Genomic DNA, 55,329 nt, shown 5'->3' with positions numbered 1-55,329 from the left:
GCTGTGGCTCGGCACCAAGGACGGGCTGTCCACCGTTCCGAAGCCCCTGAACTCTTCCGCCGGCACGGCCGTCGCCGACTTCGACCACGACGGCTACGCCGACCTCGCCACCCGGATCTTCCCGAACGGCGACACGGAGGGCACCGAGGAGGACCCCGGCACCGTCAAGATCTACTACGGTTCGCCGTCCGGCCCCAGCCAGACCCGCACCCAGACGATCACGCAGAACACCGCGGGCGTCCCCGGGGCGAGCGAGAAGGGCGACCAGTTCGGCGGACGGCTGGCCACCGGCGACGTGAACGGAGACGGCTACCCCGACCTGGCCGTCGGGGTGCCCGGCGAGGCGATCGTCTCGAAGGCCAAGGCGGGCGCTGTCGTGCTGCTCAAGGGCGGCAAGAACGGGCTGACCGGCACGGGAGCGCAGGCGTTCCACCAGGACACGGAGGGTGTGCCCGGAGTCGCGGAGTCCGGCGACGTGTTCGGCGGGTCGCTGCGCGTGCTGGACATGACGGGCGAGGGCAAGGCGGACCTGGTCACCGGGGCCCCGGGCGAGAACCTGGGCAGCGTCGTGAACGGCGGCGCGGTGTGGTTGCTGCGCGGTGCCGCCTCGGGAGCGACGGCCTCGCAGTCGGTCGCGTACAACCCGGTGGACATCGGTGCACCGGCGGCGCGGGCGCTGTTCGGCGCGAACCTGAGCAACGACAACGGCTCGGGAACGGTGATCCCCTAGGGCCGCGCCGGTGGTGGGGCCGTCGGGCCGGTGGCTTCCGTGTCACTCGTTGTCACTCATTGAGGTGCAGTACGGCCGCGTCACGCGGGTCTTTGGGCAGCCGTTTGTTTCTGTTCATCCTGTTATGGGATGAACGGAAGGTGCCCTGGTGAGGAGCACGTCGGTGCTGGAACACCTGTGGGCCCAGAAGACCAGTTGCCGGTCGGCAGCTGGTCGCTCTGACGTCCCGCCGCGCTCACGCCTCAGGAGTCCTTCCGTGTCTGCTCCCCGCTCTCCGCAGGTCCGCCTCCCTCTGGTCGCTGTCCTGGCCGCTGCCTGCACGGCGGGCCTGGTGCAGGCACCGGCCCACGCCGCGGATGGCCCCGCCCACGACGAGCGCGCGCTGCAACGGCAGTTGCGGGAGCTGACCGCCGCGCCCGGCGGGCCGCCCGGAGCGATCGCCGTCCTCAAGCGCGGCGCCCGCACCGAGGTCTACCGGGCCGGGGTCGCCAAGACCGGCACCGACCGTCCGATCAGGGCCACCGACCACATGCGTATCGCCAGTACGGCCAAGGCGTACAGCGGCGCCGTCGCCCTCCACCTCGTCGACTGCGGAAAGCTGCGCCTGAACGACACCATCGGCAAGGTGCTTCCCCGGCTGCCGCGCGCATGGCACCGGGTCACGCTGCGCCAGCTCCTGAACCACACCAGCGGGCTCCCGGACTTCAGCGCGAACCCCGAGTTCTTGGAGCTGGTGACCGAGAACCCGCGCCGTCACTTCGACTCCCGCCGCCTGCTGGACTTCGTGGCCCACGAGCCGTTGGTGTTCCGCCCCGGGGCCCGGTACACCTACTCCAACTCCGACAACGTCGCCGTGGCGCTGATGGCGGAGGCGGTGACGGACCGCCCCTACGAGGAGCTGCTCGCCGAGTTCGTGTACCGCCCGCTGGGCCTGCGCAGCACCAGCCTGCCGCAGGGCTACCGGATGCCGAGGCCGTACATGCACGGCTACGACGTCACCCCGCCGAACCCGCCCGAGGACCTCAGCGAGGTACTGAGTGCGTCGGGTGTGTGGGCATCGGGCGGGATCATCTCCACGCCGAAGGACATGACGGCGTTCATCCGCGGCTACGCGGGCGGAAAGCTCATCTCCGACCGGACACGCCGACAGCAGCTGAAGTGGGTGAACGGCGCCTCCGAACCCGCGGGCCCCGGCAAGAACAAGGCCGGCCTTGCCATCTTCCGCTACACCACCCGGTGCGGCGTGGTGTACGGCCACACGGGCAACTTCCCCGGCTACACGCAACTGATCGCGGCCTCCCCGAACGGCAAGCGGTCGCTGACCATCTCCCTGACCACCCAGATCAACAAGACGAACAAGCCGGAACTCCTGAAGCGGCTGCGGACGGTGGAGGAGAACTTCGTCTGCGCGCTGTTGCGCAACCGGTAGGCGGGAGACGGTCAGTTTGACGGCGTGACCCGCACATGGAGGCGCGCGGCGGCGCGACGGCCGGTTCAGGGGGCCTGTACGTCGCCGTGTGCCGAGGAGGCGACCGTGTCCCGGTGGGCGAAGTCGCCGGGCGGGATGCCGGGGTGGTGGCTGGGTGTCTGTTCCGGCGCGGTCGTGGCCGGGCCGAGGGTGAGCCGGGAGACGATGCGGTAGCGGTCGCCTCGGTAGAGCGAGTGGACGTACTCGACGGGGCAGCCGGAGTGGTCCGAGGTGAGGCGCTCGACCAGCAGGGCGGGGGAGAGCTCGGGCACTTCGAGCACCTCGGCCTCGGCCCGGGTCACCACTGTCGGCTCGATGGTCTGGGTCGCTTCGCGGACGTGAACGTCGTGGTGTTCGCTCAGATGCTCGTACAGATCGCCGCTCTCCAGTTCCTGCGCGGACAGGCCGGGCACCAGATCGGCGCGGATGTGCAGGTGCTCGATGGCCATCGGGGCGCCGTCGACGAGCCGCAGCCGTGCCACGTACACGATCCGGGCGGCGGGGGAGAGGCGCAGCTTGCGGCCGACGCGGGCGCCGGCCTGGATGGTGGTGAACTCCAGGAGACGGCTGGACCAGGCGCCCCCCGCGCGCGGAACCTTCAGCCCGTGCGCGGGCGAGATCAGTTCCTGGGTGATCTTCTCCGGCGCGACGAACATGCCGCGGCCGTGTTCGCGGACCAGAACGCCCGCCGCGACCAGTTCATCGACGGCCGCGCGCAAGGTGGGACGCGAGACACCCAGGTCCGCGCAGAGCGTGCGTTCGGAGGGGATGGGATCGCCGGGGTGCTGTGACTCGACGAGTTGCAGCAGGTGGTCACGGACCCGCTCCCGCTTGAGCACGGCTCCTGAGGAGCGCCGTCCGACCCCCGCCTTCGCCGTCCCGTCCGCCTCGTTCGCGTCGGTGGTCACCGTCCGCCCCCTCTTGCCGTACGACCAGCTGCCTGACCAGTTGACCACGAAAGCGCGGAGATCGACAACCAAATCCTTAACTCCCGTGCGTGCGAAGGGGGTTGACGCGGTCATTGGTCTATGCCAGCTTTCTCCCTCACCAGAGGTCACCTGACCAGTTAGATGCTGGTTAGGTCCGGCACCCCAGAGGTGAACCGTGAAGTTCCGTTTGCTTGCCGGTGTGTCCGCGCTCGTCGCGGTCGCCGGGCTCAGCGCCTGTTCGTCCGGCTCCGGTGACGGGGATTCTGCCGGCGGCGGGAAGACAGCGATCGATGTGTGGCTGATGCGCGACAGTGTCTCGGCCGCCTTCCAGAAGGACTTCGAGAAGAGCTTCGAAGCCGCGCACCCCGACATCGACATACGCATCCAGATCCAGGAGTGGGACGGCATCGGCGAGAAGGTCACCGCCGCGCTGGCCAGCAACGACGCCCCCGACGTCATCGAGACGGGCAACACCCAGGTCGCACAGTTCGCACAGAGCGGCGGCCTGAAGGATTTGAGCGACAAGGTCGACGACCTCGGCGGCGACGCCTGGCTCAAGGGGCTCGCCGAGCCGGGGGCCTTTGAGGGCAAGCAGTACGGCATCCCGTACTACGCGGCGAACCGCGTCGTCATCTACCGCAAGGACCTCTTCGAAAAGGCGGGCATCGACGCCGCCGCCATCAAGACCCGTGACCAGTGGGTGGCCGCGACGAAGAAGCTCAACAAGGGCTCCCAGCAGGGCATCTATCTGCCCGGGCAGAACTGGTACACCTATGCCGGCTTCGTCTGGGACGAGGGCGGCGACCTCGCCACCGAGTCGGGCGGCACATGGAAGGGCACCCTGGACAGCCCCGAGGCGCTGCGCGCGATGGCCTTCTACGAGAAGCTGCAGGCCCTCGGCAAGGGGCCCAAGGACTCCGACGAGGCGCAGCCGCCGCAGGCCGAGGTGATGGCCAAGGGCCAGGTCGCGCAGGTCATCAGCACGCCGGGCGGAGCCAACGTCGTCGCCCAGAACAACCCCGAACTCAAGGACAAGCTGGGCTTCTTCCCGATCCCGGGCAAGACGGCCGACACCCCGGGCGCGGTCTTCACGGGCGGCTCCGACCTGGTGATCCCGACGGTGTCGCAGCATCATGACGCCGCATACACCTTCGTCAAGGAGTTGACCGGCGACAAGTGGCAGAAGAAGCTCGCCGTCGCCATGAGCTACGTCCCCAACAAGACCACGCTGGCCGGCGCGGTCGCCGACGATCCGGGCGCCTCCGCCATGGCGGTCGGTGCGGCCGTCGGCCACGCGACGCCCAACACGCCCGGCTGGGCCGCCGTCGAGGCCAAGAACCCCATCAAGGACTACTTGACCGCCGTCCTCACCGGAGGCGATCCGAAGAGGAAGGCCGCCGAGGCGTCCGACGCCATCACCAACGCCATGAAGTCCGGCTCCTGACCCGCCCCTTGACCACCCCGCGTCGAGAACCCACTCCGAGAACCCACCCCGAGAGGAGTGCGCCGTGACGATCGTCCGCGACCCGGTGGTGTCCCGACCGCCCCGGCGTACGCCCACCACCACCCGCCGCTCCACGATGTCCGGCAGCTGGCCGTACCTGCTCGTGGCACCCACGGTCCTCGGGATGCTGTACCTGCTCGTCTACCCGCTGGCGCGGGCCGTCCTGATCTCCTTCCAGGACTTCGGCCTGCGTCAACTCATCCTGGGTGAAGCGCACTTCACCGGCCTCGACAACTACACCGAACTGCTCTCCGACCCGCGGTTCTGGGCCGTGGTGCGCCGCACCTTCCTCTTCATGGCCGTCAACGTCGCACTGATCATGGTCCTGTCGACGCTCGTGGCACTGATGGTGGAGCGGCTCGGGCGCTTCGGCCGCACGGCCGTGCTCAGCGCACTCGTCCTCACCTGGGCGATGCCCGTGGTCGCGGCGACCACCGTGTTCCAGTGGCTCTTCCACTCCGAGTTCGGGATCGTCAACCACGCCCTCACCGGTCTCGGCTTCAGCTCCTTCGACGGATACCCCTGGCTGGCACACGGACCGGCGGCGTTCGCCATCCTCGTCACCCTGGTCGTGTGGCAGTCGGTGCCGTTCGCCGCGATCACCCTGTACTCGGCGCTGACCACCGTGCCCGCCGAGCTCTACGAGGCCGCGCGCATCGACGGCGCATCCGGATTCCGGATCTTCCACTCCGTCACTCTGCCGATCGTACGGCCGATCTTCATGCTCGTGCTCTCCCTCGAAGTCATCTGGACGTTCAAGGCGTTCGTGCAGATCTGGGTGATGACCCGCGGCGGCCCCGGCGACGCCACGACGATCCTGCCGGTCTACGCCGTGCAGACCGCACTGGCCCAGCAGCGCTACGACCTCGGATCGGCCGCGTCGATGCTGACCGTGCTGCTCATGTCCGGCGTCCTTGTCGCCTACTTCCGCCAGATGTTCCGACAGGAGAACGAGCTGTGACGACCACGCGCGCACTGCGCCGCCTGCCGCTCAACATCGCCGCCACCGTGACGGTCGTCGTCTGCCTCTTCCCCGTCTACTGGATGGTCACCACCGCCTTCAAACCGTCCCGCGACATCCAGTCCGACAGCCCTCAACTGCTCCCGCAGAGCTGGACGTTCGACCACTTCCGGCGGGCCGTCGACGCGGACGGCTTCGCCCTGTTCTGGCGCAACAGCGTGCTCGTCACCCTGGCCGCCGTCGCCCTGGCCCTCGTCGTCGCGCTCGGTGCCTCGTTCGCGGTGGCCCGGATGCGCTGGCGCGGGCGCCGTCAGTTCATGCTCATGGTGTTCATCGCGCAGATGGCGCCGTGGGAATCCCTGATCATCCCCGTCTACATCATCTCCCGGGACACCGGGATGCTCGACCGGCTGCCGACCTTGACCCTCATCTACTTCATGATGACGCTGCCCTTCACCGTCGTGGTGCTGCGCGGCTTCATCGCCACGATCCCCGCGGAGCTCGAGGAGTCGGCCCAGGTCGACGGCTGCACGCGATTCGGCGCGTTCCGGCATGTAGCCTTCCCGCTGCTCGCGCCGGGACTGATGGCGACGTCGCTGTTCGGCTACATCACGGCGTGGAACGAGTTCGCCTACGCCAACTTCCTCATCATCAAACAGCAGGACCACCGGACGCTGCCGGTGTGGCTGTCCTCGTTCCACAACACCTTCGGCACCGACTGGGGCGCCACCATGGCCGCCTCGACCCTGTTCGCGCTGCCCGCGCTGGCGATCTTCCTGCTGTTGCAGCGACACGTGACATCCGGGTTCGCCTCCGGCGCCGTCAAGGGCTGACCCGCACCGCGCCTGTCCCGCAATCCCCACGCCCGCACCGGAGGTGCCGGCATCCCCACGCCCGCACCGGAGGTCCGTCGTGCCCGCGTCCCGCCCCACGCTCGTGCCCGCACCCACCCAACTGACTCTCCGACCAGGCCACTTCACGCTCGACGCGGCGACCACGCTCCGTGTCACCTCGGGCGCCGAACCCGCCGCAGCCCTGCTGCGCACCCTCATCGCCCCCGCCACCGGGCTGCCTCTACCCGCCGCCCCCGACGGGCCCTTCGTCCTCGCACACGACCCAGGACTGAGCGGACTCGGCACCGAAGGCTACGGCCTGACGGTCTCACCCGACGCCGTGCTGCTGCGAGCCGCCCACCCCACCGGCCTGCTGCGTGGCATCCAGACGATCCGGCAACTGCTCCCCGTCGAGGCCCTGTCCGGCCGCGCCCGCCCGGGCGTGCCCTGGCGACTTCCCTGCGTCGAGATCACCGACGTACCGCGGCGTGCCTGGCGCGGCTTCATGCTCGACGTGGCACGCCACTTCCAGCCCGTGTCGTTCCTGCGCCGCTACGTCGACCTGCTGGCCCTGCACAAACTGAACGTGCTGCACCTGCACCTCACCGACGACCAGGGCTGGCGCATGCCCGTCGCCGACTACCCGCTGCTGACCGAAGTGGGCGCACGGCGCGCACAGTCCATGGTGGGCCCCGACGGTTCCGACATCTTCGACGGAACCCCGCACGCAGGGGCCTACACCGAAAGGGAACTGCGCGACCTGGTCACCTACGCCGCCGACCGCGGCGTCACCCTCGTACCCGAAGTGGAGATGCCCGGCCACACCCGCGCGGCCCTGGCCGCCTACCCCGAACTCGGCAACGTCCCGGGCCGCCGGCTCGATGTGTGGACCCGCTGGGGTGTGTGCGACACGGTCCTGGGTGTCCACGAGCCCGTCCTCGACTTCTGCCGCACCGTCCTCGACACCGCCATGGACATCTTCCCCTCCCCGCACGTACACGTCGGCGGCGACGAATGCCCCACGACCGAATGGGCCACAAGCCCCGCCGCACGGGCCCGCATCCAGGCCGAAGGCCTCTCGGGGCCAGGCGAGTTGCGCGGCTGGTTCCTCGGCAGGATCGGCGCCCACCTGCTGGAGCGCGGCCGGATCCCGACCGCGTGGGCCGAGACGGGGGAGGGGCTGCCGCCCGAGTTCGCCGTCATGACCTGGCGCGATCCCGAGCACACCCGCGTCGCCCTCAAACGCGGACACACCGTGGTCAGCAGCCACTACAGCGCCACCTACCTCGACTACGCCCAGTCCGCATCCCCGGATGAACCGCCCGCCCAGCCCGGAGCCGTGGTCGATCTCCGCACTGTCCACGACCACGACCCACCCGACGACCGCACCGCGGGCGGCGAACTGATCGGCGTACAGGCCCAGTTGTGGACCGAACTCACCCCCACCGCCGGTCACGTCGACTACCTGGTCTTCCCCCGGCTGGCCGCGCTCGCCGACCGCGCCTGGCACGGCGCCTCGCCCTGGCCCCTCGCACGCGCCCGCCTGATCGCACACGGCGCCAGGCTCACCGCACTCGGCGTGCGGCACGGACCGTTCGACCCGTACGTCCCCGTCCCCCACCGTTTCGGAGAGGAATCGAGATGAGTCCCGTACGAAAGCCCTCCCGCACCGCACTCACGAGATCGGCGCGCTACGCCCTCGTCGCCCTGATGGGCTGCACCACTCTCGCCGCGCTGCCCGCCACCGAGGCAGGCGCCGCCGCGGGCGCCGTATCGGTGCAGTACCACACCGGCTCCACCGGCAGTGACCAGGCCGAACCCTGGCTGAAGGTGAAGAACACCGGCTCCTCCCCGGTGGCACTCAGCGGCGTGAAACTGCGCTACTACTTCAAGGCCGACTCCGCGAGCGCCACCTACCGCTTCGCCTGCTCGTGGGCCGTGAAGGGCTGCGCCAACATCACCGGCACCTTCGGCACGCTCGCTCACCCGACCGCCACCGCCGACCGCTATCTGGAGATCGGCTTCACCTCGGGCGCCGGTTCCCTCGCCGCCGGAGCCGACAGCGGCGACCTCCAGCTCCGTTTCCACCGCTCCGACTGGCAGTCGCTCAACCAGCGCGACGACTACTCATTCGGCGCCGCGCAGAGCTCCTACGCGAACTGGACCAAGGTCACCGCACAATTGGACGGCGCGACGGTGTGGGGCACCGCCCCCGAGGGCAACGACCCCACCGATCCGACGGACCCCACCGACCCCACCGACCCGCCCGGCTCCGGAGCGAGCCTCTTCGACGACTTCAACTACACGAAGTACGACGACCCGGCCATCTCGGCCCACGGCTGGAACGTGCGCTCCAACTCGGGCGGCCCCGGCGTGCCGGGTGCGACCTGGGCGCCGCAGAACGTCACGTTCTCCGCCTCCGGCGGCAACTCGGTGATGAACCTGGAGACGTCGACGGCCGGCACGGGCGAAAGCACCAAACACACCGAAGTGCTCACCAAGGCAACGAAGTTCAAGAACGGGACGTACGCCGCGCGCGTGAAGTTCAGCGACGCGCCCAAGAGCGGACCGGACGGGGACCACCTGGTGCAGACGTTCTTCACCATCAACGACCTCAAGGCGCCGATGGCCGACGACTACGCCGAGTACGACTTCGAGTACCTGCCCAACGGCGGCTGGGGCGAGCCGTCGAACATCCTCTACACGACGTCCTGGGAGACCTACAACCCGGACCCCTGGCAGGCCGTCAACCAGCACACCGAGAGCCGGCAGAGCTACGCGGGCTGGCACGACCTCGTCGTCACCATCGACAACAACTCCATCAAGTACTACGTCGACGGGCAGCCGTTCGGCACGCACGACGCCGCGTATCTGCCGGAGCGCCCCATGTCGATCAACTTCAACCAGTGGCTGATCGACCTCGCCGGACAGACCAGCACCACCCCGCGCGCGTACGACCAGCAGGTCGACTACGTGCTGCACGTCAAGGACCAGGTCCTGAGCCCCGCACAAGTGGCCGCCAAGGTGGCCGCCTACCGCAGCGCGGGCACCGCCTTCGAGGACACGGTGCCCTCCACGTGAGCTGAGAGAGGACCACATACCGCTACAGACAGGCGTCGGGGTGGAGAGAGCTCGGCTCTCTCCACCCCGACGCCTGAAGTGATTGGTTTTATGAGGCAGAAATCAGATACGGCCATGCGTCAGTCGCGTCAGCGGTCCGCCCTGGATCTTCGCTGTCTTGCGCCCGGCGGTGAAGGAAAGGCCGACCACACTGACCAGGCCCGCGGCAGCGCCCGCGGCTATGGCCTTGCGGTTCTTCACCAGCGTCCAGCCGGCGACCGCCGTCGAAGTGACCTTGCCGGTGGCCGCTGCCACCGTCTTGCCGCCGCTCTCAAGCCCCGCGGCTGCCGCCTGCTTCGCCCGCTGAGTCGCCAGACCGAACGACTGCGCACCCGAACCGGCGGCGTCGGCCGCCTCCCCGGCGGAACCCTTCGCCTTCTCGGCGGCCTCAGCCGATTCCTGCTTGGCCTTCTGTGCAGTGCTGTTCACCTTGCGCGCCCCTGTACTCGCGGTGGACCGCCCCTTGGCGGCTGCTGTCTTCGTGTTCTGCCGGGCGTTACCGGCGTTGTCATCAGAGTTTCTTCTCTCTTCAGCCATGCGCTCCGTGTTGCCACTCAACGGCTCATGAAACTTCCGTCGTCCGTCAGGGTACGAACGGGCAAGGGAGGCAAGGGATCAGATGCTGATCGTGGGGCTGTAATAGGTGTCGGCAGTGATCTGCCATCCGAAGGCGCTGTCACGAAACCCGGAGGGGCAGGTGATCGTCCCGGAAAGGTACCCACCGCGCGCCGAGAGGTTCGTCTTCAGATCGTAGACACGCTGCCCCGACGAACCCGCACACGTCAGGCCGAACCGTCCTTTGACGGCCGTGTACGTCTTGTTGGTGAAGTTCACCCGCACCTTATTCGCGGCGACCTTCTCGATGCACCGCGAGATCTTTGCGCCTGAGCAGTGCCACCCGCCGGCGGCCGCGGCACGGGGCGCCTGCGCTTCGGCGACGGTGACGCACGTCCCCATCAGCGTCAGCGCGGCGACACCCGTGGCCATCATTCGAGCTGCAGTCTTCACGTTTCCCCGAGCTTTCTCTGTGTGCGCAAGAGTGCTCCGACGGCGGCGTGCGTGCCGGAGCTTGTACCAACATCATCGAGCAACTGCCGAGTTAATCACGGGCGTTGGCTCGATACCCGCGACGGGGGAGTCGAAGAACTCAGCGTTCGCGCGGCGAACGTCCGCCCCCGGTGGCTCGTCGATGGGCTGCGACGCGTTCGCGGGTCGCGCATCGGCGGGAGCAGTAGCGGCGTTCCGGGCCGCTGCCCTGGGTGATGAAGACGTTCCGGCAGCTGGGGGAGGCGCAGATCCCGCCGGGCGGGCGTTGGCGGTCCCAGATCAGGACGGCCAGGGCCATGCAGGAGGAGGCGAGGAGCCACTGGTCCCAGGGTGCGTCGTCATCGCGATCGAGGTGCGGGTGCCAGGGGGTGCTGCCGCCGTGCGAGGTCAGGCGAGGTGATCCGGTGTGGTCCCGCAGGAGAGCGTTGAGGGTGGCTGCGGCGTCGTCGACGTGCTCGGCGGCGAAGACTTGCCGCAGTAGGGCGGCGGCTGCCTGCATCCCCGCGACCTCGCGCGGAGTGAGGTCGATGAGATCGGTCTCCCCGTACGCGCGGAGTACAGCGGCGACCTCGTCCGGGTCAGGGTGGTCATCGGCAAGGGCGTTGAGCAGAACGGCGGTTCGCCGAGCCGTGGTCAGCACCGAGTGCCGGGTGGACCAGTCGTCGCTAGGTGAGGGCACTGGTGGAATGTAACGCATCTTGCCGAGTCTTGAGTTACCTCCGTAACGTCTCGCCGATGGAAAAGCGTTACTCACTCCGCCTCTATCTCGCCGGCGCAGTGGTGGCTCGTGCGGGGGACGAGATGTCGGGACCGGCGCTGATGCTGACGGGATACGCCATGGCCGGGTCGACCATCGAGGCGTCCTCGCTGCTCGCAGGCATCACGCTCTCCGCAGCGGTGGGCGGGCCGGTGCTCGGGGCCCTCCTGGACAGAGCGGAACGGCCGGGACGCCTGTTGGGCGGGGCCCTGCTCATGTACGCGGTGGGGCTGACGGTGATCCTTGCGGGGCTCGGCCGGATACCGTTCGCCGTCACCATCCTGATCGCCTTGGTGACAGGGCTGCTGGGTCCGGCACTGTCGGGGGGATGGACGGCCCAACTGCCGCGTGTGGTGCGCGGCAACTGCCTGCCCCGGGCGAACGCGCTCGATGCCATGACCTTCAGCGCCGCGAGTCTGGTCGGTCCGGCTCTCGCCGGCGGTGTCGCGGAAGTGTGGGGAGCTCCGTCGGCCATGGTGGTCTCCGTGGCACTCATCGGCCTGGCGCTGCCCGCTGCATGGCTGCTGCCCGCACGTCCCATTGGAGCGTACGGCGATCAGGCGACCACTTTGGCGCGGAGCAGGCAGGCGACCTCGGTGCTCACCGACCTCGCCGCCGGACTGCGCACCGACCTCGCCGCCGGACTGCGGACCATCATCAGCAGGCCGGCCTTGGCCCGAGCGACCCTCAGCTCCGCCATCTCCTGTGTCGCCACGGGGATGTTGACGGCGTGCATGCCGCTCCTGGGTGAGCGCGTCCTGGGCGAGGCGGGCCGCGGTGCGATGCTGCTCTCCTGCGCGGCTGTCTCCGCCTTGGTGGCCAACGCGGCACTCGTACGGTTTCCGCGTTTGCTCGCCCCCGACACGATCATCTGGGCGGGCGCCGTTCTCCAGGCTGTCGCGCTGGCCCTGGCGACCACGGGGTCACCCGTGGTGCTCATCGCCGCCGTACTCATCGCGGGGGCAGGTGAAGGCCCGCAACTGACCGCCTTGTTCACCATCCGGCACCGGGAATCCCCAGGACACCTGCGAGGCCAGATCTTCACCACCGGCGCCAGCTTGAAGATCACCGGATTCGCGCTGGGCGCGGCGACTGCCGGCCCCCTGGTGACCTGGTCCCTACCGGGCACCCTGACCATCGCAGCGAGCGCGGCCGCCCTCGCGGCGCTGGTCGGCGGGGTCGGTCGGGGCGGTTGAGCTGCTGCCGGTGGTGGGCCGCCCAGTCGTCGGGTGGGTAGGTCGCTTGGAAGCGGCGGTGAGAGCCTTGTCCGTCCCTGTTTGCCTCGTCCAGGTCCCTCTGGAGGAGATCCGTTGGCGAGCGCTGCGCACACGGCCGCACCGGTGGGTGTGACCAACGGTCCAGAGTGTGCAGGTGCCTGACGGAGTGGCCACCCGTACGCGAAACTGATCTCGCCCGCGGCACTCCATCCGCGAGCAGGACGGGGCAGCGATGTTCCGAAGCGGGGGAGGCGTAGCCGTGCAGGACCAGCTACTGGCGGGCCGTTACCGGTTGGTGCGGCAGCTCGCCGAGGGCGGAATGGGCGAGGTGTGGGAGGCGCAGGACGAGACGCTGGGGCGCTCTGTCGCCGTCAAGCTGATCTACCGGCTCGCCGGCGGCGGAAGGCGCGGCAATCAGGAACGCGCGAGGTTCCTGCGTGAGGCGCGCATCACTGCCCAGTTGCAACATCCCAACATCGTGACCGTCCACGATCTCGGCGAGACCGGCTCGGGGAATGACCAGGTCCCGTTCCTGGTGATGGAGATGGTCCGTGGCGAGGGTCTGGACGCAGTGTTGTGCAGAGGCCCTGTCGCCCTGCCGGACGTGGCCCGGTGGGGCGCGCAGATCTGCGAGGCGCTCGATGATGCGCACAAAGCCGGGATCATGCACCGGGACATCAAGCCGTCCAACATATTCGTCACACCGTCCAGCGTCGTGAAGGTCCTCGATTTCGGCATCGCCAAGGCAGCGGATCCCATCGCGACCCGAGTCACCAGGACGGGCTTCATCGTGGGCACTCCCACCTATATGTCACCCGAACAGGCGCGCGGCTACCCGGAACCCAGCAGTGACCTCTACGCTCTGGGCTGCCTTCTCTTCGAGCTGCTTACTGGGCGGCCGCCGTTTCAGGCCCCCGATGCCATCGGCTACCTCACCGCGCACTCCACCGAGCAGCCGCCCGCGCCCAGTTCGGTGTCCGAGGGCGTCCCGCCCGCCTGGGATGATCTTGTGCTGACCTTGCTCGACAAGGACCCGGCGCAGCGGTACCCAGATGCCGCCGCCCTCGCACAGGCGCTGCGGAAACTCGCCAGTGACCCGTTGGGCCCATTCCATATCTGGACCTTCGCCAACAGGTGCTTGGACGTCTGGGGCATCAGCACCGAGGACCATGCGCGGATCGTCCAGCACAGTTGCCACGGTGGGCCGAACCAGCAATTCACCTTCCACCCGGTCGGTGACGGGCTGTACGAGATCAGGACGTTCGCCGACAAGTGTCTGGACGTCTGGGGGGCCAGCACCGACGACTTCACACAGATCGTCCAGTACAGCCGCCACGGTGGGCCGAACCAGCGGTTCACTCTTCACCCGATCGGCCAGGGCTTGTTCGAGATCGGCACCTTCGCAGGCAAGCGGTTGGACGTCCTTGAGGCCCGCACCGACGACCATGCGCCGATCGTCCAGTACGCCGGTCACGGCGGGCCGAACCAGCTCTTCCGCCTTGTGTTGGTTGGCTCGGAGAATCTGCCTGGATAGCAAGGCCCCCGCACGCCGCACGCCGCACGCCGCACGCCGGTGAGTTGATGGGTTGGTGAGTTGGTACTGGGGCCTTGCCAACTGATCGTTTCAGGTGTTGGTGGGTTGCTGTTGTTGCTGTCGCCAATGCCTTCGGTTGGCGATCAGGAGGCAGGCGAACGCCACGCAGATGAGGGCGGTGGTGGTGATTTTTCCCGCTGTGTCGCCGTCCACGACTCGCCACACCAGGACGGCGGTGCTCAGGCAGAGCATCGGCCAGTAGAACCAGGGCACCCAGCGCGCGCCCGGCCGTGCCCAGGCCGGCGGTTCGGAGTGTCTCGTCACCATGCACCTCCTGCCGACTCGTATGCCCGGGGGACCTCGCCACAACCGCCCTCGGCAGCCTCCCGTACCCGGTGACACCCGCTGGGGGACCGTACCCGAGTCCCCGGGGGAGCCCATCTGCCCGCTTTGTCGTGACCAGCTGGGCGGTCCCGGCGTTGGCAGCGGAGAACCGTTTCTATCGCCGCCCCACCCTTCACGGGGGCGGCCCCGAACAGATCAGGACAGCTTGTGAACGCGCAGATCATCTACCTTGCCGACGACATCGAGAGCGAAAGCGGCGGCGTGATGGCCCTCGACCAGAAGACCGGGGCCGTCGCCTGGGGGCCGACCCGTGCCGAAGCAGAGACCCGGGTCCGTGAGAGCCAGCACGCGGAGCACCCCGGCAGCTGAGGGCGGCGCCTGCCCGACCTGGCGAGCCTTCCTCCCCGAGGGCCTTTCGTCGGCTCTCTGCCGGGTGCGGCCTGACGCGATGTCAGTGCGGCGCGCCACACTGGTCACTCGTCGATCAGTAAGGGGGCCGGTGTGGCGTTCAGGGCGGTGCACGCGGAGTGGGGGACTGTGTTCGCTCATCTGCCCGATCTCGGATGCGGGCAGAGCTGGGAGGCAGTGTGGAAGGTCCGGCCGCCCGCACCGATCACCTGCGACGAGTGCCGTCACCCGATGTACGCCAAGACCTCCCGCAGCGGCCTGCGCTTCTTTGCGCATGCTCCGGGCGCCCCCGCCTGCGCGCTCGGCTTGGAGTCCGTCGCCCATCACTTGCTCAAGCTCGAACTTGCCACGGCTGCGCGCGAGGCGGGTGCGCATGCTGAGCTCGAGTTCCCCGGCCCCGGAGGTGCTTGGCGGGCCGATGTGTTGGCCAGTGATCCCTCAGGTGGCTGGAGAATCGCGCTCGAAGCCCAGCTGTCCCCCATCACCGGCGCCGAAATAGTCACCCGCACCGAGCGCATGGGTGCCGACGGTGTCTCCTCGATCTGGTTCAGCGACCGGCGTCGGCCTCCTTGGCTGGGCACCGTGCCGTCGATACGCCTGGAAGGGAAGGACGGCAGCAGTGGCCTGACGGTCGCTGAGGGGCTGGCGAAATTCTCCGATGGAGGATGGTCGGCGGTCGAAGCCGCTCTGCCCGACTTTCTCGACTGGGCGTTCACGCGTCGCATCGTTGCGCACGCCCCGCGCATTCCACTGCGGCCCCCGCAGCGTGCCCTCGCCACGGTGTGGACAGCGCCGCGGTATGTCGGAGCTGAGCACGCCCAACTCCCGCCTGCTTTTCACGTCCACGTCTGCACCTGCACTGCCCCGGAACTCGTCGCGAGGTTTCAAAACGCCCTGTACGCCGCGCGACCGAGCGATCAGATGGGCCCGGGAGCCGCACATCTCCGGGCGCACTGCCGGGCATGCGACGGGAGGTATGAGAAACCATGGCGCCGCACCGGCAGCGAACCCATCCCCATGGTGTAGCGGTGGAATAGCGAGTGCTGGGTCGCCAATGCAAGGGGGGCGCCCGAACGGGCCGAGCTGGTCGAACAAGCCGCGTCACAGCAAGACCCCGCGGCTGCAGTCCAAACCTGAACGGCCGTGGACCCACCGGAAAGGACCTCATGTCAGCCGTTGTCGTTGTCGGTGCGGGAATCGTCGGCTCCTCGGTTGCCTATCACCTTGCGCGCAGCGGCGTCCCGGTGACGCTGCTCGAACAAGGGCCCGCACCGGCCGCCGGGGTCACCGGAGACTCCTTCGCCTGGATCAGAGGCGCAGGGGGCCATTGGCCCGGTGGTGCTCAAGACCTCCGTGAGTACGTCCTGGCGGACTACCGGCGCCTGGAGAAGGAACTGCCCCAGGTCGAGGTTCGCCGGACCGGCTCGCTGTCCTGGGCCGGCACACCGGATGAGGGCTCGCTGCTGGGGCCGGGCCAGTTCCGCATAGGGCGGAGCGACATCGCGGTGCTGGAGCCCAACCTCCGGCGCCCACCCGACCAGGCCATCCACACTCCGAGCGATGCGGGCGTCGACCCGGCGGCGCTGGCCCGTGCTCTCGTAGCAGCCGCCGAGGCCCACGGAGCAACTGTGCACCACGACACCGCCGTTACCTCCCTGCAGGCGATCAACGGACGCGTCGAGGGAGTGCTCACGTCGGCGGGGCTCCACGCCGCCGCAACGGTCGTTCTCACAGCCGGGATCAATGTCCCCGAGCTGTGCGAGCCCCTCTCTGCCGGCCTGGCCATCGAGGCCTCGCCGGCCACCCTCGCGCGGGTCACCGCCCCGCCTGGCATGGTCAAGGCCATCGTGGCCAGACCTGACTTCGAGGTCCGAGAGGTACGGGATGGCGAGCTCGTGATGGTCGTGCCGCACGATGAAGGCACAGCTGCGGTGTCGGGGCAGGCTGCGCAGCACACGCTCCGGCGCCTCAAGGCAACCTTTCGGGGGAGTGACCGGTGCCGCCTGCTGGGCTACCGCACCGGCATGCGCCCCATGCCTGCGCAGGGGCCTGTCATCGGATACGCGACGAGCGATCGATCCGTGTACGTCGCTGTCATGCATTCCGCCATCAGCCTGGCGCCCACTGCCGGTCGGCTCATCGCAGACGAACTCGTGACCGGCAATCCGCCCTCTGAGCTTCGGAACTGTCGCCCGTCGGCCGGTACCACCCCGTAGGGACGTGCTCAGCATCTTTGCGCTGGTTCACCTCGCCACTGCGTCGTCCAGCTGACTCTGTTCTGCTTCGCTCAGTTTGAGCTCGGCCGCCTTGGCGGAGTCCTGGATCGATGCCGGGCGGCTGGCGCCCGGCACGGGGATCATCGCCGGGGAACGCCCCAACAGCCAGGCCAGGGTGACCTGTTGTGGGCTGACGCCGCGCTCGTCCGCGATGCGGTGGAAGGCTGTGCCGCCCCCGGTCGCCCCGGAGGGGCCGTCCAAGGAGCTACGGGAGATGCCGCCCAGGGGGCTCCAGGGCAGGAAGGCCAGCCCCAGCTCCGCGCTCAGTTGCAGCTCGGGCTCGCTGTCGCGGACGGCGGGTGAGTACTGGTTCTGTACGGAGACCAGGCCCTCTCCTACGATGGCGTACGCCTCGCGGATCTGACCGGTGGTGACGTTGGAGATCCCGGCGGATCGGATGGTGCCGGCGTCGAGCAGTTCGCGCAGCGCGCCCACGGATTCAGCCCAGGGCACAGCCGGGTCCGGCTTGTGCAACTGGTAAAGGCCGATGGCTTCCACACCCAAGCGCCGGAGGGAGTTTTTGGCGGCGCGCTTGAGGTGGGAGGGGGCGGCGTTGATGGTCCAGCTGCCGTCGCCGGGGCGGCCCCGGCCGCCCTTGGTGGCGATGAGCAGGTGGGAGGTGTCGCCGCCGTAGCGGGTCAGGGCGCGGGCGATGAGGAGTTCGTTGTGGCCGGCTTCGTCGGCGTGCCAGTGGTAGCTGTCGGCGGTGTCGATGAGCGTGATTCCGGCGTCCAGGGCCGCGTGGATGGTGGCGATTGCCCGCTGCTCGTCCGGGCGGTGCTCGATGGACAGTGGCATGGCGCCCAGGCCGACGGCGCTCACGGAGAAGTCCCCGATGGTGCGATAGCGCATAGCTGTCTGCTCCTCAGGCGGCGGTGGTAGGGGCAGTGATGGTGGTGGCGGACCGTGGGTCGAGGGTTTCGGCGCCGGCTTCGGCCACGGCTTCGGGGAGCCAATGTGCGGTGTGGGAGAAGGGAAAGCCCAGTTCCTTCGCGCGGGCGTTGCTCATGGCGTAGTGGCGGTCGAAGGAGAACGGCGAGGCCGGCTCGCCCACCGCGACGCTGCGGTACGTGGCTTCCGCGCCGGTCTGTGCGGCGATCACGGCAGCCAGGGCGCGGACGTCGAGTTGGCCGTCGGAGCATGCGTTGAGCGGGCCCGTGAAGTCGGAAGCCGTGGCTGCCCACAGCAGCAGGTCGGCCAGCTCCCGGTAATGGATGAAGACCGTGGGCAGCGCCTGGGCGTGCACGGTGATCTGCGTGCCCTGGGTGATGTGCTCGACGTAGTGGGCCAGCCGGCCGGTGAACTCCTGAGGGCCGCCGCCCAGCACGTGGGCGCTGCGCACGGCGGCGAAGTCGAACCCGCCATGCTGCGCGAAGACGGCCTCTGCCTCACGCTTCCCCTCGGCGTAGTGAGCTTCCAGGTACGCCGTGTCGTGCCAGGGCAGGTCCATCTGCACCCGCCACGTGGCCGGATCCACCGACTGTTCGGGGATCGGAGTTCCGGCCGGGATGTCGGGCAGTGCGGCGGTGGCCGGATCGTAGACCTCGATCGTGGAGGTCATGACGTAGCGCCGGGTGCGGCCGCTGAAGGCACGGGCGGCGATGGCGGCCTGTACGGGTGTGTAGCAGACCTGGTCCACGACCACGTCGAAGCTGCGGTCGCCAAGGGCGGCGGTCAGGGCAGCCTCGTCATCGCGGTCGGCGACGAGGTGCTCGACCCCTGTCGGCGGCGGAGTGGAGCCGCGGTTGATGACAGTGACCTGGTGGCCTGCCGCCTGCAGGAGCTGCACCAGGAGCTTGCCGAAGTAACGGCTTCCGCCGATAACGCAGATTCTTTGCATGCCCCTCATCCTGAACACCTAAGGTCATCAGCAGAAGTACCTGCTTACTGGATACGTAGTAAGGAATACTGTTGATCGATGTGCAGCGGCTCCGAGTCCTGCGGACGGTGGCCGAACACGGCAGCTTCAATCAGGCGGCGGCAGCCCTCCACCTCACCCCCTCCGCCGTCTCCCAGCACATCGCCGCACTCGAACGCAGCCTCGGCGCCCAGGTTGTCGCGCGCAGCACCCGTGGAGTCACCCTCACCCCGGCCGGGCGGATCATGGTGGGGGCGGCCGAGTCGGTCGCCGCGGAACTCGTTCACGCCAAGCAGCAGGTCGACCAACTCGGCGGCGGCCGCTCCCAGATCACCATCGCCACCTTCACCAGCGGAGGCAGGCACCTGCTGCCCGGCGCGCTCGCCCGCCTGGCCACCGCACACCCCGACACCGTGGTCCACGTCAGGGAAGCCGAGCCCGAAGACAGCTTGCCGCTGGTCCGCCAAGGCGCCGTGGACGTCGCCCTCGCCTACCACTTCGACGGCCCGCTGCCCGGCCGGCTCGGCCCAAGCAACAGCCTGGCATGGACGGCACTCATCGAGGATCCGCTGCACGTCGTCCTGCCCGACGGCCACCGGCTGGCCAACCGCACCTCGCTCGACATCGCTGAACTGGCGGCCGAACCGTGGGTACTTGGCTGCCTCAAGACCGAGGCGTACCTGCGCCGCTACGCCGAACGCGCCGGCTTCGACCCGGAGGTGCGCAGCACGACGACCGACTACTTCTTCGCCCGCTCGCTGGTCGCCGCGGGCGTGGGAATCTCACTGATCCCTTCCATAGCCCTGACCCCGCGGATACAAGGAGTACGCACCATCCCCATCGCAGCGCCGACTCCGACCCGACACATCGGCGTTGCCACGATCCTCCGTCGCCACCATCCCCAGGTCGTGACACTGATCCAGGCACTTCAGGAACAAGCAGAAGCGCTGGAGGCGATCTGACCTGCAGAGGGTTGTGGCTGGGTCTCGTGCGGCCCGGCGGTGTTCCGGGGTACTGACGGCGGCATCCGTACGGTGGGCTAAGCTGCGCGGCGATGACTACCGGGACGGCATTGCGCCACACACAGACTGGTTACCCGGTGCTCTCCTGAGCGCCGAACGGGCCGGAACGGGCCCGTTGTTCTGCCGAGGGTCTCGCGCCACCGCGCGGGCTCCGCCTCCGTCGTGTTGATCTCAGATTCTGCACATCAACCACGACAGGAGAAGTCATGTCCACCAAGACGTTGCAGATTCCCACCGCGGACGGTCAGGCCGACGCTTTCGCCGCTTTCCCCGACGACGGCGAGCGGCACCCGGGGGTGCTGCTGTACGCGGACGCCTTCGGGATGCGGCCCGTACTGGCGGAGATGGCCCGCGAACTGGCCGGGCACGGGTACTACGTGCTCGTGCCCAACTACTTCTACCGCCATGGCCCGGCACCGCTCGTCGACCTTCCCGAACACATCGGAGAAGAGGCCCGGCCTGCGATCCTCGCCCAGCTGATGCCCTTGATCGAGGAGCACATCGCCGACGACCGTGTCGCGAGTGACGCAGAGAGCTACCTCAGGTTCCTGAGCGCGCAGCCCGAGGTCTCCGCGGGACCGGTTGCCGTGACCGGATACTGCATCGGCGGTCTCCTCGCGATACGCACCGCCTCGGCCCATCCCGGCCAGGTGGCGGCCGTCGCCGGATTCCACTGCCCCGTGGTCGCGGACGGGCCCGACGGCCTGCACGGCCTTCTCTCAAGGATCACCGCCAAGGTGCACCTCGGCCACGCCGCATCAGACCTGACGCCCGAGGCCCTCGGCGAGCTCAACCAGGCTTTGGACGCCGCAGGTGTCGACCACACCTCCGAGATCTACCCCGGCACCGTCCACGGCTTCACCATGGCCGACACCGACGCTTTCGACGCCGCCGGGCTGAAGCGCCATTGGGAGCGCCTGCTCGACCTGCTGGAAGGCACCCTGGCCGACAGCTGAGCTTGCAGCACCCCCGCGCGCCGTCGCCTGGACGCCTATTTGCGGGTCTTCACGTGAGCCGAAGGGGCGGCATCCCTCCTGTGGCCCGTCGGGTCATGTGTGGCCCGTCGGGTCATGGGAGGGACCGGGGGTGTTCACGTGATCGTCTGGCCGGCACCCGGCCACATGTCTCGCGGGCCGGACTGCGCCCGGTTGCGCGGTGCGCGGTTCTACTGCCCCTCGGGCCTGGGCAGGACCGCCAGTGCGGTGTCCGCGACCTTCCGCAGCGTCTCCGGATCCAGGCCCGCCTTGCCGACCGCCTCGATACCGCGGACCACCGTCAGCAGCAGTGCCGCCAACTGCTGGGGATCCGCAGCGCCGTCGATGTCGCCGTGGCGCTGGGCGGCGCTGATCTCCGTCCGCAGCAGGGTCAGCAGCGCCGTCATGGTCTCGCCCGACCGGCCGGCGACCGTCGCGTCGTGCTGGGCCAGTTCCGCCACCCCCTTGGCCATCAGGCACCCGCGGCGCTCGGTGTCGGAAGCGGTGTTCTCCGCCATGAGGTGCACGTACTCCGCCAGCCGGGCCATGGCCTCGGCGTCCGGGCCCCCTGTCAGCCGCCCTTCGGCCACCTCGACGACCGCGGTGCACCAGTCACCGAACACCCGGTGGAACAGCTTGCCCTTGTCGCCGAATGCGCCGTACAGGCTGCCCTTGCCCAGGCCGGTCGCCCGGGCGATGTCGTCCATCCGGGTCCCTGCGTAGCCAGTCGCCCAGAACTGTTCCCGGGCCCGCTCCAGGACTTGGCGTTCGTCGAATGCGCGTGGTCTCGGCATGTCATCAGACTAGCCATTCTTGACTCGATCGTCCATTACTGCTTACGTTGTGGACGATCCATTCCATAACTGAAGGGGTTCGACATGCCAGGCGTGTTGCAGGAGAAGGTGGCCGTGATCACCGGCGGAACCAGCGGGATCGGGCTGGCCATCGCCCACCGCTTCGTCCGGGAAGGCGCACGGGTCTTCGTGACCGGCCGGGACTCCGACCGCCTTGAGGCGGCAGTCAAGGAGTTGGGCCCAGCGGTCACCGGCGTACGATCCGACGTCTCGGTCCTGTCCGACCTGGACGCGCTCTACGCGCGAGTCCGCGAGGAGGCCGGACGCATCGACGTGCTGGTGGCCAACGCGGGAATCGTCGCGGACGCCGCGCTCGGCGCTCACACCGAGGCGAACGTCGACCTGACGCTCGCAGTCAACGTCAAGGGCCCACTGTTCACCGTTCAGAAGGCGCTCCCGCTGCTGGCGGAGAACGCCTCCATCCTGGTCGTCGGCTCGAGCAACAGCGTGCGGCCCAGTGAGCAACTCGAGGTCTACAGCGCCTCGAAGGCGGCAGTGAGCAACCTCGTGCACAACTGGTCCCGGCAGTCACGGGAGCGCCGATTCCGGGTCAACGTGCTCAGCCCGGGGCCCACGCGGACCCCGGGCCTGCTGGGCGCCGCGGGGCCCGGCGTCGACCAGTTCGCCGAGGCCGTCGTGCCACTGGGGCGACTGGCCGACCCCGAGGAGATCGCCGAGGCAGCCCTCTTCCTGGCCTCGGACGCGTCGTCGTTCGTCACCGGCGCCGAACTCTTCGCGGACGGCGGCTACACCCGGGCCTGAACGCGGCTTGCCCGTGAGCATGCCGACGAAGAAAGGCTGGGGCAGCCACAGGCGACGCACGGGACACTGGAGCCGGTGGCTGTGGCCATGGTCGGAGTAGCCATGGTCGAGATGGCCTCGGTGCCTGCGTGATGACGGCGGCTCCGTCGCGCGGGGGAGGCGTTCGGCCTCAAGAGGTGATTCCCGCCGGCGCCTTCTCCCTCAGGGTGGGGCCATGCCACTGAAGATCTTGCACATGCCGCCGCCTCACAGCGACACCGAACGGCCGGTTCCCCGCTGGGTGACGCGCCTTGCCTACTCTCTCCCCCTGCTTCTCCTGCCGTCGTGCCTGTGGCGGCTGCCCTTCGCCTTCCACTTCGAGATGGGGCAGATCCAGGAGCACGGCATGCCGCCGTACTGGGCGAGCATCCCTTACGTGCTCGCGCTGAGCGTGTTCACAGAAGTGACCGCGGTCCTGAGCATCGGGCTGGTGCGGCGGTGGGGAGAGGTGGCTCCCGCCTGGCTGCCGGTCATCGGCGGCAAAGTCATCCGGCCGATGGCGGCCGTCGTACCCGCGATCCTGGGCGGCCTGATCCTCACCCTGCTGTTCACCGACATCCCGATCGGTGGCGGCCGGAGACTTGGCCTGTACGGAATCATCGACACCGTCGACTACACCAACGGCGCCTGGCAGACACTCGCGACGGTCTGCGTCGCCCCAACCGCCCTGTGGGGCCCCATCATCATCACCCTTGCGGTTGCCTACTGCCGCCGCAGGACGAAGCCGGCTGAGGTTCCAACGGTGCATTTCGCCGAGCATTCACGCAACTGAAAGTCCGAGCTTCGAAGTTCGTGGCTGGGGAAGGCGTCTGCGCCGCGGCCCGGAGTGACCCTTTGCAATTGAGCCATGTGCAGGCACTGATTCGGCCCCAATGCATCCATCTGAGCAATCCGCTTCCCGGCAACACCCGCCACTCCTATGGTGGTAGGTACACGAAAGCGTGCCTGGGGGGTGAGACCGATGGCTTTGACCGAGATCGCCGTAGCTGTGATCACGACGGGACCTGCCTACATCGCGGTCTGGCTGACCGTACGCAAGGCCCCTGCCCAGCCGACGCAGCCGCAGACGTGCGCGCAGGCTGCCCTCTGTCAGCAGCAGTGCGAGGGTCGAACCCCGCCGGACAGCATGCAGGGCATTCGTAAGGTCTGGGCTCTCGCGGTCTGACCTGACCCGTCGCCGCATTCCCCCCGAATAAGCACACCTGGGCGGGCGAGCGTGGCCGCTGAGTGGGCCGATCACGTCCGTTCGGGCTGCGTGGGGTGGCTCCAATGGGGTGCCCAGACACCGTTGTCGGAACGGCCGGGATACGCGGCGGTGAGATGACGGCGCAGGACAGCCAGGGAGGGATGCGGATTCCGAGTGCGCCAGATCAGCGAGTGGGGATAGACCGGGATCGGGTCTTTGAGGGGAATGCGGCGCAGGGTGTGGCCGACGGGCCACACCAGGGGGGTCTGTTCGCTGACGAAGGTGGCCAGTGTCGTGGAGCCGGCGATGGTGTCGAGCAGGGCCTCGATGCCGAAGTCCGGCCCCACTGAGTCAATGACGATGCCGAAGGCCGCGGCGAGTTCGGCGTAGTAGGCCTCCCACTCGGTGCCGGGCAAATTGCCGGGCATCCAGATGTGCCGCCCGGCGAGTTGGCCGGGCGTGAGCGCGGGGGCGTTCGCGAACTCATGCCCTGATCCGGTGAACAGGTGCAGTGGTTCGTCGAGGACGGGCGTGGCCTCCACGCCGTGGGGCAGTTGCCGGCCCGGCATGCTCACGGCACGGAACGTCGCGTCGATCGTCCCGTCCCGCACCGCGGTGATGGCCGCGTCGGAGTCGAAAAGCGTCACGACGTCCAACTCGACCTCCGGGTGGGCGCGATGGAAGCCGCGCAACAACCCCGCCAGGGAGAGCTGGCGGCCGATCACGTCGACGCGCAGGGCCCGATGGTCCGGCCGCACGGACGCGACAGCGCGCTCCGCTGAGTCGAGGAAGGAGCGGGCGTGCGGCAAGAACGCCTGCCCGTCGATGGTGAGCCGCGCCCCGCGGGCGTCACGGGTGAAGAGCTGGACACCGAGCTCCTTCTCCAGTGCGGCAACGCGCTTGGACACGGCTTGCGGCGTGATCCGCAGATCGGCGGCAGCTTCCTGGAATTGTCCCGCGTCCGCTACGGCGACGAAGGTGCGCACGGCCATGACGTCCATGCGCCGCAGTCTAGTCAGACAACCACAGGTTGTTCGTGTCCGTAATGATCGTTGTTTGATTCCCAGCCTCTCCGGCCGCTTTGATGATTCAGGTCAACCTCCGGTCAACGTCTGGTTGTGCAGTCGCCGTGACCGACAGGTGTCACCCAACGGCTACGCGCCCTCGGGCGCCCCTTCGTGAGGACCTTTCATGCCTGATCTGAACCGTCTCTACGTCCGTACTCCCGAGTTCGCGCGGGTGGCTGAGCGGATCGAGCACGTGACCACGCTCACCTCCCGGCTCAACGTCCTGCCCTTCGACGACAAAGTCACCCGCGCGGCCCTGCTGTCCGAGATCATCGGCAAACCGATCCCCGACTCCGTCACCATCTATCCGCCCTTCTACACCGATCACGGGCTCGGCATCGAGTTCGGGGAGCGCGTCTTCGTCAACCAGAGCTGTACCTTCCTCGACCAAGGCGGCATCTTCCTGGGCGATGGCGTCCTGATCGGCCCGAAGACCAACCTCATCTCCTCCGACCATCCCCTGACGATGCCGGAGCGAAGCGACTTCATCACGCGTGCACCCATCACCATCGGAGCCGACGCATGGCTCGGCGCGGACGTCACAGTCCTCCCCGGCGTGACGATCGGACACGGTGCCGTGGTCGGCGCCGGATCAGTGGTCACCCAGGATGTTCCCCCGAACACCTTGGTGACCGGCCCGGCCGCGTGTGCGCGCAAACATTGGAACGACTGAGGGCTGAGGGTGCGGGAACGAAGGAGCAGGGCGGGAGGCGTCCGGTACGAGTGGCTCCACGCGTCCCTTGTTGGCGACGGCGGACGGTCACAGTCCTGACGGATGACCGGAAAGCCAGTCGGCGTGCCGATCACGCATTTCGTCCCGCTCCTCGGATGTAGGGAGGAAGACGTCGGCGCCACCGTCGTAGGGGTGATGAATGCGCCGCATTTGAGTGTCGGTGATGAGGACGCCCCCCACCTCTTCGTCGGCGACGTTTCGCAGCAACTCGTCGATGCAGCCATGGCGCCAGGGGCGGCGGGTGCTGAACAGGTGGCAGTACTTGCGGAACTCAGGGTCAGGATCGTCCATCACCAGCAGACTCTGCCAGTAGCCCGCGCCCGGATGGCCTGGCGGTACTTCGGCTTCGGTCGTCCAGAGGGGAAAGATCACATATACGTCCCCACCGGCGAACAACTCATCGAGGACGGTGTTGTAACGCTCCAGGACAACGGCGTACTCGCTCGCGTCCTCCGCGTACCGCTTCGACTCGGGCAAGCTGTGAAAACGAACCCAGACGTCCCGATACGGGTCACGGAGCTTGTACCCAACTGGAGGGCAACTGGGCCATCGTTGCTGCCACAGCTCCGTCAGCGCTTCCTGTCCACCTTCAGCCACGGGCTCAGGCTCCCTTCTGGGCGGAGAATCGGCCGGGTCACTTCGTGTGGTCCTCGGCGACGGCGATGTCACCGAAGGATGCGGCGAGCGCTTGCGTGATCAGATCGGGTAGTTTCGCCCGGCCGTTGTCCTGCGCCCAACGGGTGAGTGCCGTGTGCATCGCGGCCAGGCAGGCGCTGGTGGCCGCGTGGGCGCTGAACGCGGCGTCGGGGTCGGTCGCGTCGTACCCGAGGGCGTCGACGATGGCCTGTTGCAGCGCGTACTGGCTGTCCAGGTGCCGGGCCCGCAGTGCGGGCGTCGAGATCATGAGGCGCAGGCAGTCCAGCAGGAACCGCTCGTTCGTCGCCGGTTGGTCGCCGTTGTCGGAGGTCAACGCCGCGGCGGCGTCGATGAGGGCGCCGCCGACGCGGCGCACCAGTGGGTGCGTTGCCTGTGACGCGGCGACCCGCTCGGCGATGAGCCGGGCCGGCTGCTCGACGAGGACGAGGTCTTCCTTCGTGGGGAAGTGCCGGTAGACGGTCATGGCCGAGACGCCGGCGGCTGCGGCGACGTCGGCCACTGTCACCGTGTCGTAGCCGCGGTCGGTGAACAGCCGTACCGCGTGCGTCTGGATCACGCGCCGCGTTTCGGATCGCTGTCGCTCCCGTAGGGTCGGTTCTCGCTCGCTCATGTGATAGACACTACCGCAATGTTAGTGACTAACATATAGATGGGGTGGGTGGCATGAGTGGTCCTGCCGGCAGGACGGCATTGGTGACGGGTGCGTCGCGTGGCATCGGGCAGGCGATCGCGGCACGGCTGGCAGCTGAGGGAGCCATGGTCATCGTGCACTTCGGCACGGACGAGAGCGGGGCGGCGGCGACGGTCGATGAGATAGAACGCGCCGGCGGGAGTGCCCTCGCCGTCCGGGCCGAACTGGGTGTGGACGGCGACGTCGAGACGCTTTTCGCCGGTGTGGAGGCTGCATTGGCGGGGCGGCCGCTCGACATTCTCGTCAACAATGCCGCGGCCGCGCCGGCCGGTCCGCTCGGCGTGACGACCCGGGCGCAGTTCGACCACCTGTTCGCGGTGAACGTGCGAGCCCCGTACTTCATCATCGAGCGTGCGCTGCCCCTGCTGCGTGATGGCGGTCGCATCCTCACCATCTCGTCGGTGGCGACCCGCATGGCCAACCCCACGCAGACCTCCTTCGCGATGACGAAGGGCGCGGTCGAGACCATGAGCAAGACCCTGGCCACCCAGCTTGGGACCCGGGGGATCACGGTGAACGCGGTCGCCCCGGGAGCGACCAAGACGCCGACCAACGGAGCCGCCTTCGACCTGCCGGGCCTCACCGAACAGATCACGGCCATGACAGCACTCGACCGGCTGGGCGGGCCCGGCGACGTCGCCGACGCGGTCGCCTTCCTCGCCTCCGACGCAGCCCGCTGGATCACCGGCCAGGTCATCGACACAAGCGGCGGCCTGTTCCTGGGGCCACGCGTCTGAACGGCGAGCGGTGGGGAATGACGCGCCGATGTGAGCCTGTCAGCGATCTGTACGGGGTGCCGAGCCGCCCTCGTGTCTGGCGACGCGACCACTCGCTACGTCCGCATGCGCAGGGCCAGTTGGGTGCGTGATGTCAGGGAGAGCTTGCGGTAGATGCGGCTCAGGTGGGACTCGACCGTCTTGACGGAGATGAACAGCGAGTTGGCCACCTCCCGGTTGGACGCGCCGGAGGCGACCTGCCGGGCTATGTCCGCCTCGACCTGCGTCAGCTCCGGCCCAGGGCCGGTCGTAGCGGTGCGGTCGTGTCGGTGGAGGAGGTGGTGGGTGCACTCGGCGCGGTAGGTCGCCTGGGCTTGCGTGTAGAGGTCGTGGGCGTGTTCGCGGTGGCGGCGTGCGGCCGCGGCCCGGCGCCGCTTCTGCTCTGCCTGCCCCAGCAGAACCAGAGTGTGTGCGTACTCGAGGGGCAGCTGGGACTCGTCGAAGGCGAGGCACGCTTCGGTCAGACGGTCGGCGGCCTGGTCGGTCCGGTGGTGGTGCAGGTCGATCCGCGCCCGGCTGCGCAGCAGAGCAGCGGCGACGGACGGGACCGGTGGCGGGTGCTCCTCGGCCAGCCGGGTGAGGAAGTGCTCGGCCTGGTCCGGCCGACCGGCGAGGGTGAGTGCGTCGGCGTACAGATGGTGCCACTTGAAGGCTGCGAGATCGGCCGTGAGGTGCTGCTGTTCGAGGCGGGCCACCTCACCCAACGCGGCGGCTGCCGCGTCGAATTGGTGGAGGCAGAGAAGCGCTTGGGCCAGGGCGTGCAGGTTGCGCGCCGTGAAGATGCTGTCCTCCTCTTCCTTGGACTGCTGCAGACCCCATCGGGCGGTGGTGGCGGCGTATCCCGGACCTTCCCTCTCGACCTGTACGAGGGCATGCGTGGAGCAGGCGGGCCCGGGGGAGAGGCGCAGCGTACGGGCGAGATGCAGGGCGCGCCGGCTCCAGCCTTCGGCGGTGGCGACATGGCCCCGGCGCAGGTCGCTCTCGGCGAGGCTGCGCCAGATCTCCTGGAGGTCCTCGGTGCTGCCTGTGGCCTCGGCGTGCCCGAGCAGATGGTGCAGGCCGCTCTGCGCGGTCGAATGGTCGTCGTCGTAGAGTGCGTGACGCAGTTTCAAGTAGTGCGGGCTGTAACGGAGTTGCCCGGAAGGCAGGCCGGGGCTGACGGCGAGAGCCCGGGCGAGGGTGGCCTTGGCGTCACCGCGGTGGAGGAGGCGTTCGATGCGGGCCTGCATGGTCAGGGCGGCCGCCTCGATGTCCGGCCGTGCGGAGGACCGGGCGTCCAGCGCCGCTTGCTCGGCCGCGGCCAGGGACTCCTGGGGGCGGCCCGCGATGTTGTGCCGTATCGCCGTGCAGAGCCCGAGCCGGGCGCGCAGCGAGGGGTGGGAACGGGTCAGGGCCGCCAGACGGGCCAGGGTCGCGCTCTGGTTCTCGAGCCCTTGGCCGTGCGCGTCGAGGAGCGCCAGCAGTGCTTCCGCCTCGGCGTCGGGGGAGCGCAGGAGAGTCAGCGCGGCGACGGCACGTGTGGCCAGGTCGGAGTCTCCGGCGTCCGCCGCGTCCCGGCAGGCCTGGAGCCAGCGTTCCAGGAGGAGGGGCCGGTTGTCGGTGGCGGTGCGGCACGCCGCCAGCTGCATGAGTTCGGCGGCCAGACCCGGCTCGGCGCAGGCCCGGGCCGTGCGGGCCGCGGCCACACCGTCCTGGGCGGCTTGTTCGTCGGGTCCGGCCGTGGCCAGCAGTCGATGCCGGGCTGCGGCGAGTGGGTCCGGGGTGGCGGCGGCCAGAGCGTGATGGAGGGTCGTGCGCTCGGTGGGGCCGATCGCGTACTCGGCCTGCGTTCGCAGCAGTTCCGAGGCGAAGGAGACCGTTCCTGCCGGGCCGCGGGAGAGGAGCCCGGCTCTGCCTGCCCGATCCACGTCGCGTTCGGCGTCGGTGTGTCCGCAGGCACACAGCAGCGCGGCATCGGCCGACCGGGCCAGTGCCAGCGCGGTGAGGGTGCCCCGCCAAGAGGAGGGGACCGACTGCCACCATGCCTGCGCCAGGCGAGACGGCTGGGTGGTGGGCCCGCGGTCCGCGCTCAGTGAGCTCGCAGCGGCACGGGCGAGCAGTGGATGGCCGCCGCTGTCGCGGTGTACGGAGGCGGCACGCACAGCGGAGATGCCCTGAGCCACCAGAGCCGCGGCGACCTCGGCCTCGGTCAGCATCCGGAGCTCGACCCAGGGGATGTGGCCCCCGCCGAGCACCGCACTCTGCTCCGTGGCACAGCGGGTGGACGGAAGAGAGGCAGCTACTCGCAGGCGGGAGGGGGGAAGCGTGCGGCAGCAGAAGTCCAGTACCTCCAGGCTCAGTTGGTCGGCCAGGTGTACGTCGTCGATCAGAACCGTCCAGCCACCCGCGCCGTCGTCGAGGCACAACTGACGTACAGCCCTGGCCGTGGCGGCGACGGTCGGTGGGTTCGCCTCGCAGAGCTCCGGGCGCAGGCCAGTGGGCGGCGCCGCGGCCTCCAATGATGGTGGCAACATCCCGGCCAGCTGCGCGAGCAGTCCGTACGGTTCGCACGCCAGCTGCCTGCTCCCCGCCAGCGGCAGACACCGGGTGTCCGCCGCTGCGCCGGCGCGCCGGGCCAACTCCCGCAGCACGTAAGTCTTTCCCGTGCCCCAGGGCCCACTGACGACGACGCGGCCCAGCGCACGCAGGTCAGCCTCCGCTTCCCGCACCACCCGGTCCCGCTCAGGCCACCACACGTCGTTCGGGTCGCATGCCTCCCGCACCTCGGTCACGTCCGTGAGCCTAGGTTCTGGGGGTGCGGCCCAGCCAGTACGGATCTCGTGTGCAAGGGAAAACCCTCAGGCCCTTGGCGGAGTCGGCACCCCGGCCACGGAGTCGGAGCCCCCGCGCATCCCAAGGTCACCGTACGCACGGACCCGCCACATGGCAGGCGAGGCCCGCCCGGGGCCGGCTGTTCCGTGTCGGCGTACCCGATCGGTTGGCTGCCCTGGCCGAGGGCGGGATGCCAGGGACTTCTCTGATGGTCGGTGACGGTCGGAGCCACGAGGCTGCACGGCTATCGGTCCACGTCGCGTCGCGGCAGTCACCTCGCCGTCGCGTCGCGGCAGTCACCTCGGCGTCGCGTCGCGGCAGTCGCAGCAGCGTCGTGTCGCTGCAGACACAACAGAAAGGCCCCCACCGTGCCCATCACCCCCCGCAGTATCACGCTACGTGCCGCCCTCGCCGGCGCCGTCGCGTGCCTCACCCTCGCCGCACTTCCCCAACTCGCCGCCGCACAGGGCGCTTCCGCCCCCGAGCCTCCGGCTCCCGGCCTCCTGTCCGCCCTGCAGCGCGACCTGGACCTGACGCCGGAGCAGGCCCGTACCCGCCTCGCCGACGAGAGAGCGGCCAGGGAGGTGGCCACCCGACTCGGCTCCACCATCGGTGACCGGGTCGTGGGCCTGTGGTTCGACGGAGCGTCGGGACAGTTGCACGCCAACCTCAACGGCTCCGCCGACGCGGCCACCGCCGAGCGGCTCGGAGCCATCGCCCACCGCACCGCCTACACGCCGCGCCAGTTGACCGAGGCCCTGGCCGTGGTCCGCGGCCAGGTCCGCGACGTCCCCGGGGTCGTCTCCTGGGGCGTCGACCAGCGCGCCGGCCGGATCGGTGTCGTCACCGCCGCCGACCGGCACACCAAGGAAACCGGGCGTCTCATCGAGCGGCTGCACAGCCTGGGAGGCATCGTCAGCCACTCCACCGTCGCCGACGCACCGCGTCAGCAGCAGGGCAGCGTCGTCGGCGGCGAGAAGTGGATACCCGGCAGCGAGAGCCCCTGCTCCGTGGGCTTCTCGGTGACCGCCTCCGGCGGCACGAAGGGCTTTCTCACCGCCGGACACTGCACCAACGACGCCAACCAGCCGGCCTACGGCAAGGACGGCACCCGCCTGGGCACCTCCAACCAGGGCGGAAGCCACAGCATCAACGCACGCGAAGGCGACTTCGGACTCGTGGCCGTCGACCAGGCCGGATGGGACCTGTCACCGAAGGTCTCCGGCCACGGGCAGGGTGATGTCACGGTCACCGGCTCCGCCGAGGGCGTCGTCGGGCAGAGCGTCTGCCGATCCGGCCAGACCAGCGGCTGGCGCTGCGGAGAGATCACCAAGGTCAACCAGAGCGTCGACTACGGCAATGTCGTCATCGACGGCCTCTCCTGGACCGACGCCTGCTCCTCCGGCGGCGACTCCGGGGGTTCCTACGTCACCGCCGCCGGTGGTAAGGCCGTAGGGCTGCACTCGGGTGGCGGCAGCGCCACCTGCGGGAGCTCCGGCGCGACCAACACCATCTTCCAGCCGGTCAACGAAGCCCTGCAGAAGTGGAACCTGACCCTCGCCACCAGCAACCCTCAGCCGGGCGAGGTCACCGTCGGTGCCGTGAGCGACCAGAGCGGCACCGTGGGCCAGAGCGCCACGCTGAACAACACCGCTCAGGGCGGCACGGCCCCCTACAAGTGGAGCGCCTCGGGCCTGCCCTCGGGCCTGCGGATCGACGCGGGCACCGGAACCGTCACCGGGACACCCACCACGGCAGGCACCAGCACAGTGACCCTCACGGCCACCGACGCCGCCGGAAAGACCGGCAGCACCACGTTCGCCTGGACCATCAGCGCGCCCGGCGGCGGCACTCTCGCCCTGACGCATCCCGGTAACCAGACCGTCTACACCGGGCGCCCCTACTCCCTGCCCCTGACCGCCAGCGGCGGCACCGGAGCCCGCACCTTCACCGCCACCGGCCTGCCCGCGGGCCTGGCCATCAACTCCGCCACGGGAACGATCTCGGGGACCCCCACGGCCTGGGGCATTCACACCAGCCGGATCACCGTCAAGGACGGTGCGGGGAAGACCGCGGCCATCACTCTCAGCTGGTACGTCTTCAACTAGGAACGCAGGCTCGCGTCCACCGGCAGGCTGGTGGCCCCCCACGTGGGAGTGCCACCAGCCTGTGCACGCGGTGCCCTGCGATGCAGTGGCATGGTCCTCGCCTTACCTCAGCGCGCGGCGCCTGTCCGCGCGGCGTCGGCCAGAGCCCGACCGTACGCGCGAGAGCCGGCGGCGGTGGGGTGCAGCGGAAAGGCGTCGCGGAGGGAGAGGGCGCCCGCGATGTAGCGGTCGGCCGGGGTGGCGCAGGAGTCGTGGCCGGTGCCCAGGGCTTTGGTGTCGACGAAGGTGGCACCGTGCTGTTCGGCCGCGGTGCGCAGTGTCGAGCCGAGCTGGTCGATCTTCGCCTGGATGTAGTCGGCGTCCTGGCCCCAGTAGGGCTGGAGGGGAAAGCAGCCCCCGGCGCGGAAGTACATGCCGTAGCCGACGACGAACACCCTTGCGTTGGGGGCACGTTGTCGGATGGTGTCAAGAACCACGTCGAACGTGGGCGCCCATGCGTCGATGGCCGCGCCGTACCGGTCGGTGCCGCCCTCGGTGTTGGCCTGCGCGCAGCTCTTGCCGAGCGGCTTCGGCAGCAGGTTGAGACAGTCGACGGGGAGTTCGGACAGAGCGTTGTCGTTGGCACCGATGGTGATGCTGACGAGGTCGGTTTCGGTGGAGAGCGCGTCGTACTGGGGCGCGGTGCCGGGGTGTTGCGCATGGGTGAAGTCGTCGGCGGTGGCGCCGGAGCAGCTGACGTCGGTCAGGTCGGCACCGAGTATTCCGGCGGCGAGGTGCGGGTAGTCGGCGAGCGAGCGTACGCACTTCGGGTCGGAGGGGTCGGCGGGGCGGACCAGCGGGGCGGCGGCGTAGGAATCGCCCAGTGCCACGTACTGCAGTCGATCCGCCTGCGCCGCAGTGGCGGGCGGCGCCGCGAGGGCGGTTCCACAGATCAAGGTGGTGGCCAGCAGCGTGCCCAGAGGCGTTCTCATGGGGCGTCCTTTCCGTGGCTCAGCGGTTGGCGGGCAGTGCGGGTGACGGGCATGGCAGGTGTGCGGACACCGCGAGGCGTCGGTGTGTCGAGCGGTGACAGCGGCAGTGGTGATGCGTGCGGCGTCCGCGCCCCTACGACCACAGGCCGCGTTCCCGCTCCCGGGGTGCGAGCACGATGTGGGCGCCGTCGGCCCCGTAGGTCATGACGGGCCGCTCGGGGCTCCATCGCGGCCAGCCCGGGTCGCCGCCGCAGGCGAAGCTGACCCAGGCGCGGTGCATCAGGTCGGCCAGGTGGCGTGGTGCCGTCCGGCCCGCGAGGAGCAGGCTGTCCGGTGTGTCGAGGGTGTCGAAGACGAAGCCGATCTCCAGGGCGTGGCAGGCGCCCAGGTCGTGGCGCGGGGACGGCCAGGCGAACTCGTAGAAGTAGGTCCGGCCGGGGCGGGGCGCGCGGGCGTCGGCGAGACGGTTGAGGGGGACCCGCAGCATCTTGTCGGTGACCATGGTGCCCAGGATCTCGCCGGGTGACGCGCCGGGCCTTGCGGCGCGATAGACGCCCGGGGCCCGCAAGGGCGCACGGTTTTTGAGGACGGCGGCCCACAGCGTGGTGTTGCCGATGCGGTCGACGAGTCCGCCGGGGACGAACCAGAGCCGGTACTCGTCGGTGTTCGCGCCCATCAGGACGTCGATGCCGTCGGAGGCGCCCCGCGCGAGCGCGGTGGCCGGGTCCTCGGGGATGACGTCGCCGTCGACGACGAGGTGGAAGCCGCGCCCGCCGGTCAGCGGGGTGCCGCCCTCGGTGGCGGCCCGCTGGGCGGCGAGCAGTCGGGCGCGGTCGATGCGGGCGAAGTCCCGTGCGGTGGGCGGGACGTCGAGGTGCTTGGCGATGGCGGTGGTGGTGCGTGCGGCCGTGGCCGGGTCGACGGCCGTGGGGGCTCCGCTCTGTAGCACCGCCCGCCGGAGAAGGCCCTTGGCGTGCGGAGCGGCGAGCAGGGCCGCGATGCTGATGGCGCCCGCGGACTCGCCGAAGACGGTGACATTGTCGGGGTCGCCGCCGAAGGCGTGGATGTTGTCGCGCACCCAGCCGAGCGCGGCGATCTGGTCGCGCAGGCCCAGGTTGGCGGGAGCGTCGGGAAAGAGACCGAACCTTTCGATGCCGAGGCGGTAGTTGACGGACACCAGGACGATGCCGTCGCGGGCGAAGGCCCGGCCGTCGTACGTGGACACGGCGGACGAGCCGTTGCGCAGGGCTCCGCCGTGGATCCACACCATCACCGGGCGGGCGCTGTCGCAGGGCGCGGCCGTCCAGATGTTGAGGTTGAGGCACGCGTCGCCGGGCACGTCCGGATCGGGCAGGAGTGCGTCCAAGGGGGGCGCGTAGGGGTTCTTGGGGCAGGTGGGCCCAAAGGCGGTGGTATCGAGGACGCCGTCCCAGGGCGGTACGGGCGCCGGGGGCGCGAACCGCAGTGGGCCGACGGGCGCCGCGGCGTAGGGGATGCCCCGGAAGACGGCGATGCCGTTCTCCACGGTGCCGCGCACCGGGCCGCACGCGGTGTCGACGACGCTCATGCGCACGCTTCCTTCAGCTCCCGCTTGAGGACTTTGCCGCTCGGTCCCAGCGGCAGCTCGCTCAACAGCCGTACGACGCGCGGGTACTTGTGCTTGCCGAGGCGCTCGCGCGCCCACGCGACGATGTCCGCGGGTGTGTCGAGGGCGCCGGGCCGCAGGACGACTGCTGCGCAGATCTCCTCGCCCCTGGCCTCGTCGGGCAGGCCAAGGACGCTGACCTGGGCGACGGCGGGGTGGCGGGCCAGGGTCTCCTCGACCTCGCGCGGATAGACGTTGAACCCGCCGCGGATGATGAGGTCCTTCTTGCGGTCCACGATGCTCAGATATCCGTCGGCGTCGTGCGTGCCGAGATCGCCGGTGCGGAACCAGCCGTCGACGACGGCAGCCGTGGTCGCCGCGGCGTCGTCGAGGTACCCGGCGAAGATGTTGTGGCCGCGCAGCACGACCTCGCCCACCTCCCCGGGCGCGAGGAACACGATCCGCCCCTCGGTGTCCGCGTCGGCGATGGCCGCCTCGACACCCCAGATGGGGTGCCCCACCGTTCCGGGGCGGCGGCCGGTGGCGAGTTGGTTGAACAGGGCGGCAGGTGAGGTCTCGGTGAGCCCGTAGCCCTCCAGGACGATGGTGTCGAAGGCCGCCTCAAAGCGTTCGAGCAGTGCGGTGGGCAGGGCCGCGCCGCCGGAGACGGCCATGCGTAGCCCGCCGGGACGGCTGCCGCCGGGCTCCATCGTCTCGGTCAGGGCGTGGTACATGGTGGGCACGCCCATGAAGACGCTCACGCCTTCGGAGGCCATCAGGTCGAGGACGGCGGGCCCGGTGAACCGTGCGCACAGGACGAGTGCGGCGCCGGCCCGCAGGGCGGCGTTCATGGCGCAGGACTGGCCGAAGCTGTGGAAGAGCGGCAGGCAGCCGAGGACCACGTCGTCGGGGGTGAGGGCGAACAGGTCCTGGGCGCAGACGGTGGCGTTCATGACCAGGTTGGCATGGGTGAGCAGGGCGCCCTTGGGCCTGCCGGTGGTGCCGCTGGTGTAGAGGATCACGGCGGTGTCCTCCGCGTCGCGCGGCTCGGCGCGCTCCAGGGGCTCGCCGTCGGTGGCCACGTGCAGCACGTCGACACCGACCTCGGCCGCCGCCTCTTTCGCGACGGCTTCGAGGGCGCCTGCGGTGACGATCGCGCGGCAGCCGCTGTGCCGCAGCACATAGGCCACCTCGTCGGCCACGAGAAGTGCGTGGACCGGGACGACCGTGCCGCCGGCCGCGAGGATCGCGTAGTAGGCGCGCGGAAAGTCGGCGGTGTTGGGCAGCAGCAGGGCGACCCGGCTCCCCGGCCCGATGCCGCGGGAGCGCAGCCGTGCAGCGAAGCGCAGGACGTCGAGCCACAGCGTGCGGTAGGAGACGCGTACGTCGCCATCGACGACCGCGGTGCGGTCGGGATAACGGGCGGCGGATTCCCTGAGGATGGTGGCGACGCTCAACTGCACGGTTGCTCCCTTGCGCGTACGAACGGTGGTGCCGACGGCCTCAGCTTCCGGCACCCCGCCGTCGCGGGGCCATGTGCAAGGGCCCAGTCTCGGCGTGCGTACGGTGGGCAGCGGCACCGCGCGGCCCCTGGTGTCAGCGTTCGAGCTCCAGGGCCCGCAGGGCGAGCGCCCAGCCGAGCCGGGCCTCACCGGAGTCGGCGGGCCAGCCGGTGAGTTCGGCGACGCGGCTGATGCGGTTGAGGATGGTGTTGCGGTGGCAGAACAGGCGCGTGGCGGTACCGGACGCCGAGCAGCCCGAGTCGAGCCAGACGCGCAACGTCTCGAGCAGCACCGGGCGTTCGGCGCCGCTGCGCAGGACCGCGTCGAGATAGCGGATCGCCAGCCGGTCGGCGATCTCCGGCTCCGCGCCGAGGGCTGCGTGCACCAGTCGTTCGTCGAGGGAGGCGACCTCACCGCTGCCCGGCGGGAGGGTGTCCAGGGCGCGCCGGGCGAGCCGCAGTCCCTGGGCGGCGGCGGGCAGTTCCTCGAAGGGCGGCGATATCCCGGCCCGGCAGACCCCCTGGCCGCGCAGCGCGTCGACGAGCTGCGTGGGGCCGGCCGCCCTGACCCGGACCAGGCCCGCGACTGTCTCCGCCCTCGGCCGCCAGAACGACCACATGCCCAGGGCCTCCAGTGCCGGGCCGGGGTCGGGCGGGGAGGCCGGGTCGTGGGCGTCCTGGGCGATGACGACGACCACGTACCGGCCGTGCCGCGGCACGCCCAGGGCCGTGGCGGCCGCGGAGGCCACGGCGGGTTCGTCGCCCCGCCCGTCGAGGAGGGCCTCGAAGAGGGCGCCGCGCCGGGATGCCTCGCGGTGTTCCAGTTCCAGGGTGCGCAGCCGGTAGGCGTCCGCCATCGCCGAGGAGAACCGGTCGATGGTCTCCCACACCGCGCCGGCCATGTCCCCCACCAGGCGTTGCTGGGCGGGGGAGCGGTCGCGCATCCAGTCGGCCATCGCCTGCCACAGGACCCGTCCGCCACGGCGGTAGGCCTGCAGCACCGTGGCGAGCGGCATGCCCTGCTCGGCGCGCAGTCGTCCGTTCTCGGCGGCGACCGCTTCGAAGCGGTCGTCGGCGGCCGTCATCCCGCCGAACTCGTGCAGGGCCAAGTCCATGTTGCCGCGCAGGACAAGACGCAGGTCCTCGCGCGAGACCGGGCTGCCGCTGGCGTAGCTCGTGCTGTGGGCGCAGATGTCGGCCGCAAGGCTGTCGACGAGCCGGTCGATGTTGTCGACCAGTGTCACGGCCAGCTCGCGGCGCAGTGCCAGCTCCTCGTTCATGGCGGAAGGATAGGCGCGCGCCACCGTGGCCGAAATCCTGCGCCCGCCCACACCGCGGAGCAGGGCATTGGGCAGATGCACAGCGCGAGCCCCTCGGAGCGCTTCCCTGTTCCGCCCGTCGTGCGGCGGGGAGCGGCGCGCCGAGGGGCGTACGGGCCGGTGTTCGGTAGGCGGCGGGTCAGTCGGCGATCGCCGGGACCCGCCCCGGCAGGGCTTCGTCCTCGCGGCCGACGGTGCGCCTGAGGAGGCAGGCCAAGGCGATTCCGGCCAGGCCCGCGACGATGATGAAGACGAAGGGGGTGCGGTCGCTGCCGGTGCGGCCCTCGATCAGACCGAACACCATCGGGCCGAAGAAGCCGCCCAGCAGGCCGACGGTGTTGATGAAGGCCAGGCCCACGGCGGCCATCAGGCCGGACATCCGCGACATCGCCACGGACCAGAACAGGGGCAGTGTGCCGGTCAGGAAGAAGTTGGCGGCGAAGAGCAGCGCGTAGCGTGCCGCCATGGAATCGGTCGGCAGGTAGGCGCCCATGGCGGCGGTACCGGCGACGGCGCAGAGCACGATCAGCCCGGTGTCGTTGCCGATGCGGCCGTGCAGCCACGGGAAGAACAGCACCCCGGCGAGGATGGCCACACCCATGCTGCCGGTGACGAGCCCGATACGCAGCGAGCCCTCCACGCCGAGCCCTTCGACGATGGACGGCAGGTTGAAGCCGACGGCGGAGGCGACAAGCTGGTTCACGAAGTAGGTGCCGGCGAGCAGCAGCACCACCGGGCGCCCGAAGGCCGCCTTGAGGTTGCCGCGCAGCCGGTGCGGTGACGGCTCGCCGCCGCCGGCGGCGCGCTCCGACAGAGCGGTGGCCTCCTCCGGCGAGAGCCAGCGCGCGTCCTGCGGGCGGCTGGGCAGAGCGACCCAGACCACTGCGCCGACGGCGACGGTCACCAGGCCCTCGACCAGGAACATCCATTGCCAGCCCTGTAGTCCCGCGACGCCGTCCAGGGCCATGAGTCCCCCGCCGGCCGGGGCACCCAGGATGGTCGCGGCCGCGGGCGCGGTGTAGATGAGTCCGACGACGGTGACGCGGTGCCGCTGGGAGAACCAGAGCGTGACCGTGTACATCAGGGCCGGGTAGAGACCGGCCTCGGCGGCGCCGAGGGCGAACCGCAGGGCGTAGAAGGAGGTCTCGCCCTGGACGAACATCATGGCGGCCGACACCAGGCCCCAGGTGACCGCGATGCGCGCGATCCAGGCGCGGGCCCCGACGCGGTAGAGCACCAGGTTGCTCGGGACTTCGAGCAGCGCGTAGCTGACGAAGAAGACACCCGCCCCGAGCCCGTACGCGGCGGCGCTGACGCCGATGTCGGCCTCGAGCTGCGTCTTGGCCAGCGCGACGTTGGTCCGGTCCACGTACGACATGAAGTACGCCAGACCGAGCAGGGGCAGCAGCCGGCGCATCGCCTTGCGGGTCGCGGTGGCGTGGACCGCTTCGAAGGATGTGGGCATGGGAGTCCTTCCCGCGGGCGCGGGTGCGCGCTGCAGGCCGTGGTGGTGGGGGAGCGGTCCGCGCCTCGCCGCTCAGCGGTTACGGGGGCGCGTCGCTCGTGGACGTTCAGCTTCGGGGACGTCCACGCACCCCGGCCATGTGCATGTGCCCACCATGCGCGACGACCGGATGGGCACCGGCACCCCGGGCTCAGCTGTTGGGGGGGGCGTGCCGGAGCACGGAGGCGAAGGGCGCCGTCGATGAGGGGACTCGGCGAGGAGCCCGAGGTCGTTGCGGAGGGCAAGGAGCCAGCCGTTCGAAGAGCTCGCGGGCCTCATGGACGCCGCGTTTCCGGGGTCGGGGGCCGAGTCGGCGGGGTGCCGGGAACGCCCGTTGACCGACGGGAGCCAACTGCCGGGCGCACACGATGGGTTGTCGCGCGTCATGGGTGGGAGTCGTGAAGAGTTCGCGCACCGTTCTGGGGATTCGGTCACGGGAGCGAAAAGATCGGGGAGCTCACTCGGCGCTTTCGAACACGTCGGGCGCCGACCGTGCGATGGGAGACCGATCAACGATGTTCACTCTGGTACGGAGCAGAGTGCGGACCGCCGCGCTCGCGCTCTCGGCCGTCGCTGCCCTCGCCTTCGGCGCGACCGCCACGACCGGCGCGGCGGCGGCCCCGGCGCCCGCCCCCGCTCCCGCTCTCGCGAAACAGGGTCCGACCTCGGTGGCGTATGTCGAGGTGAACAACAACAGCATGCTCAACGTCGGCAAGTACACGCTCGCCGACGGCGGTGACAACGTTTTCGACGTAGCCGTGATCTTCGCGGCGAACATCAACTACGACACGAGCAAGAAGGCCGCGTATCTGCACTTCAACGAGAATGTGCAGCGTGTCCTCGACAACGCTGACACGCAGATACGGCCGCTGCAGCAGAAGGGCATCAAGGTCGTCCTCTCGGTCCTCGGAAACCACCAAGGCGCCGGATTCGCCAACTTCCCGTCCCAGCGGGCCGCTTCGGCATTCGCGAAGCAAATGTCGGACACCGTGACCAAGTACGGTCTCGACGGCATCGACTTCGACGACGAGTACGCCGAGTACGGCAACAACGGCACCGGCCAGCCCAACGCGAGCTCGTTCGTCCACCTGGTGTCGGCGCTGCGCGCGAACATGCCGGACAAGATCATCAGCCTTTACAACATCGGTCCGGCAGCATCGCGCCTGTCGTATGGCGGCGTCGACATCTCCTCCAAGTTCGACTACGCCTGGAACCCGTACTACGGCACCTGGCAGGTCCCCGCCATCGCCCTGCCCAAGTCGAAGCTGTCGCCGGCGGCCGTGGAGATCGGCCGGACCTCGCAGAGCACGACCGCCGACCTCGCCCGCCGCACCGTAAGCGGGGGTTACGGCGTCTACCTCACGTACAACCTCGACGGCACCGATCGCAGCGCCGACGTCTCCGCGTTCACCAGGGAGCTCTACGGCAGTGACGCCGTCTACACGCCGTAAGGAGACCGCTCGCTCCGGTGCGCGGTGCTGCCCCGGGGCCTGCCACCTCCCCTGAGGCTGCGGCGATCCGCCCAGACCGCGCCCTCGACAACGATGTCGAGGGCGCGGTCACTCTGCACTCCCGTGAACTCGTGAACCCGTGAGCCCGTGAACCCGCGAAGACCTCAGTGTTGCGATTTCGGTCCGCACGACCGCAATTGCGACCACGGTGAGGGATGATCGACCGCAGTCGGCACGTCACCATGCCGACCCATGGGGTTTCTTTCGACTGCCGTTATTGACAGTGATCGACTTTGGGGGAGTCTTGACGAGCTATTCGATCTCGGTTCGCTTGCAGCGCACGACGGTGGAGGAGGCCTACGTCTCCGTCCCGGTCACCGATGCTCTGATGCAGGAGGAGCGCGCCGAAGACGGGTCGTACCGCCTTGACACGCAAAAATTTGTTGCCGCGGCGATCGAACTCCAAGGCGGAGCGGATTGGGCGCCGGAGGATCAGCAGGTCGCACTGCACCCGATCCAGCAGGCTCCCGACAACGCATAGCTGATCAGGCCGACGGCTCTGGCCCGCCGGCCCCTCAGTAGCCGTTGCGTCCGCACTCTGGCCGGCCGACCCCTCAGCACCCACTGCGTCCGCGGCAACCGTTGCGCACTCAGTGGCTGCTCAGCGGCTTGCCGTACTTGTGCGCCGTCGTGAGGTACGGGAGGGCGAGGGTGCGGGGAGAGAAGGCTGCCGAGCCATTGGCCGCGCCCTTGGGGAAGAGCCATGTGGCGCCCAGGGCAGAGTTCTCGCCCGGGGACCCGACCGTGACATCCGGTACACCGTCGGCGTTGTAATCGCCCGCGGCGACCGCCGCGCCGAAGGCGTCACCCGCCTCGGCGACGCCTGGGACACCGGACGTGTCCTGGTTCCAGGTGAGGGAACTGGCGGCGCCCTTGGCGTCGACCAGGCCTTGCGCGCCGCCGCGCAGCAGCCACCCGGCGCCCGCCCCCGCCTCGCTCCCGATGCCCTCGCCGGGAGCGCCCGCGATCAGGTCGTCGCGGCCGTCGCGGTTGACGTCGGAGACGGCGAGTGAGGCACCGAAGCGGTCGCCGTCCTCGGCCACCCCCGGTACGCCCGCGGTGTCCTGGTTGAGGGTCTGGGCACGGGTGCCGAAGGAGCCGCTCGCGGGGCTTCCGTAGTGGATGTGGATGCCGCCGCCCTTGGCGAGACCCTCCGGGCCGCACGGATCGTCGATGTTCTCGTCGGCGATCTCACGGCATTCACCGAGTGCCAGGTCCGCGTGACTGTCCCCGTCGAAGTCACCGGCGGCCAAGGCGGTCACCCCGGCGTTGTCCGTGTTCCAGAAGTTGGCCATCTCGGATGCGTCGGCGTCCCACTTCCACAGCCGTACGTGGGACTGCGTGTTGGGGACGCCCTTGGTCCAGTACGCCACGGCCAGGTCCGCCGTGCCGTCGCTGTCGAAATCGCCGGTGGCCAGGACGGGCGCGCGGCCGCCCATGGGGGCGGCGACGACGGTGGTGACCATGCTGTCCTCGCCCACGATGACACGAGCGACGACCTTGTCCGTGCCGCCGACCACGATGGCCTTGTTCTCGCCGCCGGTCAGGTTGGCCGCAGCGATCGACTTGCCGTAGGCGGCCGACGGCGACGGCCCGGTCAGGACCGTCGACCCCGGTCCCGGCCCGGTCTTCGAGCCGCCTACGACGATGACCATGCCCGCGTCCGTTCCGCGGTCGGTGACGTCCTCGCCGGGGGCGCCGGCGAGGAGTTCGGCGATGCCGTCGCCGTTGAGGTCGGTCAGGGTCACGGACGCGCCGAAGCGGTCGCCCGGCTCCGGGGAGCCGGGAACTTCGGGTGTGGCCTGGGTGACGCGGATGCTTCCGTGGGCGCCGACGCCCTTCTGGCCGCCCCAGACGATGTTCACGTACCCGGCCTTGGCCTGGTCGGCCACGGTCCCGTCCGGGACGCCGACGGCGAGGTCCGCGTAGCCGTCGCCGTTGAAGTCGCTCGTGACGGTGTCGGGGGCGGCAGCGGTGGCACCGGGCGGGAACACGAACCCGGCGGTGGCCGCAGCGGCGGCCGCGATGGCGTACGTCAGGATGCGGCGGCTGTGTGGCACGGTGGCTCCCACTCGGTCGACGGGGTTCAGGTCTGTCTGATGTGACCGTCGAGGGGCTGGGCTGGTTGTACGGAGTTCACCAGTGGTCTTCTCCTGGTTCATGATGAGGGTCACGGCCCCGATGCCGCGGCCGCCACCGGACTGGACAACTGGCGGTGCGAACTGTGCCGCTGCCTTGTCGATGGCGGTCCTGTCCAGCCCCTTCACCAGGTGGCCCGGGTCGCCAGGGTGGCCGCTTCGGATCGCGGTCGAACGTCGAGGTCGACCAGAGGTAACCAAGGGCCGCGAGGCCCACGCACCAGGCGACGGCGAGCCGGCCGTTGTTGCCGATCTCGGTGGCGAGGGCGCCGCGCAGGGTCTCGATGGCCGCCCCGTGCTCTTCAGCGAGCCCCGCGCACTGATCGTCCCCCCCCCCTCGGCCACCCCTTCGCCGAGCGGGAGACGGTCTCCCTGGAGGATCTTGCCGAGACCTCCCTGATGACGGTCACGAACCAACCCCAGTACTTCCTCGACTTCCACTACCCCCACCGCACCCCGCAGGGCCGGCCCATTCCCCGGGGCCCGTCGACCACCGCCTGCCAGGAAGTACTCACCATGGTCGCCGCGGGCAAGGGGGTCTCCCCGACCTGCGCACGCGCGGCGCACTATTACTCCCGCCCGGACATTGCCTAAGTCCCTTCAGCGACGCCCCGCCGGTGGAGTGCGGCCTCCTGTGGCCGGCGCCGCGAACACCCCGGGCTTGCGTGCTTTCGTCCAGCCCGTCCTCGAAACGGCGGCCCTGGAATCAGCCAGGGTCTGACGGCACTCGGCACGTCGCTCGTCACGCGTCGTTGGACAGGCTTGCTTCAGGCCGGTCCTTTCTTCACGACATTGCTGATGATTGCCGTCACGAGTTTGCTGACGGCTGCCGTGGACGGCGGGCCGGGGTCGCGGTCCGCGAACAGGAGATGTCCGCCACCGACCAGTGAGAGGGTGAGCGAGTCGATGTCCGCGTCGGCCTCGATACGGCCCAGTTCACGCTCGTCGCCCAGATAGTCGGAGACCGCCGTCGTGGCCTGGGCGAGGATCGCGATGCCGCCGCCGGGCCTGGCTTGTCGCAGCCGGGCGCGCAGCTCGTCCCGGAAAGTGATGAGCGGGATGATCGCCACCGGGATCGGTCCGAACAAGGCGGTCAGCGCGGCAGTGAGGTTGCCGGCCACCGTGCCGGTGCCGGCGGACGCGCGCAGTGCGCTCGCCTGAGCCTCGAGCTGCGCGGCCCGGTCGAGCACCAGGTCCGTGAGGAAGGCGTCGAAGTCGGTGAAGTGCCGGTGCAGGACCCCTTTGGCGTAGCCCGCCTCGTCGGTGACGGCCCGGCTGGTCAGCCGGTTCGGCCCGTCTCGCAGCAGCACGCGTTCGGCAGCCTCGAACAGCTGCTGCCGGGCGTCGCGAAGGTGCACCCCAGTCGGCACTGACAGATCCTCTCGTTTCGTCTGCCCGCCGGGCGACCGTTGCCTAGTGGGCGTGCGCCCACTAAAGTGGGCGCATGCCCACTTTACCCCGAGAGCAGCCGGGGCCGTCCCCGGTGGAGCCGCATCAAGTCCGGTGTATGGCCCAGTCGTTCGGCGCGGACGCGCAGCGCTACGACCAAGCCCGGCCCGGATACCCCGATGCGTTGGTGGAACGGATCCTCGCCAGGTCGCCCGAGGGTGAACCGTTCGACGTGCTCGACGTCGGCTGCGGCACCGGCATCGCGGCCCGCCAGTTCCAGGCGGCCGGCTGCGCCGTGCTCGGCGTCGAGCCCGATGCGCGAATGGCCGACTTCGCGCGAGCCCACGGCCTGCCGGTCGAGGTGGCCACCTTCGAAGACTGGGAGTCGGCCGGCCGGACGTTCGATGCGGTCACCGCCGCCCAGTCATGGCATTGGGTGGATCCGGTTGCCGGAGCCATGAAGGCAGCGCGTGTACTGCGTCCAGGGGGACGGCTGGCGATCTTCGGCCACGTGTACGAGCCGCCTGCCGAGGTGGCGGAACCGTTCGCCGCCGCCTACCGCCGGGTGGCCCCCGACTCTCCGCTCAACGCCCGACCTGACCAGTCGTCCCGGCGTCCGCTCGACCCCTATCAGGCGGGATACGCCCGGTTCGCCGACAGGATTCGCGAGACCGAGCAGTATGACGAGCCCGAACAGTGGCGCTTCGACTGGCAGCAGCTCTACACGCGCGACCAGTGGCTGGACCTGCTCCCTACCACCGGCGGCCTCACCCAACTCCGTCCCGAACAGCTGGCCGAGGTGCTGGACGCGGTCGGAGATGCCATCGACGTACTGGGTGGGCGCTTCCTGATGAACTACATCACCCTGGCGACCACGGCGATACGCGCCGGCACCTCCTGAGCCGCCTGCGCACTGGCGGCTGGAACCGCGCCGACATCGGTGAACTGCTCCTGAGTGTCTACGAGTTGACCGGCAGGCGCCCTCCGTGCTGGTCGGGAGCGCCCCCCGGCGTGTTCAGATGCCGCAGCTCGACGCCGACCAGAAGCGGCTGGGGCGGTGATCGAGGTGCGTGTGGTCGCCGTGGCCCGGATAGCCGGGGCCGAGAATTCCGTTGAAGCCGTGGTTGCGGGCCTGCTGGGCGAGTCGGCACAGTGAGTGCGGACCCGAACCGAGGTCGGCCGCATCGCCGTACAGGTGGCGACTGCTCGCTGCTCCGCCGACCGCGTCGTTGCAGGCGTGCGAGCGGAAGCCGCTGGTCACTCGAATGGGCTGGTCCCCGAGTGCGTGCCGCAGCGCCTCAAGCTTCCACATGGTGCGCAGCGCGTTCGACTTCGCGGTGCTCGCGCTCACTGCGCCGCCCGCCCAGGTGGAGTTGCAGGTGTTGAGTTCGGCGTAGGTGAAGTGGATCGGTGTGCAGTCGTTGTCCTGGAGGGCGTAGATCTTGCTGAATGTCGCCGGACCGGCGACACCGTCCGCGGCCAGTCCGTAAGCCGACTGGAACCGTTTGACCGCGGCAGTCGTCGCTGGTCCGTAGGCGCCGTCGATGGCGAGCACGCCGCCGTTGCCGGCGTGACCCGCCACGCGGATCTGCAACTGCGTCACGTCGGCACCCGAGGCTCCTTGGGACAAGGTGCGCGACCACGTGTAGCAGCTGTCGGCCTGAGCGGTTCCGGTGGCGGCGACAACACCGCCCAAGGTGGCGGCAATGAACATGACAAGCGACAGGATGAGTCGTGTGGTGCGTCTGGTCATCAGAGCACTCCATGGGGGGGGCAGAGGAAGGGGGATGCGCACGTGCCCTCCGAGCGTGGCGGGATGCACGGCGCACGTCAACGGGACGTCAACGTCCGTCATTTGTCGGCCCATTGGCGGCGCCCGACTCCTCCTGTCACGCCATGGTCGGGGGAGAGGCGGTTGCGTGCCGGGCGTTCGGCCTGCGATTCACTCGGCTTTCCGGGGGCATCCGGCAACGTATGACGACTCATGACGAGCATGGTGCATCGCCTGACATGGGCGAGATGGAACGAGGTACTTCGCAGCGTCTTGCGGCGCGCAACCAGATGTGGACGGTCGCCTGGACCGCCCTGTGTGTCTTGCTCTCCATCTGGTCGATTGCCTGGGCTGTCGGTGCGGCCAGGGGCAGCACCAACGCATGGGCCTACTGTTTCGCCGGCCTGGTGCTGCTGGCCTGCGCGCTGTGGGCCCGCCGTTCGGCCATCCGTAACAGTCCGCCGCGCCGTCTGTGAAACGGGAGGGGGACTCGGGCCGACCGCGAGTGCCGTCACTCCACCGTGTTCACCGACCGGCGGCCAGCACCGCCGCGAGGCCCTCTTGCACATCCTTGACGAAGAACTCGGGAACCTCCAGCGACGGGAAGTGCCCCCCGGCTTCGGGCGCCCTCCACCGGACGATCTGCCTGAACCGTTCCTGCGCCCAGGGTCGCGGGCACTTCTCGATGTCGCGGGGATACACACTGATCGCTGACGGGACGTCGACCCGGAGTTCGGGGTCGAGCGAGTCGTGGCTCTCGTAGTAGATACGGGCCGCCGACGCTCCGCTCCGCGTCAGCCAGTACAGGGTGACGTCGTCGAGAACGCGGTCCATGGAAAGTGTCTCGAACGGGGTGTCCTCGGTGTCTGTCCACTCGGCGAACTTGTCAAGGATCCAGGCCAGAAGCCCGACCGGTGAGTCGACGAGCGCATAGCCGATGGTCTGCGGTCGGGCCGCCTGCTGCTTTGCGTACGCAGCGCGGGGGCCGTTCCAGAAATCGCGGGTTTCCTCGGTCCATTTGCGTTCGGCCGCCGTCAGCCCGTCCGTGGTCAGCCCGGGCGGTGCTTGCGGGGTCGTGGTGTGGATGCCGAGGACGTGGGCCGGGAACCTGCCGCCGAGGACCGTGGTGATCACACCTCCCCAGTCGCCGCCGTGGGCCACGAACTTGCTGTAGTCGAGCCTTCCCATCAGTTCCACCCACGCGGCCGCGATCTTCTCGATGCCCCACCCGGTGGTGGCCGGCTTGTCGCTGTAGCCGAAGCCTGGCAACGACGGGGCCACGACATGGAATGCCGGTGCGTTCGCGTCCTTCGGATCTGCCAGCTCGTCCACCACATCGATGAACTCGGCAATGCTGCCTGGCCACCCGTGCGTCAAGACCAGGGGAGTGGCGTCGGCGCGCGCGGATCGGCGGTGCAGGAAGTGGATTCCCACATCATCGATGGTCGTGCGGAACTGGCCGATCTCGTTGAGGCGCGCTTCGAACGACCGCCAGTCGTACCCGGTGCGCCAGTAGTCCACGACGTCGACGAGGTCGGCGAGAGGGACGCCCTGTGCCCAACGGCGAGGGCCGGGTGCGGCGCGGTGGACCGTCTCGGTCTCCGGCAGTCGCGCCGCGGCCAGTCGCGCGCGCAGATCGTCGAGGTCGGCGTCGGTCGCGTGGGCTTCAAATGCCTGTACGTCGCTGGTCAGACGGTTCATGAGACCTCCTGGGCAGGGTGGATCCAGCGAACCCGGCTAGAACCGGCTTAGACGGTTCTAGCAGCCGCCGAGGTCTGCCCGCAACCTGCTAAGGTGGTTCAATGCGCGCCGAGTTCCCTGAATTTCGCCTCGGTAGGGTCCTGGCGACCAGCTTCACCGCGACTCTGACGGAACGTCGTGGCGATGCCGTGGAGCGCATTCCCACGCCGCACCGACTCGTCGACTGGCTGGCAGTGAGCGACCTGACCGTGAACTCCTGCACCACCGCCCAGCTCGAACTCGCCCGGAAACTGAGGGAGTCGATTCACGCCGCCGCGACAGCGGCCGCGCTCCAGGAGCCTCTGCCTGCATCCGCTGTCCGATTCATCAATGACTGCAGCGCGCAGGGGAAGGCCGCGGCGATCCTGACGCCCGAGGGCAAGCGTCGATGGCAGCTCAGCTCGGCTTCCCGCGTGGAAGATGCCCTCAGCGTGATCGCCGCCGATGCGATCAGCGTCATCGCGGGCGAACGAGACGGAAAACTGGCCTTGTGTGCGTCACCGACCTGCCAAGCCGCCTTCTTCGACACCAGTCAAAGTCGCACCCGCAGATGGTGCGACATGAACACGTGCGGGAATCGGCAGAAGAAGGCGCGCTTCCATGCCAAGGAGCGCAAGAACACCATGCCGGTGGAGTGATCGTTACCTCGGTCCCTGTGCGAGGGCCCCACAAACCGAGGGTTGAAGAACCTCTCTGGTGGGTGTGATTGACGCCAAATCACCGCAGAGCGCAGGTGTTTGACGGTACGGAGGCACCGGATTGCTCTTGCCTCGGCCCGGTGAAAGTGTTCTTGTGTCTCATGATCCCTCTCACACCACGTCTCACTGAACTGGAATCTTTGTCATGAGCACTCGCAGAATCGCAGGAAAGTCATGCACCGCCATCACTCTGGCCTCCGCGACCGCAGCCACGCTGATGCTGTCGGCCACACCGGCCTCCGCCACGGATTGGGACCGGAGCTGCTACAAGATCTCGGCTCCCTACAAGGGCATCAACGAGATCATGGGCCAGGTCAGCAAGACCAGCAGTAACTGCGAAGACGCCACGATCGGCCTGCTGCGCCACCGTGCATGGGGCTGGGAGGAGATGGACTGGGCCACGCTCGAGAGTGGCACTGCAACCACGTGGTGGAACTGCGCGGGTTCCGGCACCTACACCTACAAGGTGGCCGTGGGCGTCGACTACGGCCTCGCCGAGTACTACAGCGCCGAACGCCGTTTCACCTGCTGAGGACGGACGGCGGAGCCCGGCGGGCCGGCCAGGACTCGTCCTGCCGGGGCGTACCTGAAGGCCGCCCCAAGTAGCCAAGCGCATGTCAATGCAGGCAGCGGGGACGCGAGACGAGCAAGGCTAGGACTCGGTGGCCAGGCGCACCCCCAGCCCGATCAAGAGCGCCCCGGAGACCTGTTCCATCCGGCGCCGCACGGATGGTCGCTGAAGCACTCCTCTGACCCGTCCCGCCAGCCAGACCACGGGCAGGTACCAGACGAGGTCGACCGCGGCCCATATCACCGAGAAGGCGAGCAACGTCGGCAGAACAGGGGCCCCGTGGGGCACGAACTGCGGCAGGAAGGACACGGCGAACACGCCGGCCTTGGGATTGGCGAAGTTGGTGACCAGGCCCTGCCAGCAGGCTCGACGAAGTGACACCGCGGCTGGCACCGCCGATTCCTGATCCGGTTGGTTGGCTCGCCTCGCCTGCCACAACGCACGCGCTCCCATCCACACCAGGACCGCGGCGCCGGTGATCCGGATGGTGTCGTAGGCGATCTGCGAGGCCAGCAGCAGGGCGGAGAGACCGAAGGCCGCGGCGAGGCCCCACAGGAGCACCCCGCACTCATTGCCCAGGACGGTGGCCATGCCGGTTCTCCGGCCGTTCACCACGGCTCGGCGCAGGATCACGACCGTGCTCGGCCCGGGAACCATGGCGATGAGGAACGCCGCACCGACGAACGTAAGCACTGAAGTCATCATCGAGGCAGCATCGCCACCCTTGTCGATGTGCCACAAGCCCTTTCTCGGTGCAAACGCGCGTGACGCCGCGCTGCCGAGAAGGCCACTCAGGACGCGTCGTCGATCAGCCCGAATCCCTCCGGGAACCCTGCCAGGAACTCGCGACGGGCCGGGTCGGACTCGGCGGCTGCCATCTCGCCGACCAGTCCGATCAGCTCTTGTCGTTGATCATCAGGCAGCGTGCTGACCACGTGGGCGACGCCTTCAAGCACCTTGACCGCGTCATCGGGATCGACCTGCTCGTCTTCGCTGCCGTCGATGAACCGCAGGACATCGACCAGAGCCTCGGCCAAGGCATGGGCAAGGGATGGGTACGAAGACGTCACGACGGCGGCCTCCCGGCAGATGGACGGCGGAGTCCGGCCATCCCATCACAGCGGGAAAGGGCTGGCCGCAGGCCCTCGTCGAAGGCCCGGCTGATGTCGGGCGATGAAAAATTTGGTGTGCGGGGCCGCCGGGACCGGGTAACGTCTAGGGCATGTTCTTCCAGACGCCGATTTACGAGTGAGAGCGTGATGGGCCCCTGCTGACGTCCCTGGACGTCGCCGCGCCCGTCCCCCACCGATGAATCCGTAGATCACTTCACATCATCCCGGGAGAACCCGTGAGCAAGAACATCAATAACCCCGTGGGCATGGGCGGCGGCAAGCGCAAGAAGCTGTCCCGCGCCGAGCGGCAGAACAACGGTCCGCACCGCAACCTCGACCGCCAGGGTGCCGCCGACCAGAAGGCCGAGCTGGTGCGCAAGATGCGCGAGAAGACTCAGGCCGCCGAGGACGCCGGGCAGACGGACGGCGACACCGCACAGAGCTGACACACCGCCGCCGCAGGGCGGCACAGCACGGGGCAGGGCCCGGACCGCGACGCGCGGTCCGGGCCCTGCCCTTCTGTGCGGCGTGATGCCGCGTGAGGCGTCATGTGCCGGCGTCCGCGGAGTTCTCGGCCGTCGCCCGTTGCAGGATGCCGACGACCACCTCGGACTTGGCGTCCGCGTAGTTCTGCACGTACTCCCACTGTTGCTGGGACAGGGAGCGCTTGGTGTCGGCGTACAGCTTGCGGTCGCCGCCGTGCTCGCGCAGCCGATCACGGAAGAGCAGCATGCGGTCGGCCTCAGGGCAGCCCGCTGACAGGACGTGGAGGTTGGCCGTAGAGGCACTCGGGTCAAGGTCGTGCTTGCGCAAGAGGCGGTGCTCGTACCAACCGGGCTCGCGTATGACGAGCTCGAAACCGAGTGCCTCCAGGACCGGTACGTATGAGGCGTCGGCGGCGGAATCCGGGACGGTCAAGAGCATGTCGATGACCGGCTTGGCGGGAAGCTCCGGCACCGAAGTGGAGCCGACATGATCGATACGGTGCTCGATCTGGTGCTCGGGGCGGCCGAGATGCTCACGTATCCGCGCGGCTTCCCGTTCGAAGACCAGAGGCCAGCGTGGGTTGTAATCGCGCAGGGTGATCTGGCCGTTGAGCTTGGACGGGGCGACGAGGTGGGCCGCCTCGATCTCCTCGGCGGACATAGGGACGCGCGGGATCTGCTGCTCGGACATAGGGGCTCCCGTTCTACAGGCCGAGGGACATGTGACGCCGATTGGAACCGGATCTGAGCTGATGCATCGTCATCGTAGACGGCCCGAAAGTCGCCTGTGCGAGGGCTGGGCCGCACGCTGCCTCGGCCTCGGCGTGCAGTGATGGGCACGCGATCTGGGCACGGCCGTGACGAAGCGGTAGAACCGTGCCATGCCAAGCTTCGAGGTCACATCGATAGGTACGGTCCGGAACGACCGTACGGACATCCAGCACACGGACCACTGGGGCGCCGTCCGTAGCACGATCACCGTCGACGAGCGCTTCGGCGAGGCGTGCCTGCAGGGTCTGGAGGACTTCTCCCACGTGGAAGTCCTCTTCGTCTTCGACCAGTTCCCGGTACGCGACGACTACCGAGAGCCTCGCCCTTATCGCGGCCGCTCCGACCTTCCGTCCGTAGGTGTCTTCGCCGGCCGTGGCCCCCGCCGACCCAACCGCATCGGGGTAACGTGCTGCGCGATCGAGTCGGTGCAGGGCCGCGACCTCACGGTGGTCGGGCTCGACGCGGTCTCCGGCACCCCGGTCATTGATCTGAAGCCGACGATGGCGGAGTTCTGTCCGGTGGACATCAAGCAGCCGGAGTGGGTGAGTCAGTTGATGTCGGAGTACTTCCAGCCGTAGCCGGTGGACCTCAGCCGGCCAACTCCACCGCAGGTGCTGGGTGCTGGGTGCTGGGCGCTAGATGCCGGGCGGTGTGCCGCCCGGCCCTGTCATCTGCCGTGCCCCAGGAAAGCGATTGACGCTGCGGTGTTCGTTCGTGAAGCATTCCGGACCGTGATGACGAACATCGACCAGGACCACCTTGCCCACGAGCAGGACGCTGCGGTGGACCGCCCGCTCGCCCTGATCACCGGGGTGGGCCGCACCGTCGGTATCGGTGCGGGCATCGCGCGTCGGCTGGCCGCATCGGGCTGGGACATCGCCTTCACCTACTGGACTCCGTACGACACCCGCATGAGCTGGGGCAGCGAGCCAGGAGCGACCGAAGCGATCAGGCAAACGCTGGCCGAGCAGGGAGCGGCCACCACCGCGATCGAGGCGGACCTCGCCGACCCGGCCACCCCGGCACGAGTCTTCGACGAGGTCGAACAGCGGATGGGCAACGTCACCGCGCTGGTGATGAGCCACTGCGAGTCTGTCGACTCAGGGCTGCTCGACACCACCGTCGAGAGTTTCGACCGGCACTTCGCCGTCAACGCGCGCGCCCCCCTGGCTGCTCATCCGCGAGTTCGGGCGTCGCTTCGCCGCGGAACGGGGAACCGGCCGGATCGTCAGCCTCACCAGCGATCACACCGTCGGCAACCTGCCCTATGGGGCGAGCAAGGGCGCCCTGGACCGCATCACGCTGGCCGCCGCCCACGAGCTCGCTCACCTCGGCGTGACAGCCAACGCGATCAACCCCGGGCCGGTCGACACCGGTTGGATGCCCGAGGAGGTCCGGGAGCACTGCGTACGCAGCGCCCCGCTCGGCCGCCTGGGCACCCCGCAGGACACCGCACACCTGGTGGACTTCCTGTGCTCCCGGGAAGGTGAGTGGATCAACGGCCAGCTGTTGATGAGCAACGGTGGCCTCGCGTAGGCGAGCGCCGCAGCGTCCAGGACGGCACTCGCTCGAGTGCGGACCCTACGAACCAGAGCGCAACCCAAGAACGCTGTGCTGCACCACACCCGAAGAGACGTCGCTCTTGCCCGAAGCCCGAGCGGACAACTCCACCAGACCGGCCCGGAGATCGTCAGCCGGCTCACCAAGGATGATCGCGCTGATGATCAGCTCCAGCATCAGACAGTCGTACTCGTCGCCCCTGCTGCGATAGCGCTCCTGGTCACCCTCCACCACAGCGGAGGCGATCCTCCTGCCGCCGGTGGTGGGTGCGAAGGTCGCCTCGTAAACGCCGAGGCCGGTCCAACTCCGGTGCATGAAAAGGACGTTGCCCTCAACAAGGATGTTCCACTTCTGATCCATGTCCTGGGCGCGATATCCGCGCTGGATCCGGTCCCACTCCTCGTCGGTCCAGACACGCTCCGGCAACTGGGACACCGGCCGGGGCGTGTTGATCGGGCGAAGGCGCCGGAACGACTCACGGGTGAGCGGGGCATCTGCAGTCATGACGTGATCCTACGGAAGCACCACTCGGACAGGGCAGTGGATTTTCCTCACGAGTTCGTAGCCTCGTCGCACGCAGCCCGGGGGGCAGAGGGCGACGGTCTTCTGCGTACCCGTCCCAGGCAACTGCACCTGCTGAGCTGGTGGAACCCTCCAAGCTCGGTTGGGCATCGTTGTGCCGGTCAAGATCACGTCACTCCGTTCCGCGGTCGCAGACTTGCAGGACGCGGTGGCCTGGCGGCGGCCGCGTCCTTGTTCGTGACGACAATTGGGGGACCACACTGTGAGCGAACGCGTCATTGCGCCCAAGAGCCGGGGCTTCCTGTTCCTCGATTCCCACCCTGGCGGCTGTCGCCAACTGGTGGAAGAGATGTGGCAGGCCGTCCCCGCCCCGGCCTCCGTCGGGGATGGAGGGCCGGTGGCCCTGGTCATCGGCTCGTCCGCCGGGTACGGCCTGGCGGCGACCATCGCGGGCCTGGCCCGTATCGGTATCCGTGGCATCGGCGTGTGCCTGGAGAAGGCGCCTGCGCGGCGCACCGGCACCGCGGGCTGGTATCGCACCGCTGCCACTGACCGGCTCGCCCAACAGCACGGGCGGGACATGATTTTCGTCAACGGCGACGCGTTCAGCGAGGCGGTGAAGGAGCAGGTTGCCGATCTCCTCGCCGAGCGGTTCGGGGGACGACTCGACTTCCTGATCTACTCGGTGGCTGCGCCTCGCCGCGCCGACCCCGACACCGGAAAGATGTACGCGTCCGTTCTCAAGCCGATCGGCTCGCCGCACACCACCAAGACCCTCTTCTTCGACGAGGGCGGTTCCGCGGAGGTGAAGGAGGTCACCACCGCACCGGCTGAGGGAGACGACATTGAACAGACCGTGGCGGTGATGGGCGGGACCGATTGGGAACGGTGGATCACATTCCTGGCCGACCGGTCCCTGCTCGCCGAGGGCTTCACCACTGCCGCCCTGTCCTACATCGGCTCGCCGCTCACCGCAGGGCTCTATAGGCAGGGCACGATCGGCGCCGCGAAGTCCCATCTGGAGGCCACCGCTCGCACGTTGGACGAGCGCCTCAGCAAGACACTCGGCGGCCGTGCCGTGACCTCGGTCAACGCCGCTGCCGTCACTCAGTCCTCCACCGCCATTCCCGGCATCGCCCTGTATGTCGGGCTGCTACGCCGTGTCCTGGGGGATGCCATGGTGACTCCGATCGGTCAACTGGTGGAACTGTGGGACCAGTTGACCGGGGCGCGCCCTCTCGACCTCGATGACGAGGGCCGGGTCCGCCTGGACGCCTGGGAACTCGACCCCGCCGTGCAACGTGCCGTCGGCGAACGCTGGAGCGATGCCACCAGCGACACCATCACCGAACTCGCCGACCTCGAGTGGTTCAGCGACGAAGTCCGCCGCCTCTACGGCTTCTCCGTCCCCGGCATCGACTACACCGCCGCCGTCGAGACGGACGCCCCTTGGCCCTCGTTCACCCGCTGACTTCGGCCACGAACAACGTCAGATCGCGCCGTGGGAAGAGCTC

55 protein-coding genes and 2 pseudogenes (1 of these 57 only partly in view) are annotated in these 55,329 nt (G+C 69.2%); 31 read left to right on the top strand and 26 right to left on the bottom strand.

What is annotated here, in order from left to right; genetic code table 11:
- Positions 1-730, top strand: partial view of an FG-GAP and VCBS repeat-containing protein gene (locus tag ACWD02_RS34610; protein WP_451218135.1) — the 3' portion only. 746 nt of this gene lie to the left of the window's left edge; the window shows 730 of its 1,476 coding nt (coding positions 747-1,476); its start codon lies off the left edge, out of view; it ends in the stop codon at positions 728-730.
- A 256-nt stretch (positions 731-986) separates the two neighbouring features.
- Positions 987-2,159, top strand: coding sequence for a serine hydrolase domain-containing protein (locus ACWD02_RS34605; protein ID WP_451218132.1), 1,173 nt, complete (start codon positions 987-989; stop codon positions 2,157-2,159).
- 65 nt (positions 2,160-2,224) lie between these two features.
- Here ACWD02_RS34605 and ACWD02_RS34600 read toward each other — a convergent pair whose 3' ends face one another.
- Positions 2,225-3,037, bottom strand: coding sequence for a GntR family transcriptional regulator (locus ACWD02_RS34600; protein ID WP_451218490.1), 813 nt, complete (start codon positions 3,035-3,037; stop codon positions 2,225-2,227).
- Between the two features lie 265 nt (positions 3,038-3,302).
- On the opposite strand from ACWD02_RS34600, the gene ACWD02_RS34595 reads away from it, so the two are divergent.
- The 5 genes from ACWD02_RS34595 (at position 3,303) to ACWD02_RS34575 (ending at position 9,506) form a co-directional block, all read left to right on the top strand.
- Positions 3,303-4,571, top strand: a complete 1,269-nt coding sequence (locus ACWD02_RS34595) for an extracellular solute-binding protein (protein WP_451218129.1) — start codon at positions 3,303-3,305, stop codon at positions 4,569-4,571.
- Between the two features lie 136 nt (positions 4,572-4,707).
- A complete protein-coding gene (locus ACWD02_RS34590; protein ID WP_451218488.1) occupies positions 4,708-5,592 on the top strand; it encodes a carbohydrate ABC transporter permease in 885 nt (294 codons plus the stop codon).
- On the top strand, positions 5,589-6,425 hold the full coding sequence (locus ACWD02_RS34585) for a carbohydrate ABC transporter permease (protein WP_451218126.1): 837 nt from the start codon (positions 5,589-5,591) through the stop codon (positions 6,423-6,425). The genes ACWD02_RS34590 and ACWD02_RS34585 overlap by 4 nt, the downstream gene beginning before the upstream one ends.
- A gap of 79 nt (positions 6,426-6,504) precedes the next feature.
- Complete coding sequence (locus tag ACWD02_RS34580) at positions 6,505-8,070, top strand: beta-N-acetylhexosaminidase (RefSeq protein WP_451218123.1); 1,566 nt, start codon at positions 6,505-6,507, stop codon at positions 8,068-8,070.
- 65 nt (positions 8,071-8,135) lie between these two features.
- Entirely contained in the window at positions 8,136-9,506 is a 1,371-nt protein-coding gene (locus ACWD02_RS34575) for a cellulose binding domain-containing protein (protein WP_451218485.1), read from the top strand.
- A gap of 102 nt (positions 9,507-9,608) precedes the next feature.
- On the opposite strand, the gene ACWD02_RS34570 is transcribed toward ACWD02_RS34575, so the two are convergent.
- The 3 genes from ACWD02_RS34570 to ACWD02_RS34560 all read right to left on the bottom strand — a co-directional run bounded on the left by ACWD02_RS34570 (position 9,609) and on the right by ACWD02_RS34560 (position 11,289).
- Positions 9,609-9,974, bottom strand: coding sequence for a hypothetical protein (locus tag ACWD02_RS34570; protein WP_451218120.1), 366 nt, complete (start codon positions 9,972-9,974; stop codon positions 9,609-9,611).
- A gap of 186 nt (positions 9,975-10,160) precedes the next feature.
- Positions 10,161-10,553 carry a hypothetical protein gene (locus ACWD02_RS34565; RefSeq protein ID WP_451218117.1) on the bottom strand — a complete coding sequence of 131 codons (393 nt, stop codon included), beginning with the start codon at positions 10,551-10,553 and terminating at the stop codon, positions 10,161-10,163.
- A gap of 139 nt (positions 10,554-10,692) precedes the next feature.
- Entirely contained in the window at positions 10,693-11,289 is a 597-nt protein-coding gene (locus ACWD02_RS34560; RefSeq protein ID WP_451218114.1) for a CGNR zinc finger domain-containing protein, read from the bottom strand.
- A gap of 38 nt (positions 11,290-11,327) precedes the next feature.
- Between ACWD02_RS34560 and ACWD02_RS34555 the strand changes: the two genes are divergently transcribed.
- Positions 11,328-12,545: an MFS transporter gene (locus tag ACWD02_RS34555; protein ID WP_451218111.1), complete on the top strand. Its 1,218-nt coding sequence runs from the start codon at positions 11,328-11,330 to the stop codon at positions 12,543-12,545.
- A 280-nt stretch (positions 12,546-12,825) separates the two neighbouring features.
- Positions 12,826-14,100 carry a serine/threonine protein kinase gene (locus ACWD02_RS34550; protein ID WP_451218108.1) on the top strand — a complete coding sequence of 425 codons (1,275 nt, stop codon included), beginning with the start codon at positions 12,826-12,828 and terminating at the stop codon, positions 14,098-14,100.
- A 90-nt stretch (positions 14,101-14,190) separates the two neighbouring features.
- Here ACWD02_RS34550 and ACWD02_RS34545 read toward each other — a convergent pair whose 3' ends face one another.
- The gene (locus ACWD02_RS34545; RefSeq protein WP_451218105.1) at positions 14,191-14,427 is read right to left on the bottom strand and encodes a hypothetical protein; all 237 of its coding nucleotides are present in this window, start codon (positions 14,425-14,427) and stop codon (positions 14,191-14,193) included.
- Between the two features lie 225 nt (positions 14,428-14,652).
- On the opposite strand from ACWD02_RS34545, the gene ACWD02_RS34540 reads away from it, so the two are divergent.
- The 3 genes from ACWD02_RS34540 (at position 14,653) to ACWD02_RS34530 (ending at position 17,069) form a co-directional block, all read left to right on the top strand.
- Complete coding sequence (locus tag ACWD02_RS34540) at positions 14,653-14,814, top strand: hypothetical protein (protein WP_451218102.1); 162 nt, start codon at positions 14,653-14,655, stop codon at positions 14,812-14,814.
- A 270-nt stretch (positions 14,815-15,084) separates the two neighbouring features.
- A complete protein-coding gene (locus ACWD02_RS34535; protein WP_451218099.1) occupies positions 15,085-15,879 on the top strand; it encodes a competence protein CoiA family protein in 795 nt (264 codons plus the stop codon).
- A gap of 140 nt (positions 15,880-16,019) precedes the next feature.
- On the top strand, positions 16,020-17,069 hold the full coding sequence (locus ACWD02_RS34530) for an NAD(P)/FAD-dependent oxidoreductase (protein WP_451218096.1): 1,050 nt from the start codon (positions 16,020-16,022) through the stop codon (positions 17,067-17,069).
- 27 nt (positions 17,070-17,096) lie between these two features.
- Here ACWD02_RS34530 and ACWD02_RS34525 read toward each other — a convergent pair whose 3' ends face one another.
- Positions 17,097-17,981 (bottom strand): aldo/keto reductase, encoded by an 885-nt coding sequence (locus tag ACWD02_RS34525; protein ID WP_451218093.1) that lies wholly within the window; start codon positions 17,979-17,981, stop codon positions 17,097-17,099.
- 13 nt (positions 17,982-17,994) lie between these two features.
- Positions 17,995-18,969, bottom strand: coding sequence for an NAD-dependent epimerase/dehydratase family protein (locus ACWD02_RS34520; protein ID WP_451218090.1), 975 nt, complete (start codon positions 18,967-18,969; stop codon positions 17,995-17,997).
- A gap of 71 nt (positions 18,970-19,040) precedes the next feature.
- Between ACWD02_RS34520 and ACWD02_RS34515 the strand changes: the two genes are divergently transcribed.
- Positions 19,041-19,949 (top strand): LysR family transcriptional regulator, encoded by a 909-nt coding sequence (locus ACWD02_RS34515; RefSeq protein ID WP_451218087.1) that lies wholly within the window; start codon positions 19,041-19,043, stop codon positions 19,947-19,949.
- 266 nt (positions 19,950-20,215) lie between these two features.
- Positions 20,216-20,965 (top strand): dienelactone hydrolase family protein, encoded by a 750-nt coding sequence (locus tag ACWD02_RS34510; protein WP_451218084.1) that lies wholly within the window; start codon positions 20,216-20,218, stop codon positions 20,963-20,965.
- 209 nt (positions 20,966-21,174) lie between these two features.
- Here ACWD02_RS34510 and ACWD02_RS34505 read toward each other — a convergent pair whose 3' ends face one another.
- Entirely contained in the window at positions 21,175-21,777 is a 603-nt protein-coding gene (locus tag ACWD02_RS34505; protein WP_451218081.1) for a TetR/AcrR family transcriptional regulator, read from the bottom strand.
- 84 nt (positions 21,778-21,861) lie between these two features.
- Here ACWD02_RS34505 and ACWD02_RS34500 point away from each other — a divergent pair, with 84 nt between their 5' ends.
- The 3 genes from ACWD02_RS34500 to ACWD02_RS34490 all read left to right on the top strand — a co-directional run bounded on the left by ACWD02_RS34500 (position 21,862) and on the right by ACWD02_RS34490 (position 23,803).
- Complete coding sequence (locus tag ACWD02_RS34500) at positions 21,862-22,599, top strand: SDR family NAD(P)-dependent oxidoreductase (RefSeq protein ID WP_451218078.1); 738 nt, start codon at positions 21,862-21,864, stop codon at positions 22,597-22,599.
- A 214-nt stretch (positions 22,600-22,813) separates the two neighbouring features.
- Entirely contained in the window at positions 22,814-23,410 is a 597-nt protein-coding gene (locus ACWD02_RS34495) for a hypothetical protein (RefSeq protein WP_451218075.1), read from the top strand.
- Between the two features lie 189 nt (positions 23,411-23,599).
- Positions 23,600-23,803 (top strand): hypothetical protein, encoded by a 204-nt coding sequence (locus tag ACWD02_RS34490; protein WP_451218072.1) that lies wholly within the window; start codon positions 23,600-23,602, stop codon positions 23,801-23,803.
- A gap of 71 nt (positions 23,804-23,874) precedes the next feature.
- On the opposite strand, the gene ACWD02_RS34485 is transcribed toward ACWD02_RS34490, so the two are convergent.
- Positions 23,875-24,825, bottom strand: a complete 951-nt coding sequence (locus tag ACWD02_RS34485; RefSeq protein WP_451218070.1) for a LysR family transcriptional regulator — start codon at positions 24,823-24,825, stop codon at positions 23,875-23,877.
- Positions 24,826-25,015: 190 nt separating this feature from the next.
- On the opposite strand from ACWD02_RS34485, the gene ACWD02_RS34480 reads away from it, so the two are divergent.
- Positions 25,016-25,564, top strand: a complete 549-nt coding sequence (locus tag ACWD02_RS34480) for a sugar O-acetyltransferase (protein WP_451218067.1) — start codon at positions 25,016-25,018, stop codon at positions 25,562-25,564.
- Positions 25,565-25,651: 87 nt separating this feature from the next.
- Here ACWD02_RS34480 and ACWD02_RS34475 read toward each other — a convergent pair whose 3' ends face one another.
- Complete coding sequence (locus ACWD02_RS34475) at positions 25,652-26,221, bottom strand: DUF3885 domain-containing protein (protein WP_451218065.1); 570 nt, start codon at positions 26,219-26,221, stop codon at positions 25,652-25,654.
- Positions 26,222-26,258: 37 nt separating this feature from the next.
- Positions 26,259-26,891, bottom strand: coding sequence for a TetR/AcrR family transcriptional regulator (locus tag ACWD02_RS34470; RefSeq protein WP_451218062.1), 633 nt, complete (start codon positions 26,889-26,891; stop codon positions 26,259-26,261).
- A gap of 53 nt (positions 26,892-26,944) precedes the next feature.
- On the opposite strand from ACWD02_RS34470, the gene ACWD02_RS34465 reads away from it, so the two are divergent.
- Positions 26,945-27,709, top strand: coding sequence for an SDR family oxidoreductase (locus ACWD02_RS34465; protein ID WP_451218060.1), 765 nt, complete (start codon positions 26,945-26,947; stop codon positions 27,707-27,709).
- A gap of 95 nt (positions 27,710-27,804) precedes the next feature.
- On the opposite strand, the gene ACWD02_RS34460 is transcribed toward ACWD02_RS34465, so the two are convergent.
- A complete protein-coding gene (locus ACWD02_RS34460; protein WP_451218057.1) occupies positions 27,805-30,519 on the bottom strand; it encodes a LuxR C-terminal-related transcriptional regulator in 2,715 nt (904 codons plus the stop codon).
- A gap of 408 nt (positions 30,520-30,927) precedes the next feature.
- Between ACWD02_RS34460 and ACWD02_RS34455 the strand changes: the two genes are divergently transcribed.
- Entirely contained in the window at positions 30,928-32,667 is a 1,740-nt protein-coding gene (locus ACWD02_RS34455) for a putative Ig domain-containing protein (protein ID WP_451218054.1), read from the top strand.
- Between the two features lie 107 nt (positions 32,668-32,774).
- Here ACWD02_RS34455 and ACWD02_RS34450 read toward each other — a convergent pair whose 3' ends face one another.
- The 5 genes from ACWD02_RS34450 to ACWD02_RS34430 all read right to left on the bottom strand — a co-directional run bounded on the left by ACWD02_RS34450 (position 32,775) and on the right by ACWD02_RS34430 (position 39,508).
- Entirely contained in the window at positions 32,775-33,638 is an 864-nt protein-coding gene (locus tag ACWD02_RS34450; RefSeq protein ID WP_451218051.1) for an SGNH/GDSL hydrolase family protein, read from the bottom strand.
- Between the two features lie 133 nt (positions 33,639-33,771).
- The gene (locus ACWD02_RS34445) at positions 33,772-35,205 is read right to left on the bottom strand and encodes a carboxylesterase/lipase family protein (RefSeq protein ID WP_451218048.1); all 1,434 of its coding nucleotides are present in this window, start codon (positions 35,203-35,205) and stop codon (positions 33,772-33,774) included.
- Positions 35,202-36,686, bottom strand: coding sequence for a long-chain-fatty-acid--CoA ligase (locus ACWD02_RS34440; RefSeq protein WP_451218045.1), 1,485 nt, complete (start codon positions 36,684-36,686; stop codon positions 35,202-35,204). Before ACWD02_RS34440 ends, ACWD02_RS34445 begins: the two co-directional genes overlap by 4 nt.
- A 133-nt stretch (positions 36,687-36,819) precedes the next feature.
- Entirely contained in the window at positions 36,820-38,004 is a 1,185-nt protein-coding gene (locus ACWD02_RS34435; protein ID WP_451218043.1) for a PucR family transcriptional regulator, read from the bottom strand.
- Between the two features lie 178 nt (positions 38,005-38,182).
- Positions 38,183-39,508 (bottom strand): MFS transporter, encoded by a 1,326-nt coding sequence (locus ACWD02_RS34430; protein ID WP_451218040.1) that lies wholly within the window; start codon positions 39,506-39,508, stop codon positions 38,183-38,185.
- A gap of 554 nt (positions 39,509-40,062) precedes the next feature.
- Here ACWD02_RS34430 and ACWD02_RS34425 point away from each other — a divergent pair.
- Entirely contained in the window at positions 40,063-40,998 is a 936-nt protein-coding gene (locus tag ACWD02_RS34425; protein WP_451218037.1) for an endo-beta-N-acetylglucosaminidase H, read from the top strand.
- 304 nt (positions 40,999-41,302) lie between these two features.
- The gene (locus ACWD02_RS34420; protein ID WP_451218034.1) at positions 41,303-41,539 is read left to right on the top strand and encodes a hypothetical protein; all 237 of its coding nucleotides are present in this window, start codon (positions 41,303-41,305) and stop codon (positions 41,537-41,539) included.
- 109 nt (positions 41,540-41,648) lie between these two features.
- On the opposite strand, the gene ACWD02_RS34415 is transcribed toward ACWD02_RS34420, so the two are convergent.
- Both ACWD02_RS34415 and ACWD02_RS34410 read right to left on the bottom strand, forming a co-directional pair.
- Positions 41,649-43,118: an FG-GAP-like repeat-containing protein gene (locus ACWD02_RS34415; RefSeq protein ID WP_451218032.1), complete on the bottom strand. Its 1,470-nt coding sequence runs from the start codon at positions 43,116-43,118 to the stop codon at positions 41,649-41,651.
- Positions 43,119-43,353: 235 nt separating this feature from the next.
- Positions 43,354-43,485 (bottom strand): annotated as a pseudogene (locus ACWD02_RS34410) (ABC transporter permease); the annotation flags it as partial.
- Between the two features lie 110 nt (positions 43,486-43,595).
- Between ACWD02_RS34410 and ACWD02_RS34405 the strand changes: the two are divergent.
- Positions 43,596-43,790, top strand: a complete 195-nt coding sequence (locus tag ACWD02_RS34405) for a hypothetical protein (RefSeq protein WP_451218029.1) — start codon at positions 43,596-43,598, stop codon at positions 43,788-43,790.
- Between the two features lie 173 nt (positions 43,791-43,963).
- Here ACWD02_RS34405 and ACWD02_RS34400 read toward each other — a convergent pair whose 3' ends face one another.
- Positions 43,964-44,566: a TetR/AcrR family transcriptional regulator gene (locus tag ACWD02_RS34400; protein ID WP_451218026.1), complete on the bottom strand. Its 603-nt coding sequence runs from the start codon at positions 44,564-44,566 to the stop codon at positions 43,964-43,966.
- 74 nt (positions 44,567-44,640) lie between these two features.
- Here ACWD02_RS34400 and ACWD02_RS34395 point away from each other — a divergent pair, with 74 nt between their 5' ends.
- Positions 44,641-45,486: a class I SAM-dependent methyltransferase gene (locus tag ACWD02_RS34395; RefSeq protein ID WP_451218023.1), complete on the top strand. Its 846-nt coding sequence runs from the start codon at positions 44,641-44,643 to the stop codon at positions 45,484-45,486.
- 114 nt (positions 45,487-45,600) lie between these two features.
- Here ACWD02_RS34395 and ACWD02_RS34390 read toward each other — a convergent pair whose 3' ends face one another.
- Positions 45,601-46,338: a D-Ala-D-Ala carboxypeptidase family metallohydrolase gene (locus ACWD02_RS34390; RefSeq protein WP_451218020.1), complete on the bottom strand. Its 738-nt coding sequence runs from the start codon at positions 46,336-46,338 to the stop codon at positions 45,601-45,603.
- A 257-nt stretch (positions 46,339-46,595) separates the two neighbouring features.
- Between ACWD02_RS34390 and ACWD02_RS34385 the strand changes: the two genes are divergently transcribed.
- Complete coding sequence (locus tag ACWD02_RS34385; RefSeq protein ID WP_451218017.1) at positions 46,596-46,832, top strand: hypothetical protein; 237 nt, start codon at positions 46,596-46,598, stop codon at positions 46,830-46,832.
- A gap of 49 nt (positions 46,833-46,881) precedes the next feature.
- Here the strand turns inward: ACWD02_RS34385 and ACWD02_RS34380 are convergent, their stop codons facing one another.
- Positions 46,882-48,057 carry an epoxide hydrolase gene (locus ACWD02_RS34380; protein WP_451218014.1) on the bottom strand — a complete coding sequence of 392 codons (1,176 nt, stop codon included), beginning with the start codon at positions 48,055-48,057 and terminating at the stop codon, positions 46,882-46,884.
- 101 nt (positions 48,058-48,158) lie between these two features.
- Between ACWD02_RS34380 and ACWD02_RS34375 the strand changes: the two genes are divergently transcribed.
- Positions 48,159-48,734 (top strand): CGNR zinc finger domain-containing protein, encoded by a 576-nt coding sequence (locus tag ACWD02_RS34375; protein ID WP_451218011.1) that lies wholly within the window; start codon positions 48,159-48,161, stop codon positions 48,732-48,734.
- A gap of 205 nt (positions 48,735-48,939) precedes the next feature.
- A complete protein-coding gene (locus ACWD02_RS34370) occupies positions 48,940-49,326 on the top strand; it encodes a hypothetical protein (protein ID WP_451218009.1) in 387 nt (128 codons plus the stop codon).
- Between the two features lie 120 nt (positions 49,327-49,446).
- Here ACWD02_RS34370 and ACWD02_RS34365 read toward each other — a convergent pair whose 3' ends face one another.
- Both ACWD02_RS34365 and ACWD02_RS34360 read right to left on the bottom strand, forming a co-directional pair.
- Entirely contained in the window at positions 49,447-50,070 is a 624-nt protein-coding gene (locus tag ACWD02_RS34365) for a LysE family translocator (protein WP_451218006.1), read from the bottom strand.
- 86 nt (positions 50,071-50,156) lie between these two features.
- Positions 50,157-50,435, bottom strand: coding sequence for a hypothetical protein (locus ACWD02_RS34360; RefSeq protein WP_451218003.1), 279 nt, complete (start codon positions 50,433-50,435; stop codon positions 50,157-50,159).
- Between the two features lie 278 nt (positions 50,436-50,713).
- Between ACWD02_RS34360 and ACWD02_RS34355 the strand changes: the two genes are divergently transcribed.
- Positions 50,714-50,923, top strand: a complete 210-nt coding sequence (locus ACWD02_RS34355) for a DUF6243 family protein (RefSeq protein WP_451218000.1) — start codon at positions 50,714-50,716, stop codon at positions 50,921-50,923.
- Between the two features lie 100 nt (positions 50,924-51,023).
- Here the strand turns inward: ACWD02_RS34355 and ACWD02_RS34350 are convergent, their stop codons facing one another.
- Positions 51,024-51,653: a GrpB family protein gene (locus ACWD02_RS34350; protein WP_451217997.1), complete on the bottom strand. Its 630-nt coding sequence runs from the start codon at positions 51,651-51,653 to the stop codon at positions 51,024-51,026.
- Between the two features lie 190 nt (positions 51,654-51,843).
- Here ACWD02_RS34350 and ACWD02_RS34345 point away from each other — a divergent pair, with 190 nt between their 5' ends.
- Positions 51,844-52,311: an SAM-dependent methyltransferase gene (locus tag ACWD02_RS34345; RefSeq protein WP_451217994.1), complete on the top strand. Its 468-nt coding sequence runs from the start codon at positions 51,844-51,846 to the stop codon at positions 52,309-52,311.
- A gap of 156 nt (positions 52,312-52,467) precedes the next feature.
- Positions 52,468-53,269, top strand: a pseudogene (locus tag ACWD02_RS34340) (SDR family oxidoreductase).
- Between the two features lie 45 nt (positions 53,270-53,314).
- On the opposite strand, the gene ACWD02_RS34335 reads toward ACWD02_RS34340, so the two are convergent.
- Positions 53,315-53,797: a hypothetical protein gene (locus ACWD02_RS34335; protein WP_451217991.1), complete on the bottom strand. Its 483-nt coding sequence runs from the start codon at positions 53,795-53,797 to the stop codon at positions 53,315-53,317.
- A gap of 280 nt (positions 53,798-54,077) precedes the next feature.
- Here ACWD02_RS34335 and fabV point away from each other — a divergent pair, with 280 nt between their 5' ends.
- Entirely contained in the window at positions 54,078-55,286 is a 1,209-nt protein-coding gene (fabV, locus tag ACWD02_RS34330; protein ID WP_451217988.1) for an enoyl-[acyl-carrier-protein] reductase FabV, read from the top strand.
- Positions 55,287-55,329: the final 43 nt, after the last annotated feature.

Source organism: Streptomyces sp. NPDC002853 (genome assembly GCF_053591915.1).
This window is presented reverse-complemented; position numbering and strand designations above follow the sequence as displayed.

Excerpts from the sequence above, each read along its gene's own strand:
- ACWD02_RS34395 (WP_451218023.1), top strand. The coding sequence starts at position 44,641 with ATGCCCACTTTACCCCGAGAGCAGCCGGGGCCGTCCCCGGTGGAGCCG.
- ACWD02_RS34520 (WP_451218090.1), bottom strand. The coding sequence starts at position 18,969 with ATGCAAAGAATCTGCGTTATCGGCGGAAGCCGTTACTTCGGCAAGCTC.
- ACWD02_RS34405 (WP_451218029.1), top strand. The coding sequence starts at position 43,596 with ATGACGGTCACGAACCAACCCCAGTACTTCCTCGACTTCCACTACCCC.
- ACWD02_RS34370 (WP_451218009.1), top strand. The coding sequence starts at position 48,940 with ATGAGCACTCGCAGAATCGCAGGAAAGTCATGCACCGCCATCACTCTG.
- ACWD02_RS34505 (WP_451218081.1), bottom strand. The coding sequence starts at position 21,777 with ATGCCGAGACCACGCGCATTCGACGAACGCCAAGTCCTGGAGCGGGCC.
- ACWD02_RS34375 (WP_451218011.1), top strand. The coding sequence starts at position 48,159 with ATGCGCGCCGAGTTCCCTGAATTTCGCCTCGGTAGGGTCCTGGCGACC.
- ACWD02_RS34385 (WP_451218017.1), top strand. The coding sequence starts at position 46,596 with ATGGGCGAGATGGAACGAGGTACTTCGCAGCGTCTTGCGGCGCGCAAC.
- ACWD02_RS34425 (WP_451218037.1), top strand. The coding sequence starts at position 40,063 with ATGTTCACTCTGGTACGGAGCAGAGTGCGGACCGCCGCGCTCGCGCTC.
- ACWD02_RS34435 (WP_451218043.1), bottom strand. The coding sequence starts at position 38,004 with ATGAACGAGGAGCTGGCACTGCGCCGCGAGCTGGCCGTGACACTGGTC.
- ACWD02_RS34365 (WP_451218006.1), bottom strand. The coding sequence starts at position 50,070 with ATGATGACTTCAGTGCTTACGTTCGTCGGTGCGGCGTTCCTCATCGCC.
- ACWD02_RS34345 (WP_451217994.1), top strand. The coding sequence starts at position 51,844 with ATGCCAAGCTTCGAGGTCACATCGATAGGTACGGTCCGGAACGACCGT.
- ACWD02_RS34510 (WP_451218084.1), top strand. The coding sequence starts at position 20,216 with ATGTCCACCAAGACGTTGCAGATTCCCACCGCGGACGGTCAGGCCGAC.
- ACWD02_RS34465 (WP_451218060.1), top strand. The coding sequence starts at position 26,945 with ATGAGTGGTCCTGCCGGCAGGACGGCATTGGTGACGGGTGCGTCGCGT.
- ACWD02_RS34555 (WP_451218111.1), top strand. The coding sequence starts at position 11,328 with ATGGAAAAGCGTTACTCACTCCGCCTCTATCTCGCCGGCGCAGTGGTG.
- ACWD02_RS34530 (WP_451218096.1), top strand. The coding sequence starts at position 16,020 with ATGTCAGCCGTTGTCGTTGTCGGTGCGGGAATCGTCGGCTCCTCGGTT.
- ACWD02_RS34490 (WP_451218072.1), top strand. The coding sequence starts at position 23,600 with ATGGCTTTGACCGAGATCGCCGTAGCTGTGATCACGACGGGACCTGCC.
- ACWD02_RS34485 (WP_451218070.1), bottom strand. The coding sequence starts at position 24,825 with ATGGACGTCATGGCCGTGCGCACCTTCGTCGCCGTAGCGGACGCGGGA.
- ACWD02_RS34495 (WP_451218075.1), top strand. The coding sequence starts at position 22,814 with ATGCCACTGAAGATCTTGCACATGCCGCCGCCTCACAGCGACACCGAA.
- ACWD02_RS34430 (WP_451218040.1), bottom strand. The coding sequence starts at position 39,508 with ATGCCCACATCCTTCGAAGCGGTCCACGCCACCGCGACCCGCAAGGCG.
- ACWD02_RS34525 (WP_451218093.1), bottom strand. The coding sequence starts at position 17,981 with ATGCGCTATCGCACCATCGGGGACTTCTCCGTGAGCGCCGTCGGCCTG.
- ACWD02_RS34480 (WP_451218067.1), top strand. The coding sequence starts at position 25,016 with ATGCCTGATCTGAACCGTCTCTACGTCCGTACTCCCGAGTTCGCGCGG.
- ACWD02_RS34450 (WP_451218051.1), bottom strand. The coding sequence starts at position 33,638 with ATGAGAACGCCTCTGGGCACGCTGCTGGCCACCACCTTGATCTGTGGA.
- ACWD02_RS34575 (WP_451218485.1), top strand. The coding sequence starts at position 8,136 with ATGGGCTGCACCACTCTCGCCGCGCTGCCCGCCACCGAGGCAGGCGCC.
- ACWD02_RS34545 (WP_451218105.1), bottom strand. The coding sequence starts at position 14,427 with ATGGTGACGAGACACTCCGAACCGCCGGCCTGGGCACGGCCGGGCGCG.
- ACWD02_RS34560 (WP_451218114.1), bottom strand. The coding sequence starts at position 11,289 with ATGCGTTACATTCCACCAGTGCCCTCACCTAGCGACGACTGGTCCACC.
- ACWD02_RS34445 (WP_451218048.1), bottom strand. The coding sequence starts at position 35,205 with ATGAGCGTCGTCGACACCGCGTGCGGCCCGGTGCGCGGCACCGTGGAG.
- ACWD02_RS34470 (WP_451218062.1), bottom strand. The coding sequence starts at position 26,891 with ATGAGCGAGCGAGAACCGACCCTACGGGAGCGACAGCGATCCGAAACG.
- ACWD02_RS34500 (WP_451218078.1), top strand. The coding sequence starts at position 21,862 with ATGCCAGGCGTGTTGCAGGAGAAGGTGGCCGTGATCACCGGCGGAACC.
- ACWD02_RS34335 (WP_451217991.1), bottom strand. The coding sequence starts at position 53,797 with ATGACTGCAGATGCCCCGCTCACCCGTGAGTCGTTCCGGCGCCTTCGC.
- ACWD02_RS34390 (WP_451218020.1), bottom strand. The coding sequence starts at position 46,338 with ATGACCAGACGCACCACACGACTCATCCTGTCGCTTGTCATGTTCATT.
- ACWD02_RS34535 (WP_451218099.1), top strand. The coding sequence starts at position 15,085 with ATGTACGCCAAGACCTCCCGCAGCGGCCTGCGCTTCTTTGCGCATGCT.
- ACWD02_RS34590 (WP_451218488.1), top strand. The coding sequence starts at position 4,708 with ATGTCCGGCAGCTGGCCGTACCTGCTCGTGGCACCCACGGTCCTCGGG.
- ACWD02_RS34380 (WP_451218014.1), bottom strand. The coding sequence starts at position 48,057 with ATGAACCGTCTGACCAGCGACGTACAGGCATTTGAAGCCCACGCGACC.
- ACWD02_RS34350 (WP_451217997.1), bottom strand. The coding sequence starts at position 51,653 with ATGTCCGAGCAGCAGATCCCGCGCGTCCCTATGTCCGCCGAGGAGATC.